Origin of the sequence: Citricoccus sp., from assembly GCF_035445025.1 — a bacterium.
In the GTDB taxonomy this organism is placed as follows: Bacteria; Actinomycetota; Actinomycetes; order Actinomycetales; family Micrococcaceae; genus Citricoccus.
In genome coordinates this window covers 1-56,236 of sequence record NZ_DAOMPX010000010.1, presented here as the reverse complement: position 1 = coordinate 56,236, position 56,236 = coordinate 1, and the positions used below count along the sequence as shown (strand labels likewise).

General features: G+C 72.1%; 49 protein-coding genes and 2 riboswitches (1 of these 51 cut by a window edge). Of the genes, 18 read left to right on the top strand and 31 right to left on the bottom strand.

From position 1 onward, the window contains the following. Together PLJ28_RS05480 and PLJ28_RS05475 are read left to right on the top strand one after the other, a co-directional pair. Positions 1–220 carry the 3' portion of an NUDIX hydrolase family protein gene (locus tag PLJ28_RS05480; RefSeq protein WP_010143666.1) on the top strand. Its footprint begins 320 nt before the window's first position, so the window shows 220 of its 540 coding nt (coding positions 321–540); its start codon lies off the left edge, out of view; its stop codon occupies positions 218–220. Positions 221–223: 3 nt separating this feature from the next. Further along, complete coding sequence (locus tag PLJ28_RS05475; protein ID WP_183530149.1) at positions 224–1,216, top strand: DUF6707 family protein; 993 nt, start codon at positions 224–226, stop codon at positions 1,214–1,216. A gap of 1 nt (position 1,217) precedes the next feature. Here the strand turns inward: PLJ28_RS05475 and PLJ28_RS05470 are convergent, their stop codons facing one another. Then, entirely contained in the window at positions 1,218–2,318 is a 1,101-nt protein-coding gene (locus tag PLJ28_RS05470) for an FUSC family protein (RefSeq protein ID WP_183530151.1), read from the bottom strand. A 128-nt stretch (positions 2,319–2,446) separates the two neighbouring features. Here PLJ28_RS05470 and tgt point away from each other — a divergent pair, with 128 nt between their 5' ends. Further along, on the top strand, positions 2,447–3,760 hold the full coding sequence (gene tgt, locus PLJ28_RS05465; RefSeq protein ID WP_183530196.1) for a tRNA guanosine(34) transglycosylase Tgt: 1,314 nt from the start codon (positions 2,447–2,449) through the stop codon (positions 3,758–3,760). A gap of 66 nt (positions 3,761–3,826) precedes the next feature. Here the strand turns inward: tgt and PLJ28_RS05460 are convergent, their stop codons facing one another. The 9 genes from PLJ28_RS05460 to PLJ28_RS05420 all read right to left on the bottom strand — a co-directional run bounded on the left by PLJ28_RS05460 (position 3,827) and on the right by PLJ28_RS05420 (position 17,458). Then, positions 3,827–5,665, bottom strand: coding sequence for a dipeptide ABC transporter ATP-binding protein (locus PLJ28_RS05460; RefSeq protein ID WP_324589955.1), 1,839 nt, complete (start codon positions 5,663–5,665; stop codon positions 3,827–3,829). Then, positions 5,662–6,588, bottom strand: coding sequence for an ABC transporter permease (locus PLJ28_RS05455; protein WP_183530155.1), 927 nt, complete (start codon positions 6,586–6,588; stop codon positions 5,662–5,664). The genes PLJ28_RS05460 and PLJ28_RS05455 overlap by 4 nt, the downstream gene beginning before the upstream one ends. Continuing rightward, complete coding sequence (locus PLJ28_RS05450) at positions 6,585–7,574, bottom strand: ABC transporter permease (RefSeq protein ID WP_298042743.1); 990 nt, start codon at positions 7,572–7,574, stop codon at positions 6,585–6,587. The genes PLJ28_RS05455 and PLJ28_RS05450 overlap by 4 nt, the downstream gene beginning before the upstream one ends. A gap of 123 nt (positions 7,575–7,697) precedes the next feature. Continuing rightward, positions 7,698–9,536: an ABC transporter substrate-binding protein gene (locus PLJ28_RS05445; protein ID WP_324589954.1), complete on the bottom strand. Its 1,839-nt coding sequence runs from the start codon at positions 9,534–9,536 to the stop codon at positions 7,698–7,700. A gap of 49 nt (positions 9,537–9,585) precedes the next feature. Further along, complete coding sequence (locus PLJ28_RS05440) at positions 9,586–10,968, bottom strand: LLM class flavin-dependent oxidoreductase (protein WP_183530159.1); 1,383 nt, start codon at positions 10,966–10,968, stop codon at positions 9,586–9,588. An 84-nt stretch (positions 10,969–11,052) separates the two neighbouring features. After that, positions 11,053–11,167, bottom strand: a riboswitch (SAM riboswitch). A gap of 209 nt (positions 11,168–11,376) precedes the next feature. Continuing rightward, complete coding sequence (locus PLJ28_RS05435; RefSeq protein WP_324589953.1) at positions 11,377–12,672, bottom strand: acyl-CoA dehydrogenase family protein; 1,296 nt, start codon at positions 12,670–12,672, stop codon at positions 11,377–11,379. Next, the gene (locus PLJ28_RS05430; protein ID WP_183530161.1) at positions 12,669–14,081 is read right to left on the bottom strand and encodes an acyl-CoA dehydrogenase family protein; all 1,413 of its coding nucleotides are present in this window, start codon (positions 14,079–14,081) and stop codon (positions 12,669–12,671) included. Before PLJ28_RS05430 ends, PLJ28_RS05435 begins: the two co-directional genes overlap by 4 nt. Before the next feature lie 94 nt (positions 14,082–14,175). Further along, positions 14,176–14,291, bottom strand: a riboswitch (SAM riboswitch). A 220-nt stretch (positions 14,292–14,511) separates the two neighbouring features. Then, complete coding sequence (locus PLJ28_RS05425) at positions 14,512–16,200, bottom strand: AMP-binding protein (RefSeq protein WP_255459796.1); 1,689 nt, start codon at positions 16,198–16,200, stop codon at positions 14,512–14,514. A 13-nt stretch (positions 16,201–16,213) separates the two neighbouring features. After that, complete coding sequence (locus PLJ28_RS05420; RefSeq protein ID WP_183530163.1) at positions 16,214–17,458, bottom strand: acyl-CoA dehydrogenase family protein; 1,245 nt, start codon at positions 17,456–17,458, stop codon at positions 16,214–16,216. 86 nt (positions 17,459–17,544) lie between these two features. Here PLJ28_RS05420 and PLJ28_RS05415 point away from each other — a divergent pair, with 86 nt between their 5' ends. Further along, entirely contained in the window at positions 17,545–18,243 is a 699-nt protein-coding gene (locus tag PLJ28_RS05415; RefSeq protein ID WP_183530164.1) for a TetR/AcrR family transcriptional regulator, read from the top strand. Positions 18,244–18,273: 30 nt separating this feature from the next. Here PLJ28_RS05415 and PLJ28_RS05410 read toward each other — a convergent pair whose 3' ends face one another. Next, positions 18,274–19,068 carry a queuosine precursor transporter gene (locus tag PLJ28_RS05410; protein ID WP_183530166.1) on the bottom strand — a complete coding sequence of 265 codons (795 nt, stop codon included), beginning with the start codon at positions 19,066–19,068 and terminating at the stop codon, positions 18,274–18,276. 245 nt (positions 19,069–19,313) lie between these two features. On the opposite strand from PLJ28_RS05410, the gene PLJ28_RS05405 reads away from it, so the two are divergent. Then, positions 19,314–20,207 (top strand): hypothetical protein, encoded by an 894-nt coding sequence (locus PLJ28_RS05405; protein ID WP_183530168.1) that lies wholly within the window; start codon positions 19,314–19,316, stop codon positions 20,205–20,207. A gap of 38 nt (positions 20,208–20,245) precedes the next feature. On the opposite strand, the gene PLJ28_RS05400 is transcribed toward PLJ28_RS05405, so the two are convergent. After that, positions 20,246–21,196: a DUF6282 family protein gene (locus PLJ28_RS05400; RefSeq protein ID WP_183530170.1), complete on the bottom strand. Its 951-nt coding sequence runs from the start codon at positions 21,194–21,196 to the stop codon at positions 20,246–20,248. 118 nt (positions 21,197–21,314) lie between these two features. Here PLJ28_RS05400 and PLJ28_RS05395 point away from each other — a divergent pair, with 118 nt between their 5' ends. Together PLJ28_RS05395 and PLJ28_RS05390 are read left to right on the top strand one after the other, a co-directional pair. Beyond that, positions 21,315–22,649: an MFS transporter gene (locus PLJ28_RS05395; RefSeq protein WP_183530172.1), complete on the top strand. Its 1,335-nt coding sequence runs from the start codon at positions 21,315–21,317 to the stop codon at positions 22,647–22,649. 249 nt (positions 22,650–22,898) lie between these two features. After that, entirely contained in the window at positions 22,899–23,153 is a 255-nt protein-coding gene (locus PLJ28_RS05390; RefSeq protein WP_183530174.1) for a hypothetical protein, read from the top strand. A 173-nt stretch (positions 23,154–23,326) separates the two neighbouring features. Here PLJ28_RS05390 and PLJ28_RS05385 read toward each other — a convergent pair whose 3' ends face one another. The 13 genes from PLJ28_RS05385 to PLJ28_RS05325 all read right to left on the bottom strand — a co-directional run bounded on the left by PLJ28_RS05385 (position 23,327) and on the right by PLJ28_RS05325 (position 38,012). Further along, positions 23,327–24,418 (bottom strand): ABC transporter ATP-binding protein, encoded by a 1,092-nt coding sequence (locus tag PLJ28_RS05385; RefSeq protein WP_183530176.1) that lies wholly within the window; start codon positions 24,416–24,418, stop codon positions 23,327–23,329. Beyond that, positions 24,415–25,401, bottom strand: coding sequence for an ABC transporter ATP-binding protein (locus tag PLJ28_RS05380; protein ID WP_221243877.1), 987 nt, complete (start codon positions 25,399–25,401; stop codon positions 24,415–24,417). Before PLJ28_RS05380 ends, PLJ28_RS05385 begins: the two co-directional genes overlap by 4 nt. An 83-nt stretch (positions 25,402–25,484) precedes the next feature. After that, on the bottom strand, positions 25,485–26,384 hold the full coding sequence (locus PLJ28_RS05375; RefSeq protein ID WP_183530180.1) for an ABC transporter permease: 900 nt from the start codon (positions 26,382–26,384) through the stop codon (positions 25,485–25,487). Further along, on the bottom strand, positions 26,371–27,405 hold the full coding sequence (locus PLJ28_RS05370; RefSeq protein WP_324589952.1) for an ABC transporter permease: 1,035 nt from the start codon (positions 27,403–27,405) through the stop codon (positions 26,371–26,373). Before PLJ28_RS05370 ends, PLJ28_RS05375 begins: the two co-directional genes overlap by 14 nt. After that, positions 27,402–29,183, bottom strand: a complete 1,782-nt coding sequence (locus PLJ28_RS05365; RefSeq protein ID WP_183530184.1) for an ABC transporter substrate-binding protein — start codon at positions 29,181–29,183, stop codon at positions 27,402–27,404. Before PLJ28_RS05365 ends, PLJ28_RS05370 begins: the two co-directional genes overlap by 4 nt. Positions 29,184–29,327: 144 nt before the next feature. After that, a complete protein-coding gene (locus tag PLJ28_RS05360; protein WP_183530186.1) occupies positions 29,328–30,377 on the bottom strand; it encodes an amidohydrolase family protein in 1,050 nt (349 codons plus the stop codon). An 84-nt stretch (positions 30,378–30,461) separates the two neighbouring features. Continuing rightward, a complete protein-coding gene (locus PLJ28_RS05355) occupies positions 30,462–31,565 on the bottom strand; it encodes a zinc-dependent alcohol dehydrogenase (RefSeq protein WP_183530188.1) in 1,104 nt (367 codons plus the stop codon). Between the two features lie 96 nt (positions 31,566–31,661). After that, on the bottom strand, positions 31,662–32,534 hold the full coding sequence (locus tag PLJ28_RS05350; RefSeq protein WP_221243878.1) for an SDR family NAD(P)-dependent oxidoreductase: 873 nt from the start codon (positions 32,532–32,534) through the stop codon (positions 31,662–31,664). After that, entirely contained in the window at positions 32,527–33,633 is a 1,107-nt protein-coding gene (locus PLJ28_RS05345; RefSeq protein WP_221243879.1) for a hypothetical protein, read from the bottom strand. The genes PLJ28_RS05350 and PLJ28_RS05345 overlap by 8 nt, the downstream gene beginning before the upstream one ends. Continuing rightward, positions 33,633–34,196 carry a UGSC family (seleno)protein gene (locus PLJ28_RS05340; RefSeq protein WP_183530190.1) on the bottom strand — a complete coding sequence of 188 codons (564 nt, stop codon included), beginning with the start codon at positions 34,194–34,196 and terminating at the stop codon, positions 33,633–33,635. The genes PLJ28_RS05345 and PLJ28_RS05340 overlap by 1 nt, the downstream gene beginning before the upstream one ends. 10 nt (positions 34,197–34,206) lie before the next feature. Next, a complete protein-coding gene (locus PLJ28_RS05335) occupies positions 34,207–35,373 on the bottom strand; it encodes an NDMA-dependent alcohol dehydrogenase (protein WP_298042704.1) in 1,167 nt (388 codons plus the stop codon). 14 nt (positions 35,374–35,387) lie between these two features. Then, complete coding sequence (locus tag PLJ28_RS05330; RefSeq protein ID WP_324589951.1) at positions 35,388–36,878, bottom strand: aldehyde dehydrogenase family protein; 1,491 nt, start codon at positions 36,876–36,878, stop codon at positions 35,388–35,390. 24 nt (positions 36,879–36,902) lie between these two features. Continuing rightward, entirely contained in the window at positions 36,903–38,012 is a 1,110-nt protein-coding gene (locus tag PLJ28_RS05325; protein ID WP_324589950.1) for an NDMA-dependent alcohol dehydrogenase, read from the bottom strand. A gap of 340 nt (positions 38,013–38,352) precedes the next feature. On the opposite strand from PLJ28_RS05325, the gene PLJ28_RS05320 reads away from it, so the two are divergent. Genes PLJ28_RS05320 through PLJ28_RS05310 form a run of 3 tightly spaced genes read left to right on the top strand, consistent with a single transcriptional unit; the run spans position 38,353 to position 40,798 of the window. Beyond that, positions 38,353–39,144 (top strand): 3-oxoacid CoA-transferase subunit A, encoded by a 792-nt coding sequence (locus PLJ28_RS05320; RefSeq protein ID WP_298042700.1) that lies wholly within the window; start codon positions 38,353–38,355, stop codon positions 39,142–39,144. Beyond that, positions 39,141–39,818, top strand: a complete 678-nt coding sequence (locus PLJ28_RS05315) for a 3-oxoacid CoA-transferase subunit B (protein ID WP_183530426.1) — start codon at positions 39,141–39,143, stop codon at positions 39,816–39,818. The genes PLJ28_RS05320 and PLJ28_RS05315 overlap by 4 nt, the downstream gene beginning before the upstream one ends. Positions 39,819–39,862: 44 nt before the next feature. Then, complete coding sequence (locus PLJ28_RS05310; protein ID WP_183530424.1) at positions 39,863–40,798, top strand: SDR family oxidoreductase; 936 nt, start codon at positions 39,863–39,865, stop codon at positions 40,796–40,798. A 156-nt stretch (positions 40,799–40,954) separates the two neighbouring features. Here PLJ28_RS05310 and PLJ28_RS05305 read toward each other — a convergent pair whose 3' ends face one another. Further along, positions 40,955–41,869 (bottom strand): SDR family NAD(P)-dependent oxidoreductase, encoded by a 915-nt coding sequence (locus PLJ28_RS05305; protein WP_183530422.1) that lies wholly within the window; start codon positions 41,867–41,869, stop codon positions 40,955–40,957. A gap of 30 nt (positions 41,870–41,899) precedes the next feature. Then, on the bottom strand, positions 41,900–42,892 hold the full coding sequence (locus tag PLJ28_RS05300; protein WP_183530420.1) for an SDR family NAD(P)-dependent oxidoreductase: 993 nt from the start codon (positions 42,890–42,892) through the stop codon (positions 41,900–41,902). A 247-nt stretch (positions 42,893–43,139) separates the two neighbouring features. Here PLJ28_RS05300 and mftG point away from each other — a divergent pair, with 247 nt between their 5' ends. The 8 genes from mftG (at position 43,140) to PLJ28_RS05260 (ending at position 50,874) form a co-directional block, all read left to right on the top strand. Beyond that, complete coding sequence (gene mftG / locus PLJ28_RS05295; protein WP_183530418.1) at positions 43,140–44,786, top strand: mycofactocin dehydrogenase MftG; 1,647 nt, start codon at positions 43,140–43,142, stop codon at positions 44,784–44,786. 135 nt (positions 44,787–44,921) lie between these two features. After that, positions 44,922–45,044, top strand: a complete 123-nt coding sequence (gene mftA, locus PLJ28_RS05290; protein WP_221243873.1) for a mycofactocin precursor MftA — start codon at positions 44,922–44,924, stop codon at positions 45,042–45,044. Continuing rightward, complete coding sequence (mftB, locus tag PLJ28_RS05285) at positions 45,044–45,373, top strand: mycofactocin biosynthesis chaperone MftB (RefSeq protein ID WP_298042690.1); 330 nt, start codon at positions 45,044–45,046, stop codon at positions 45,371–45,373. Before mftA ends, mftB begins: the two co-directional genes overlap by 1 nt. Then, positions 45,370–46,602, top strand: coding sequence for a mycofactocin radical SAM maturase (gene mftC, locus PLJ28_RS05280; RefSeq protein WP_183530131.1), 1,233 nt, complete (start codon positions 45,370–45,372; stop codon positions 46,600–46,602). The genes mftB and mftC overlap by 4 nt, the downstream gene beginning before the upstream one ends. Positions 46,603–46,632: 30 nt before the next feature. After that, positions 46,633–47,826, top strand: a complete 1,194-nt coding sequence (mftD, locus tag PLJ28_RS05275) for a pre-mycofactocin synthase MftD (protein ID WP_183530129.1) — start codon at positions 46,633–46,635, stop codon at positions 47,824–47,826. A gap of 20 nt (positions 47,827–47,846) precedes the next feature. Further along, positions 47,847–48,572 (top strand): mycofactocin biosynthesis peptidyl-dipeptidase MftE, encoded by a 726-nt coding sequence (mftE, locus tag PLJ28_RS05270; protein WP_183530145.1) that lies wholly within the window; start codon positions 47,847–47,849, stop codon positions 48,570–48,572. Between the two features lie 44 nt (positions 48,573–48,616). Next, positions 48,617–50,053, top strand: coding sequence for a glycosyltransferase (locus PLJ28_RS05265; protein ID WP_324589949.1), 1,437 nt, complete (start codon positions 48,617–48,619; stop codon positions 50,051–50,053). A gap of 44 nt (positions 50,054–50,097) precedes the next feature. Further along, positions 50,098–50,874 (top strand): IclR family transcriptional regulator, encoded by a 777-nt coding sequence (locus tag PLJ28_RS05260; protein WP_221243871.1) that lies wholly within the window; start codon positions 50,098–50,100, stop codon positions 50,872–50,874. 118 nt (positions 50,875–50,992) lie between these two features. On the opposite strand, the gene ligM is transcribed toward PLJ28_RS05260, so the two are convergent. The 4 genes from ligM to PLJ28_RS05240 form a co-directional block, all read right to left on the bottom strand. After that, positions 50,993–52,405, bottom strand: a complete 1,413-nt coding sequence (ligM, locus tag PLJ28_RS05255; protein WP_183530126.1) for a vanillate/3-O-methylgallate O-demethylase — start codon at positions 52,403–52,405, stop codon at positions 50,993–50,995. Between the two features lie 246 nt (positions 52,406–52,651). Continuing rightward, positions 52,652–54,046 (bottom strand): L-serine ammonia-lyase, encoded by a 1,395-nt coding sequence (locus PLJ28_RS05250; protein WP_183530123.1) that lies wholly within the window; start codon positions 54,044–54,046, stop codon positions 52,652–52,654. Continuing rightward, on the bottom strand, positions 54,043–54,696 hold the full coding sequence (locus PLJ28_RS05245; protein ID WP_183530121.1) for a sarcosine oxidase subunit gamma: 654 nt from the start codon (positions 54,694–54,696) through the stop codon (positions 54,043–54,045). Before PLJ28_RS05245 ends, PLJ28_RS05250 begins: the two co-directional genes overlap by 4 nt. After that, a partial coding sequence (locus tag PLJ28_RS05240) for a glycine cleavage T C-terminal barrel domain-containing protein (RefSeq protein WP_324589948.1) occupies positions 54,689–56,236 on the bottom strand: 1,548 nt, incomplete at its 5' end. The genes PLJ28_RS05245 and PLJ28_RS05240, both read right to left, overlap by 8 nt.

The following is a 56,236-nucleotide window of genomic DNA, read 5'->3' as shown; positions in this document are numbered from 1 at the left end:
CTCCCCGTCCGAGACGGGCCTGACGGACGACCGCCAGCACGTGGTGTCCCTGGCCTACCTCGTCCCGGTCACCGGTGAGTGCCAGCCCCGCGGCGACGCCCTCGAGCTGACCTGGCTGACCCCCGAGGAGGCGCTGAGCGACGCGATCCAGGCCGAGTTCATCGGCGGCCGTGGCAACCTGGTGCGCCAGGCGCTGGCCCACGTGGGCTGGGGGCGCTGACCCATGTCCGCACCGAACACGGCCGGCCCGGGCGCCGGCTCCGCCGCCTCGCCCGCCTCCGCCGCGTCCTCCCCCGCGCGCCCCGTCTCCTCCCCGCGGTCCCGGCACGACATCGGCGGGGACTACCTGCGCTCCGTCAAGGCCCAGCAGGTCCAGCCCGGTGACCGGTTCCTGACCCGCAGGGGTGAGCCCTCCGCCCCCGTGACGCAGACCCGCATCACCCGGGACGACTTCGGCACCCCCGCCCTCGTCATCGCCACCCTGGCGGACGAGCGGCAGGTCCGGATCGCCTTCGGCTCCACCATCAGGGTGCGCACCCACCGGCCCGCCCCGGCACTGGACACCGCGGCGGACCTGGCCCCCGTCCAGGCGGGGTCCCCGGAGTCCGTCGTGGTGGAGATCGCCCAGCGCCACCCCGACGACCAGCGCCTGCTGGCCCTGGCCGCCAAGCTCTCGCGCGGGATCAACATGCGCTCGGGTGCCCAGCTCGAGGACATCGACACCATGGCCCGGTACCTCTTCGTGGACCTGGACGACTCCGACGGCGCGCTGCAGGCGACCACGCTGCTGACCTCGCTGCCCTTCGACGGGGCGATGGGCCGGTGGAAGTCGATCGAGTCGGCCCTGGCGCTGGCCGCGAACATCCACCACCACCGCGGCGAGCGGGCCGAGGCCGAGGCGACCGGGGCGCGGTTGCGCGAGCCCGACGAGGCCGAGCCGGACCCCATCCGCGCCCAGCGGCAGGCGGAGTTCCGCCAGCGCCAGCTCAACGAGCCGAACCTCTACGACCGGGAGATCCTGCGCGCCGAGAGCGCCGGGGACCTCGCGGCAGAGCGCGGGTGGCGCGAGTCCCGCCTCTCCACGCTGTTCTACCTGCGGGCCCGCGGGGGCTCCGAGACCTACACCGGCGAGGAGCTGGACCGCCTGGTCCGGCTCGAGGTCCAGGCCCTCCGCGAGCTCGCGGACCGGCAGGCGGCGGCCGGCCCCGAGGCCTGACTCAGTCGCGGGCCTCGGTGGCCGGGTCGGCGTCGTGCCGGACCCACTTGCGCCAGGCCCAGGGGTAGAGCACGCAGGCCACGCCGACGGCCGCGCCGATGACGGTCTCGATGAACCGGTCCCTCAGCAGCGCGGGGCCGTCGACCGGTGAACCGGTGCCCACCGTGACCAGGACGGTGGACAGCAGCGCCAGCGGGGTGACCACCACCTGGGCCAGCACGTACTGCCGGGCGATGTAGAGCTCGGCCAGGGTCTGGAAGAGGGCGATGATGAGGATCATCAGCCAGGGCTCCGGCCGGAGCCAGAGGATCCCGGCCATCAGGATCAGCCCGAGGAAGGTGCCGATGACCCGCTGCAGGCCGCGGTTGACGCGGTACCGGGTGGAGTGCCCGGCCAGCGGGACGACGGCGGCGACCATGGCCCAGTAGTTGTGCTCGATGCCCAGCGCGGGCCCCAGCGCCGTGGCCAGGGAACCCGCGGTCCCGGCGGCGATCGCGTACCACAGGGCCTCGAGCCAGATGATCCGGTGCTCGTCCGAGGTGGACCGGTCCCGGGGGGTCCAGGTGATCGGCTGCCGGCGGGACGGCAGGACGCGCGAGCCCAGGCCCACCACCACGGCCCACGCCACCACGGCCACCGCGGTCAGCATCGCCTCGCCGAGCGGGGGCTGGTAGGGCACCGAGGCCACGGCGGCGAAGGCGAAGATGTGGAACAGCGAGCCCGCCGGGCGCAGCCTCCAGTACCCGGCGACCACCGTGCAGAGGCCGGCCACCACGGTGGTCAGGCCGACCAGCGCCCAGGGGCTCTCGGACTCGGAGACGCCGCTGCGTCCGGCCAGGGTGGCCGCCAGGATGACCGCGATCATCAACAGTCCGGCCCGCAACTGCATGTGCAACCGGACCCCGTGCGTGGTGTTGCGGCCGTAGATGCCGGTGAACGCCCCGAAGGAGGCGAAGATCGCCAGGTCGATCCGGTCCATCAGCAGCAGCACCAGCAGCGGGACCAGCACCGTGATGCCGCAGCGGATCCCGACCTCGTGGTCCTTGTTCGCCGGCGCGATGGTGAACAGCGACGGGACCGGGTTGAGGTCCGACATCCGCATGCACGCCTCCCCTCTCCCGTGGTGGTCCTGATGGCTCCTGACTGATACATACCATGGAGGACGTGCCTGAAACCGTTGACTCCCGCCCTGAAGTGACCCACCAGACCCGTGACCGTGAGGCCGGTGACATGCCGGCCCCGGCCTCGCCGCGGGACGCCGGCTTCGTCGTCGGGAGCCGGCTGACCGGTCCGGACGGGACCGCGATGGCCGGGCGCACCGGGACCATCACCACCCCGCACGGGCTGATCCAGACCCCCGCGTTCATCCCCGTGGCCACGCAGGCCACCGTCAAGGCCGTCCTGCCGGAGGCGATGGGCGAGATCGGCGCCCAGGCGCTGCTGGCCAACGCCTACCACCTGTACCTGCAGCCCGGCCCGGACATCCTCGACGAGGCCGGCGGCCTGGGGGCGTTCATGAACTGGTCCGGGCCCACCTTCACGGACTCCGGCGGCTTCCAGGTGATGAGCCTGGGCTCGGGGTTCAAGAAGGTGATCGACATGAAGGGACCGGCCGCACCGTCCGGGCAGGGGGCGGACGACGCGGTGGCCCCCGGCAAGGAGCGGCTGGCCAACGTGGACGAGGACGGGGTCTGGTTCAAGTCCCACCTGAACGGGGACCGGCACCGGTTCACCCCCGAGGTCTCGGTGGGCATCCAGCACCAGCTGGGCGCGGACATCATGTTCGCCTTCGACGAGCTGACCACGCTGCACAACTCGCGCGGTTACCAGGAGGAGGCGCTGGAGCGCACCCGCCGCTGGGCCCAGCGCTGCCTGGACGAGCACGCCCGCCTGACCGGCGAGCGCGCGGCGAAGCCCTACCAGGCCCTGTTCGGGGTCATCCAGGGCGCCCAGTACGAGGACCTGCGGCGCAAGGCCTGCCGGGACCTGGCCGCCATGACCACGGAGTTCCCCGACGACGGCGGGGTCACCTCACACGGCTTCGACGGCTACGGGATCGGCGGGGCGCTGGAGAAGGAGAACCTCGGCACGATCGTGGGCTGGTGCGTGGAGGAACTGCCCGAGGACAAGCCGCGGCACCTGCTGGGGATCTCCGAGCCGGACGACCTGTTCACGGCGGTGGAGAACGGGGCGGACACCTTCGACTGCGTCTCCCCCACCCGCGTGGCCCGCACCGGCGCGTTCTACACCGCCGAGGGCCGCTTCAACCTGCCCGGTGCGCGCTACAAGCGGGACTTCTCCCCCCTGGAGGAGGGCTGCGACTGCTACACCTGCGCGCACTACACCCGGGCCTACATCCACCACCTGATCAAGGCCAAGGAGATGGTGTCCCACACGCTGATCTCCCTCCACAACGAGCGGTTCACCGTCCGCCTGGTGGACCGGATGCGCGCCGCCATCCAGGACGGGACGTTCTGGGACCTGAAGGACGAGGTGCTCGGACGGTACTACGCCTCGTCCCGGCGGGCCCCCTCATCGCTGTGACACGTTCCCGCGCCCACCGGGTCCGGGAGCGCGGGAACGTGTCACCGGGGTGGCCGCGGTGCCGCCCTAGCGGGACGCCACGTGCGTGGACAGCTGCTCGAGGGACTCCAGCAGCTCCCGGGTGTACGGGTGGCGCGGGGCACCGAAGACCTCGTCGGCCGGTCCGTGTTCCACCGCCTCGCCGTCCTTCATCACCAGGATCTCGTCGCTCATGTGGTGGATGACGCCCAGGTCGTGGGAGATGAACAGGTAGGTGGTGCCGAGGGTCTCCTGCAGTTCGGTGAGCAGGTCCAGCACCTGGGCCTGGACGGAGACGTCCAGGGCGGAGACGGCCTCGTCCAGCACCACGACCCGCGGTTCCGGTGCCAGCGCCCGGGCGATGGCCAACCGCTGCCGCTGGCCCCCGGACAGCCGCAGCGGGTGCTTGGCGAGGTGCTCGGGGGCCAGGCCCACCAGTCGCGCCCAGTGGTCGGCCCGCTCGGCCAGCTCCGCCCGGTGGGCCCGCCGTGCCCGGCCCGAGGCGAACGGCCCGGGGGCCGAGCCGGCGTCGAGGGCGTCGGTGAGGATCCGCCGGCCGGTCCAGCGCGGGTCGAAGGAGCTCAACGGGTCCTGGTAGACCACGGTGACCTCCCGGCGCCGCGGCCGGCGCCCCGCGACGGACAGCTCGCTCCACGGCGCCCCCTCCAGCAGCACGGTGCCGGCGTCCGGGGCCACGAAGCCCAGGGCCATGGAGGCCGTGGTGGACTTGCCGGACCCGGACTCCCCCACGATGCCCAGGGTCTGCCCGGCCCGCACGTCGAAGGAGACGTCCCGGACCACGGCCCGGTCCCTCCCGTCCGGCCCCCGGTAGGACTTGGTCAGCCCGCGCGCGGTGAGCACGGCGGGAGGCCCCGCCTCGGCCCTCCGCGTGCCGGCCGGCACCGTCCCCCCGGGCCGATCGCCGGTCCGCTCGACGGCCCGGCCCCGGCCGGCCTCGGTGAGGTACTCGCCCTTGGTGTGGCCGGAGGGCACGGCGTCCAGCAGCTGGCGGGTGTAGGGGTGCTGCGGGTCCGCCAGCACCTCCGCCGCCGTGCCCGACTCGACGATCCGGCCGCCCTGCATGACGAGCACCCGGTCGGCCAGCCGGCCGACCACGGAGAAGTCGTGGCTGATCAGCAGGATCGCGGTGCCCTGGTCCTTGCGCTGGGCCAGGACGTCGAGCACCTGGGCCTGGACGGTGACGTCGAGGGCGGTGGTCGGCTCGTCGGCCACCACGAGCGCGGGATGGTTGGCGATGGCCGAGGCGATCAGCGCCCGCTGGCGCAGGCCCCCGGAGAGCTGGTCGGGACGCTGACCGGCCCGCAGCCGCGGCTCCGGAACGCCGACCTCGGCCAGCAGCTGCTCCACCCGGGCGGAACGCTCGGCACGGCCCCGGACCCCGTGCAGGCGCAGGGACTCCCCGATCTCGGCGCCCACCGTGCGCAGCGGGTCCAGGGAGACCAGCGCATCCTGGAGGATGAAGCCCACGTCCCGGCCGCGGATGGACTTCCAGTCCCCGTCCTGCAGCGTGAGCACGTCCCGGCCGAAGAGGGTGGCGGTGGTGGCCTCCACGTGGGCGTTCGGGCCGGTCAGGCCGATCAGCGTGCGGGCGGTCACCGACTTGCCGGACCCGGACTCACCGATGACCGCCACGCACTCGCCGGGACGGATGTCCACGGAGAGGTCGTGGACCACGTGGCGGCGACGGCCGAGGGCGTCGGTGAACCAGACGTTGAGGTCCTCCAGGACGGCCAGGGCGCCGGTGCCGGCGGGTGCGACCGCGGTGGCGGGAGGTCCTGAGGTGGCGGGGGCGCCCGGGCCGGTGGTGGACCGGACGGATCCTGCGGGGGCCAGGGCGGGGATGACGGTGTCGATCAGGGCGTTCATGAGCGGTCTCCTTCGAGGGTGGACTCCACGTGGCGGCCCAGGACGGTGGCGGTCAGGGCGGCGGCCAGGACGGCAAGTCCCGGGATGATCTCCAGCCACCAGGCGGCGGTGATGTAGGGGCGCCCGGCTTCCAGCAGGGCACCCCACTCCGGCGACGGCGGGGCCACGCCGAAGCCGAGGAACGCCAGGCCGGAGGCCCAGACGATGGACTGGCCGATGCCCAGCGTCAGCACCGCCAGCAGCGGGCGCAGCGCGTTGGGCAGCACGTGCCGGGTGAGGATCCTCGCCGGGTGGTGGCCCAGCGCGCGGGCGGCCTGGACGTAACCGGAGCGGCGCACCGACATCACCTGGGCGCGGACCATCCGGGCGTAACCGGGGGCGATGCCCAGGCCGACGGCCAGGATGAGGGTCTGCACCGACGGCCCGTAGACGGCGATGAACACCATGGCCAGCAGCAGGATCGGGAAGGCGAACAGCACCTCGATGCCGCGGCCGATGATCGCGTCCGCCCAGCGGCCACCGAGCGCGGCCCAGGACCCGAGGACCACGGCCAGCCCCACCCCCACGCCGGTGGCGCCCAGGCCGATCAGCAGGGAGGACCCGGTGCCGTGGACGATCCGCGAGTAGAGGTCCCGGCCGGACTGGTCCGTGCCGAACCAGTGGTCCGGCCCCGGCGGGGCCAGCGGGGCGTCCAGGTCGATGGCCCGGGGGTCCGCGGTCGCCAGCAGCCCGGGGGCGAACGAGGCGATCACCAGCAGCATCGCGAACGCGCCGGCGATCCAGACGGTGGCCGGCACGCGGCGCCAGGACGCGGAGGCGCGGGCGGTGCGGTCCGCGGTGCCGGGACCCGGGGTGGGCGATGCCGGGCCACCGGGGACGGACACCCGGCCGGCAGGTGCGGGGGTCAGGGGCGTGGTGCTCATGCTGCCTCCTTCAGGCGGGGGTCGACGAGGATGTAGGCGGTGTCCACCACGAGGTTGGTGATCACGTAGATCACGGCCACGAGCATCACCACGCCGCACACCACCGGGAGGTCGCGGCCGTTGACCGCGGTGACGAGGACCCGGCCGAGGCCGGGGCGGGCGAAGACGTTCTCGGCGATCACGGCCGCGGAGAACTGGGCCCCGACCGCCCACCCGGTCAGGCTCAGGCCCGGCAGCAGGGAGTGGCGCAGCACGTGGCGCAGTCTCACGCCCCCGTCGGACATGCCCCGGGCGCGGGCGGTGAGGACGAAGGGGGCGTCCAGGGTGCGTTCGAACTCGGTGCGCATCACCTGGGCGAGGAAGCCGGCCAGCGGGATGCCGAGCGTCAGGGCCGGAAGCACCAGGCCGGCCGCGCCGCTGCCCGAGACCACGGGGAAGATCCCGAGCCACAGGGCGAAGACCACCAGCAGGATGATGCCGAGCCAGTACTGCGGCAGCGCCGCCGCCGCGGACTCCAGGCCGGAGAAGATCCTCGAGACCCAGGGGGTGCGCCGGGCGGTGAGCACCAGGAGCACCACGGCGATCACCCAGGCGATGGCCAGGGCCGTGAAGGTCAGCACCACGGTGGGCGCGATCTGGTCGCCGATCACGGTGGTGACGGGCTGGTAGAGGGTGTAGGAGATCCCCAGGTCGCCGCGCAGCAGGCCGCCCAGGAAGTCCAGGTACTGCACGATCAGCGGATCGTCGAACCCGAACGCCTCGTTGATCGGCGCGAGCTCCTCCGGGGTGCGCTCCTGGACCTGGCCGGTCTGCTGGTTCAGCAACAGGGTGGCGCGGTCACCGGGCAGCAGGACCTGGATGAGGAACGTGATGGTGGCCGCCGCCCACACGACGAACACGGCCCCGAGGGCCTTGCGGCCGACGGCGAGGGCCACCGCGGCCGGTGACGGCCGGTTGCCGCGGGGCGGGCGGTCCCGTGCTGCCACCGGGTCCGCAGCGGGGGACGAGGCGGGGGGTGAGGCGGGGTGCGATACGGGGGCTGATGCCGGGTGCACCGGCGGTGGGACGGTGGGTGACGGGCTGGGGTGTCGGGTGCTCAGGGACATGGGTCAGTCCTCGTTCTCGACCGGGGCGTCCGCACTGTCTGCGGTGTCCGGGATGTCTGCGGTGTCCGGGGTGAGGGTGCCGGAGGCGTCCCGGGCGTCCTGGGAGGTGAAATGGGCGTCGTGGAACACCGGGCCGCCCTGGGCGGGGTCGAGCCAGAGACCCGTGACGTCCCCGCCCACGGCCAGCGTGTTGGTCTGGGTGTACAGGCCGATCGCCGGGGCCAGTTCGCTGAGTTCGTGCTGGGCCTGGGAGAACCGCTCCGTGACCTCCTCGGGCGTGGGGGCCTGCAGCGCGGACTGGATGGTCGCGAACACCCGGGACTCGTCCAGGAACGTGGTGTTGGCCCCGTTCGGCGCCTCCTCGGTGGAGGGGCGGTAGTTGATGTTCAGGATCCCGGCGTGCGGGCTCGTCCAGTACCCCACCTGGGCGTCATAGCTCTCCGGGGTGGAGAACGCACCCCCGAAGAACTCGGACGGCGTGCCCGGGCGCAGCACCAGGTCGAAGCCTGCGGCCCGTGCCTGCTCCTGGAAGTTCTGGATCACGGTGTTGCCGTCCGGGGTGATGATGCTGTTCAGGCCGTAGACCACGAGCGCCTGCAGGCGTCGGCCGTCCTTCGTCCGGGTCCCGTCGGGGTCCCGGCCGGTCCAGCCGGCCTGGTCCAGCAGCTCGTTGGCCCGGTGCAGGTCGAACGGGTACTCGGCGGCGGCGTCCTCGTCGTAGTCCGGGGTGGTCTGGGAGAGGTAGCCGCTGGGCTCGAAGGGGACGGTGCCGAGGAAGGCCGAGGCCACGTTGGCCTCCCGGTCCGTGGCGAAGCTCAGGGCCTGGCGGACCTGCTGGTCCGTGAAGATGCCCCGCTGCGTGTTCAGGCTCATCACCACGGGCCGGCCCGGGGTGATGTACTGCGTGAAGTCGTAGTCCTCGCGGGCCTGGGCGATGTTCACGGCCGGCACCTCGCCGATCGCATCCATCTCCCCGGACAGCAGCGAACCGTACCGGGAGGTGTTGTCCGGAACGATGTTCCACCGGATGCCCGCCACGTGGGCCGGGCCCTGGTGCCGGGCGTTCTGCGGCGCCCAGTCGTAGTCGTCATTGCGCTCGAACTCGATGTACTCCCCGCGCTTCCAGTCCTTGACGGTGAACGGCCCGGAGCCGATGGGCTCGGTGCAGTTCTCCTCATCGGTGCGGGACTGCAGGGCCGTGGGTGACTGCAGGCCGAAGTAGGACTGGGAGATGGTGGACAGGAACGGGGAGAACGGGGCGGACAGGTGGATCCGGACGGTGTGCTCGTCCAGCACCTCCGAGTGGTCGTAGAACCCGCCGAGGTGGGCGGCGGCGGTGCCGTTGCCGCCGTCCAGCCAGTAATCGAAGTTGTAGGCCACGGCCTCGGCGTCCAGGGCGGTGCCGTCCGTGAAGGTCACGTCCTCGCGCAGCCGCAGCGTCCAGGCCCGGCCGTCCTCCGACACCTCCCAGCCGGTGGCGATCCAGGGGACCACCGAGCCGTCCTCGGTGTGGGACACCAGGTTGTCCAGGACCTGGCGGGCGGTGAAGTTCTCCTGGATCCAGCCGCCGAAGATGCAGTTGGGCTCCTGGAGGTGGCCGTACTCGATCACGCCGCCATGGACAGGCCCGGCCCCGGCGGCGCCGGTCAGCGCCGCCTGGTCCGGGCCGGCGTCGGGATCCGTTCCGGCGCCGCGACCGGTGCCGGGACCTGCGGCGCAGGCGCTCAGGACCAGCGTGGCCGCGGTCAGGACGGCGAGCCCGGTGGTCCGGGGCCCGGGGAGTCGAGGGGTGCGGGGCGTCGTCCGGAGTCCGGGCGCGCTCGGGGAAGGTGGGGTGCTCATGGGGTTCCTTTCGCCGTGATCCAGCGCAGGCAGAAGTGGGTGGTGGGGCTCAGGCCCCGGTCGGCACGGTGGCGAAGGCGCCCCGGTACCGGGCGGCCGGGTGCGTCTGGGGCAGGCGGTCCCGGCCGAAGAGCTTCTGGCGCAGGGTGCCCGGCGCGTACTCGGACTGCGCCAGGCCGCGCTCGCGCAGCACGGGCAGGACCTGGTCCGCGAACTCCTCGAAGGAACCGGGGATCACCCAGTTGATGACATTGATGCCGTCCACGCCGGCGTCCTGCCAGTCCTGGAGCCGGTCCGCGATCTGCTCGGGGGTGCCCACCAGGCGGTTGTTGCGGTGGCTGCGCCAGGCGACGTCGGCGACCACGGGCTCGCGGTCCGTGATGGCCTTGGAGGTCCACTCGGAGAAGCCCTTCTGGGTGTTGGTCTCCAGGTCTTTCAACGGGGTCTCGGGAGGGTAGACACGGCCGTCCGGGTCGACCAGGGCGGCGTGGGCCAGGTAGCCCTCCACGGAGGCGTACTCCTCGTACTCGGCCAGCGTGCGCCGGGCCTGCTGCTCCGTCTCGCCGATGACGAAGCTCAGGCCCTGGAAGAACTTGATGTCCTCCGGTGCCCGGCCGGCCTCGACGGCGCGGCGGCGGGTGTCCTCGATCTGCTGGCGGGCGATGTCCGGGGTCGCCGCGATGAGGAACACGGCCTCGGCGTTGCGGGCGGCGAAGTCCCGGCCGGAGGCGGAGGATCCCGCCTGGTACAGCAGCGGTGTCCGCTGCGGGGACGGTGAGGGCAGGTGCGGGCCCTCCACCGAGTAGCGCCGGCCCTCGTGGTGGATCTTGTGGACCTTCGCCGGGTCCGAGTACCGGGAGCCCTGCCGATCCTTGACGACCGCTCCCTCGTCCCACGAGCCCTCCCAGAGCTTGTAGGCGACGTCCACGTACTCCTCGGCCCAGGCGTAGCGCTCGGCGTGGTCGGTCAGCCGTGGCAGGCCGAAGTTGCGTGAACCGTTGTCCTGGGTCCCGGTGACGATGTTCCAGGCGATCCGGCCGTTCGAGATGTGGTCGAGCGTGGAGAGCTGGCGGGCGAACTGGAACGGGTGGGACTGGAAGACGTTGGAGGTGGTGGCCAGGCCCAGGTGCTCGGTCACCACGGCCAGCGCGCCGAGCAGCACGGTCGGGTCGTTGGAGGGGATCTGCAGGCCCTCGTTGACGTACACGGAGTAGTCGGCGTCGGCGTCGCCGTAGTGGCCGACGACGTCCGCGAAGAACATGGCGTCGAACCTCGCGGCCTCGAGGGTGCGGGCCAGGTCGATCCAGGTGCGGACGTCGGTGAACTCGGCCTGCCCGGCGTCGGGGCGACGCCACTGGCCGTGGTGGATGTGACTGGTGGTGTTCATGACGAAAGCGTTGAAGTGCAGGGGCGTGCGGGCGATGGGGGCCATGGTGTCTCTTCCCGGTCGGTGGCACTCCGGGGATGCCCGGAACGCACCGGGGCGCGCGCAGGCGGCCTCGATGCACCGGGCGGGGTGCCGTACTTGCCGGTCACGGGTGCGTGCCGGCCGAATCATCACCTGGAGCACCCCACTACAGCGAGAGGGTTGCTGTCCGGTCAGCCAGGGCTTATGGCCGGATCTCGTGATTCCGTTACCGAGCGTAGACCCCGGCGCCGGTCCCGCCAAGGGATCCGCCGGCACCGGTTAACGTCCCGTCATCCCCGGCCGGGGCGAGGGCCACCGGGTCCTTCCATGACGCCGGGGGGACATACGGCGACATCTGCGCGGGCCGGGCACGCGAAGGCCCCCGCCGTGCGGTGCACGACGGGGGCCGGTGGCGCAGGCCAGGACCGTGGGTCAGGCGGAACCGATGCGGTAGGACCGCGACGGCGGGGTGGCGTTGACCTCCCACTCGCCGATGATCCGCGCGCGGTAGATGAGCGGATTGTGGCTGGCCAGCACGCGCGCGTTGCGCCAGTGCCGGTCCAGGCGCCTCGACTGGCTCGTGGCCGAGGCCCCGCCCACCTCGAACAGCTGGGTCGCGGCGGCCAGCACGTTCTTCGCGATCACCTGCTGGGCCTGGTAGACGCGGACGTACAGGGCGTTGACGTCCTCCTCCGGCAGCACCTCGCCCCCGGCCTCGCGTTCGAGGATTCCTCCCAGGGCGGTGACCACCGCGTCGAGCGCCACGCGGGAGGCGAAGGCCGCCGAGGAGAGCTCACCGACCACCTGCAGCACCTGGGCGTCGTCACGGGGCAGTTCGGTCACCCCGTGACTGAAGGACCGGCGCCGGCCGCGTACGTAGTCCCCGGCGTCACGCACGATCGCCTCGGCGATGCCCGTCAGGGTCGCCAGGTGCAGGAACTGCCAGGACGCCTGGCCGGTGGCCACGCGGGTGCCGTCGTCCAGGCCGGAGGTGTAGACCTCCTCCGGGTCGACCGGGGTGTTGTCGAACACCGTGGTCCCCGAGGCCGTGAGCTGCTGGCCGAACCCGTCCCAGTCGTCCAGGAGCCGGACACCGGGGGCGTCCGCGGGCACGGTCGCGGCGATCTCCTCACCGCGGGCGTCGACCGCCGCCACGATGATCCAGTCCGCGTACAGGGACCCGGTCGAGTAGTACTTGGTGCCGTTGAGCCGCCAGGTGCCCTCGGCGTCCTGCACCAGCCGGGTGGTCCCCTCCCCCACCGCGTTGTTGACCTCGGTGATGGCGTTCCCGACGACGGCCCCCGCGCCCAGACGGCGCAGCCAGCGGTCCCGGAAGGCCGCGTCCGGGTGGCCCAGCACGTTCTCCTGGTTGATCAGGTGGGCACGCAGCGCCTGGGTCAGGTTGGAGTCCGCGGCGGCGAGCTCGACGATCAGCTCCGCGGACTGGGCGAAGCTCAGGCCGGCGCCGCCGTACTCCACCGGCACGCGCAACGAGGTGAAGCCGGCCTCGGCGAGGCGGCGCACGGCGTCGCGGTCGATGATCCGGTCCGCCTCCCGCGCGGCCGCGCTCGATGCGATGGACCGGAAGACCGGGTCCAGGCGCTCGCGGACCTGCACGAACCGCGCTGCGGACCGGTCGGCGGGGTGGTCCGCGGGCCGGCCGGGTGTCCCTGCCGTGGCCGGGGAACCGGCGAGCGGGGCGCGTCGTTCGGATGTCGTGGTCATCATGCTCCTTCGGTGGTGGATGCGGTGGGCGCTCCCGCGCCGGCGGCCGTGGCGCCGGCCCGCGGGTCGGAGTTGCGGGCGGTGGAGTGGAACGGCGGGACGGTGCCGTTGATCCGGTGGTCCCCGACCGCCTGGGTGCGGTAGATCAGCGGGGTGTGGCTGGCGACGGTGCGGGCGTTCAGCCAGTGCCGGTGCAGGTGCCGCGAGGCGTCCGTGGCGGAGGCGCCACCGGACTCGAAGATCTGGTTCGTGGCCTCGAGGATCAGCTCCGAGACCACGACGGTGGCCTCGGACAGGGCGACGTTGGCGCGGGTGTGGGCGTCCAGCACCACCGGGTCCTCGAGGTCCAGGTGGCCGCGCACGCTCCGGTAGGAGTCCTCGACGACGGCGGCGGCACCGGTCACGATGTGCCGGGCGGCGGAGACCTTGGCGGAGACGGAGCCGATGACCTGGTGGACCAGCGGGTCCTCGGCAGGGGTCTCGGCGGTGGCGTGGTCGTAGGTGCGCCGGCGAGCGCGCACGAAGTCCGTGATCGAGGACAGCGCGGCCACGCCGATGCCGGCCTGCGTGGCGGCCAGCACGACCCACAGCACCGCATAGGCCAGCACACCGGTGGGGACGTTGAACTCCTGGGTCCGGTGCGCACGCACGGGGACGTCGTCGAAGGTGGTGGTGCCGGAGGCGGTGAGTCGCTGTCCGAAGCCGTTCCAGTCATCGGTGCGCGTCACGCCCCGGTCCCTCGCGTCCACGATGGCGAAGATCGGTCCCTCGTCCTCGCGGCCGGGCCGGGTGGCCGTCACCAGCAGGTAGTCGGCGAAGACGGCCCCGGTGGAGTAGAACTTGTCCCCCGTGATCTCCGCGATCTCGGTGTCCCCGACCGCCGCGGCCGCCTGGGCGGTGTCCGGGTCCACGTCGACCCAGCGCACGGGACGCCTGCCCGCGGAGGGCGGCAACTCGACGAGGGCGTTGCCGAAGATCCTCCCCGCGGCCACCTCGGCGAGCCACCACTCCGACACTGCTCCCTGGGACTCGTTCTGGTGCTGCTCGGTGAACATGAAGTGCCCGTGCAGGGCCTGCGGCAGGTTCGAGTCCGCGGCGGCCAGGTCCACCAGCAGGCCGGTGAGCTGGGGAAGGCTGGCCCCGATCCCGCCGCGGTCGCGGGCGAGGCGGACCCGGGTGAATCCCGAGCCGCGCAGGTGCTCGATCGCGGCGAAGGCCAGTTCGTGGTCCTGCTCGCGCTGGTGGGCCCCTTCGGCGATGAGCCGGAAGACGGGGGCGAAGTGCTCGCTGAGCTGCGCGTCCGTGGGCGGTGTCCCGGCGGTGGCGGCCCTGAGCTCCTCGAAGCGGGGCAGTCCGGCCCGGGGGGCGTCACCGGGGACTGGGGTGTCCTGCGGGGTGGCGGTGTGGGTCACGAGGGAGCCTTTCGGTCATCCGTGGCACCCGGGGCCCGTGCGGGCCGCGCGGGGGATGCCCGGCCCGCGGCCGCGCGTGGTGTCCCCCGAGGTGGTGCCGTACTTGCCCGCAGCGGTCGCGTACGGGCCGAATCATCACCTGGAGCACCCCACTACGGAAGAGAGGGTTGCCGTCCGGCCAGCCAGGGCTTGACACCGGATCTCGTGATTCTGCAGCCACCGTAGGCGGCGGCCTGCGCCGGGCCAACCGTCGGGGTCATGTTTCGCCACCGCGGGTCACATAGCCCGCCCGTCCCGCTCGCGCACCCCGCGGATGACGCCCGATGACGCCATCAGGACATCGGCACCGGGTGACGTCGCCGGCACGGCATCCTCGTCACGGGGTGGGGCACGCCCCCCGGTGCGGGCGGTCCACCGCCCCTCGGTGGGCTCAGCCCGCCGCCGGGGCGCCGTCCCCGTCCTGCAGCGCCCGCAGGGTGTTCTTGCGGATCTTGCCGGTGGCGGTGCGCGGCAGCTCCTGCACGAACTCGACCCGGTCCGGGACCTTGAACCCGGCCAGGCCCTGCCGGCAGTGGGCCCGCAACTCGTCGGCGGTGACCTGCGCACCGGCCTCGGTCACCACGAACGCCACCGGGCGCTCACCCCACCGGTCGTCCTGGACACCCACCACGGCCACGTCGGAGACCTTCGGGTGGGCGTGCAGCACGCCCTCCACCTCGATGGAGGAGATGTTCTCCCCGCCGGAGATGATGATGTCCTTGGCCCGGTCCATCAGCTGGATGTAGCCGTCCGGGTACATCACCCCCAGGTCACCGGTGTGGTACCAGCCGCCCCGGAAGGCCTCCGCGGTGGCCTCGGGATTCTTGAAGTACTCCTTCATCACGCCGTTGCCGCGCAGCACCACCTCGCCGAGGGTCTCGCCGTCGGCGGGCACCCGGTTCAGGTCCGCGTCCATGACGGCCACCTCCCCGGCGTGCACCATGGGCACGCCCTGCCGGGCCATCAGCCGTGCCCGCTCGGCGGCGGGCAACCGCGCCCACGCCGGCTGCGGCTCGCAGATGGTGAACGGACCGTAGACCTCGGTCAGCCCGTAGACGTGCACGGGGGTGATGTTCAGCGACTCCAGCGCCTCGATGACCGACGGCGGCGGTGCGGCCCCCGCGGTGGTCATCCGCAGTTCCCGGTCCAGGGGGCGGGCGCGCTCGGACTCGTGGATCATGGCGCACACGATCGGCGCCCCGCACAGGTGGGTGATGCCCTCGTGGTCGAACGCGTCCCAGATGGCGTCCTGCCGCACGGCCCGCAGACAGACGTGGGTGCCCGCCGCGGACGTCACGGCCCACGGGGTGCACCAGCCGTTGCAGTGGAACATCGGCAGGGTCCACAGGTAGCGCGTGGCCCCGGTGTAGCCGTTGTGGAACACCGCGCCCTCGGCCGCCAGGTACGCGCCGCGGTGGGTGTAGAGCGCGCCCTTGGGCGGTCCGGTGGTGCCGGAGGTGTAGTTCAGGGTGATCGGTGCCTGCTCGTCCGCCACCCGCCAGGGCAGTTCGGGGCCGGCCGACCCCTGGGCGAGGAAGTCCTCGTAGGTGAGCGAGCCGGCGTCGGGGTCCACCGGGCCGGCGTGCCCGGCGTCGGTGTCCACGATCTCGACCACCAGGGGGGCCTGCGGGAGGTTCCCGACGACGTCGCGCACCGTGGCCACGACGTCACCGTCCGCGAACACGACCCGGGCCTCGGAGTGCTCCAGGATGTAGGCCAGCTCCCGGGCGGTCAGCCGCGGGTTGAGCGGGCTGAGCACGCCCCCGGCCAGGGGCACGGCGAAGTGCGCCATGAGCATGGCCGGGATGTTCGGGGCGATCACCGTGACCGTCTCACCCGGCTGGATCCGTGCCCGCACGGCCCGGGCCAGCTGCTGGACCTCCGCGGCGAACTCGCGGTACGTGGAGCGGCGGGCCCCGTAGACCACGGCCTCGCGGTCCGGGAACACGGCGGCGGCCCGGCCCAGGAATCCCAGGGGCGTGAGGGGTTCGGTGGAGGCGGCGTGGACGTCTGCCGGGGCGGCCGGTGCGGGCCCGGGCTGGGCCTGGGGCGGATGCTGCGTCATGGCGGGCTGTGTCATGGAGGTGATCCTCTCAGGCGAAGGCGGAGACGCCGGTCAGGTCGCGGCCGATGATCAGGGCCTGGACGGTCTCGGTGCCCTCGTAGGTGTGCAGGGCCTCGATGTCGGCGAAGTGCCGGCCGACCTCGTGGCGGATGAGGATGCCGTTGCCCCCCAGCAGGTCCCGGGCGTCCTGGGCGATGGACCGTGCGGCCCGGGTGGCGGAGTACTTGGCCAGGGACGCCTGGGGCCCGGTGAGGGTGCCGCGGTCCTCCAGCTGCGCGGCCCGCAGCACGAGCAGCTGGACCTGGGTGAGCTGGGAGAGCATCCGGGCCAGGCGCTCCTGGACGATCTGGGAGGCGGCGAGCGGGCGGCCGAACTGCCGGCGCTGCTGCACGTACTGCAGGGCGCCCTCGAAGCAGCCCAGGGCCTGGCCGACGGCGGACCAGGCCACGCCCACGCGGGTGGAGAACAGCACGCGGGAGGTGTCGCGGAAGGAGGTCGCGTCCGGCATCACGTGGTCCTCGGGGACGAACACCCCGTCGAGGGTGATGTCCGCCTGGTGGATGGCGCGCAGGGCGATCTTGCCCTCGATGACACCGGCCCGGTACCCCTCGGACTCCTGCGGGACGATGAAGCCGCGGACCTTCTCGTCCTCGGTGGAGCGGGCCCACACCACGGTGATGCCTCCGCTGGCACCGTTGCCGATCCACTTCTTGTGGCCGTTGAGCAGCCAGCCGCCGGCGGTGGGCGTGGCCGTGGTCTCCAGGCCGACGGCGTCGGAGCCGTGCGTGGGCTCGGTCAGCGCGAAGGAGCCGAGCAGCTCGCCACGGGCCAGGGGCGTCAGGTACCGCTGCTTCTGCTCCTCGGAGCCGCACAGTTCGATGGAACGCATGGCCAGCCCGCCCTGCACGGCCACGACCGTGGCCAGGGAGCCGTCCCCGCGCGAGAGCTCCATGGTGGCCAGGCCCGCGGCCACCCGGGAGACCTCCGGCAGCCCCTCCACCGCCACGCCGTCGCGCAGCAGGTCCATCCGGCCCATCTGCCCGACCAGGTCCAGCGGGTACTGCGCCAGGTCCCACGCCCGGTGCATCTGCTGCAGCACCTGGGGGGTGACGAACTGGCGGGCCCGGCGCCAGAGCGCCAGTTCCTCGTCCGGCAGGTCGGCGAAGACCGCGTAGGCGTCGGTGTCCAGCGCCGCGCTGACGTCGTAGTCGGGCTCCGCGGTGGGAAGCTGCGGGCGATCGGTGGGTGCCGACACGTCGGACTGGGTGGTCATGGGGGCCTCCGGAGACGTTCAGGGTGACGCCCACCACTATCCGATGACACCCAGTCTCATGTCAAGAGACGCGGTATCATGAGCGCATGGACCAGCGCACCGCCCCGCAGACCCTGACCGCCCTGCTGCGCCTGCTGGACGCCCAGGGCTGGGACGGCACCACCGTGGACGAACTGGCCCGCGAGGCCGGGATGAGCCGGGCCACCTTCTTCCGGACGTTCGGCGGCAAGGAGGACGTGGTGTTCGCCGACCACACGGACATGCTCACCCGGCTCGAGGACTTCCTGGCCGGCACCGACCATGACACCGCCTCGGCCCTGCGCGAGGGGTTGCTGCTCGTCTTCCGCCATCACCTGGAGGATGCCGACCGCACCATGGCCCGCCACCGGCTGCTGCGCCAGTCACAGGCCCTGCGCAACCGGGAGCTGCTGACCTCGCACCGCTACGAGGCGGTGTTCCGCCACTGGCTGGCCGACCGCCTGGCGGCCACGGGCGCCCTCGCTGACGAAGCCGACGTCGGGCCCCTCTCGGCGGCACTGGCCGGAGCCTGCGTGGCCCTGCACAACTCCTACCTGCGCCGGTGGCTGCGCGAACGGGACGACACCCTGCGGGAGGAGTTCTCCGCGCAGGCCGGGCAGCTCATCCGCGTGATGCTGCAGGGCTACCGGGAGCCGGCGGCCGCCGCCGAGGCGCCGGCGCAGCGGCCCGTCGCCGTCGTGACGGTGGTCGGGCAGCACGCGGACACCGAGGAGATCGTGGACGCGGTGCGCCGGGCGCTGGGCTGAGGCCGGAGGGCACCCCGGCCCGGGCCGGGGTCAGGCATAGGCCGGCTCGGCCCGCTTGACCCGGCCGATCACCCACATGGTCACCGGGGACAGCACGATCTCGACGACCGACTTGAACACGAAGCCGACCACCACGTAATTGAGGAACGTCGGCACGTCCGTGATGCCGATGACCCCCGCGGCGATCGAGCAGAACACGAGGGTGTCCAGGAACTCGCCGACGAGCGTGGAGGCGGCGATGCGCCCGAACAGCTGCCGCTCCCCCGCCCGGCGCTTCAACCGGACCATGAGCCAGGAGTTCGCCAGCTGGCCGACGAGGAAGCCGAGCAGGGAGGCCAGCACGATCAGGGGCACGGGGGCCAGGGTGCGCACGAGGGCGTCCTGGCCGTCGTACCACTCGGCGCCGGGCAGGGCGATGATCACCCAGTAGCAGCCGGCGGCGAAGACCGAGAGGGCGAAGGTCGTGATGATGGCCCGCCGCGAGGCCCGGAAGCCGTACACCTCGGAGACGACGTCACCGATGATGTAGGCCAGCGGGAACAGGAAGAAGCCGCCGTCCGTGACGATCGGCCCGAAGGTCACGCCCTTGGAGGCCCCGATGTTGGACAGGATCAGCACGGTGGCCATCACGGCGGTGAACACGGCGTACAGGCCGGTGCCGGTGGGGGCGAAGCGGGCCGCGGTTCCCGACGGCGGCGCGTCCCGAGGCCGGTCGGGCGCCGGTGCGCCGCCGGACTGGCCGTCGGACTGGCCGTCGGACTGGCCGTCGGGCCGATCCTCCGGCCAGGCGGCAGGGTGGACAGGATGGTGGTCTGCGGGGGTCATCGATTCCTCTGAGGTGGTGGTTCGCCTGGCGGACGGCCGGCTGTATTAGCACTCACGGTCCTCCGGACACGGCGGTCGGCGGTCTCCACGACCCCGCACTCACCCGCTGCCCCGGGTGGCGTCGGAAGGACGGTCCATTGTTTCACAGCGGCCGGCGCCGACCCCGCGCGGGGGCCAGCCGGAGGCCGCCCCGGCCCCGGGGCGTCGCGGCCGGGACTCGCCTGAGCAACGTCTACGCTCGGATCATGACGACCCCCCGATGGACCGCCCTCACCCCCCTGGTCCGCGAGCGCCGCTTCGGTGTCATCGACCGGCCACGGCTGGCCGAGCACCCGGCCTTCGCGGCCGCCTCGACGGCTGCGGTGGTGGGGTTGAGCCTCATCGACCCGCGCCGCCTGGACGGTGCCGCCCGGGCCGCGTACCGCCTGGCGACCGCCGCCTTCACCGGTGGCTACGTGGCCGCCACCGTGCCGGCGGACCTGCCGGTGGCCACCGAGACGCGCGCCGCCGTCGGGACGGCCGCGGGCGGCCTCGCCCTGGGACTGGCGGACCAGTTCGAGCGGCTCGACGGGCGGATCTCCGACTGGCTGACCCAGCGCGGGGTGAACCGCCCGCGCTGGGTGATGGCCGGGCTGGGTGCGGTGGGCGCACTGGCCGGATACGCCTGGGACCGCGCAGAGGGGAGGCGGTGGCTGTCCGTCCTCGAGGCGGCCGGGGACGCCGAGACCGGGATGGACCTGCGGCCCGTGGCCCCCGAGGTGCGCGCGGTCCTCGAGGCACTGCTGGTCGACGGCGTGCCGGGCGTCGAGGCCCTGCGGCGGCAGCTGGACTCCGTCCGGGAGCAGTGGCAGGGCGAGGGGTTCTCCCCGGACGCCTGGTTCGAGGTGCACGAGGACGCCCCGCGCATCGCCCCGCGGACCCAGGTGTGGCCCGTGGCCGGGCTCGTCCAGTGGGGCGGGGCCTGGTTCGAGGCCCGGCTGCAGGTCCACCAGGGCCGGCTCGAGTCGCTGTCCCTCACCGTCGCCGACGACCAGCGCGGCGGCGAACCCGGCGAGGCGGCCGCCTCCGGACTGCTGGACCGGTGGCCCCGGGTGGAGGAACTGGAGATCGCGGTGGAGACCCCCGACCCGGTCCGCTGAGCCCGCGACGGCCGGCCCCGCAGGATCCGGGGGCGGGATCAGCGCAGGTGGGCGGGCGCGTCGTCCAGCGGCCCGGCGCCGGCCAGGTGCCGGGAGTTGTGGACGGTCATCAGGCGGATCTCCGCCTCGGAGTAGCCGTGCTCCAGCATCAGGTCCGCCACGATGGCCAGGCCGTCCTCGACCGGCGGGTTGAAGGGCTGGCCGAGGTCGGTGGAGATGACGGAATTCTCGATGCCGGCCCCGCGGATGTTGGCGTGCCAGGTGTCCCAGGAGACCTTCCCGGTCAGCGGGGTGGTGAGGCAGCGCTCGAGGAACACGCCCTGGGCGGCCAGCGACTGCTGCGCCTGTAACCCCATCCGCTGGGAGGTGAACTCGGGGTGGGTGATGATGATCCGCTCGACCCCTGCCGCCCGCGCCGCCGGGACGAGGGCGGCCGACTCGTCCTGGTGGAGGTGGCCGGTGGCCAGGACCATGGAGTGCTTGGCCATGACCTGGAGGACCTGGGCGGTCCGGGAGGTCGGCGTGCCGTCGCGGTCGAGGACCTGGACGGCCTCCGCCTTCATCCCGGCGTCCTCGAGGTCCTGCTGGAGCTGCGCCCACATGGGCGGGGTGGCCCCCTCGGGCTCCTCCGCCAGGCAGGAACGCTGGTTGTCCGAGTCCACGGTGGGGAACCAGACGACCCTCGCCCCGCCACGGCCGGCGATCTCGACCGCCACCGGGTTCATGCCACCCACCGAGGCGTTCAGCGTGATCGCGCCCAGGGCCTCCACTTCGGGGACGAGACGGCGCACGTGCTCGGCGCGCTCCGCCGTCGGGACGTAGTGGGACTTGATGACGAACCCCGCCAGGCCCAGGTCCCGGAAGCGCCCGGCCAGGGCGATGTCGTCGATGCGGCGCGTCATGACGTCGGGCGCCACGTGGACGTGGAGGTCGTAGGCGCCCCGGACCAGTTCCCGGGCCCGGGCCGAGGGGACGGGATGCGGGCTCATGGCACCAGCATAGGCAGCGGCCGACTGGATTGCCAGCAAAGTTGTTGACAATAAGAACCCCTATCGGGAGAGTTAATGTGATCCAGTTCATAGCCGACCATTCGGGAGAACGGCACTCATGACCTCCTCACCAGCCACCGCCTCGGGCCCGTCGGCCTCGACCCGCCGGACCCCGACCCCGCACGAACGACGCAAGGTCCTGGGCGCCAGCTTCATCGGCACCGCGATCGAGTGGTACGACTTCTTCATCTACGGCTCCGCCGCCGCCCTGATCTTCGGGCCGCAGTTCTTCCCCTCCGAGGAACCCATCACCGGGACGCTGGCGGCGTTCGCGACCTTCGCCGTGGGTTTCATCGCCCGCCCGATCGGCGGACTGCTGGCCGGCCACTTCGGGGACCGGATCGGTCGGAAGAAGATGCTGCTGATCACCATGCTCGTGATGGGCGGGGCCACCGTGGGGATCGGCCTGCTGCCCAACTACGCCAGCATCGGCGTGTGGGCACCGATCCTGCTGGTCCTGCTGCGCTTCACCCAGGGCCTCGGCGTCGGGGGCGAGTGGGGCGGGGCGGTGCTCATGGCCGTGGAGTACGCACCGCGCAAGCGCCGGGCCCTGTACGGCGCCTTCCCCCAGATGGGCCTGCCGGTGGGCATCATCGTGTCCAACCTGGTCTTCATCGTGGTGACGGCCTCGCTCGCCCCGGAGGCCTTCGCGGCCTGGGGCTGGCGAGTGCCGTTCCTGCTCTCGGCGGTGCTCATCCTCGTGGCGCTGTACCTGCGCTTCAGGGTGGAGGACTCCCCCGTCTTCCAGCAGACCCAGGAGCGCCAGGAGGTCGACCGCTTCCCCCTGGGGCGCCTGTTCCGCGACCACGGTGGCACCACGGTGCTGGCCGGGCTGGCCTCTGCCGCGCCCCCGGCCATCGGCTACATCTACTCCGTGTACATGCTGGCCTACGGGACGAAGGCCCTGGGACTGCCCCAGCCCGCCATGCTGTGGCTGATCGTCGGCGGCGCCGTCATCCACCTCGCCACGGTCCTGCTCGGCGCGGTGCTGGCGGACCGGTTCGCCCAGAAGCCGGTGTTCGTCGCCGGTGCCGTCCTGGTCGTCGTGGGGGCCTTCCCCTTCTTCTGGCTCGTCGACACCGCCCAGCCAGTGCTCATCCTGCTCGGCTTCGCACTGGTGCTGCTGGCCCAGTCCCTGATGGCCGGCCCGCAGGCCGCCCTGATCGCCGAGCTGTTCCCCGCGAACGTGCGGTACTCGGGGGCCTCCACGGCCTACCAGATCGGCTCCATCGTCGGTGGCGGCTTCGCCCCGCTCATCGCCACCAGCCTGTACGCCGCCTTCGGGGCCTCCTGGCCGATCTCGCTGTACATCCTCGTCCTGGGCGTCATCGCCCTGGCGTGCATCCTGCCGCTGAGGACCGGACGGTACGACGCCTCGGCGGAGGCCGCCTGACCGGCGCCCGTACCTCACCCACCAGGGCCCGTCCTCCAGCCGGAGGGCGGGCCCTGTGCCTGCGCCGCCCTTCCGCCGCCCTTCCGCCACCTTCCGCCAGGCGACAGCCGGCGCGGGCCCGGCACGCCGGGCCCGCGGTATCGACGGGACTGCTTCCGGGGAACGGAAAACCCGTGGAGCGGCCCCCGGGCTCCACGGGACAGTAGTGGTCAACCCCGCACACGAACGACCCACCACCCGGAGGAACCGATGACCCACCACCTGGACAACCTGCGCAGGACCCTGGATGCCGATGGCTACGTCCTGACCGTGGACGACAGCAGGGACGACCTGCTGGACGTCCGGATCAGCGCCCGGGACGGCATCTGCAGCGACTGCCTGGTGCCCAAGCACCTCATGGCCACCATGATCGCCGCCGCCACCGGCCGCGCCAGTGAGACGATCCGCATCGCCTACCCGGCGGAGGTGCGCGACGACGGCACGCTCGTGGGCGCGGACGGCTGAGTCCCCGCGCAACACACAGGGCGGCGGTGCGTTGATCGCACCGCCGCCCTGTGGTGTCCGGCCCGCCGGTCGCGGGGGTACGGGTCCGGTCGGCATCCGCGCCCTCGCCCCACGGGGACAAGCACGCGCCCAGGCCCGGAGGAGGGGCCCGGCCGCGCGCCGCTCGCCGTGGTTCAGCCCGTGGCGACGTCGAGGGCCTGCCGGGACAGGGGATGCCCCCGGGTGGGCAGGCCCTGGTCGTCCAGCGGGAAGTGGCAGGACACCTGGTGGCCCGGGCCCATGTCCTCCAGGACCGGCGCGCGCTCCGCACAGACGTCCTGGGCGAACGGGCAGCGGGTCCGGAAACGGCACCCGGAGGGCGGATCCAGCGGGCTGGGCACGTCTCCCTTCAGGGTGACGGGTCTCCTGGCCACCCCGGTGTCCGGGTCCAGGCCGGGGACGGAGTCGAGCAGGGCCTTCGTGTACGGATGCCGAGGGGCCCGGTAGATCTCCTCGGAGGGGCCGATCTCCGCCAACTGCCCCAGGTAGAGCACGCCGACCCGGTCGCTGACCTGCTTGACCGTGGCCAGGTCATGGGCGATGAACAGGTAGGACAGGCCCAGTTCACGGCGGAGGGTCTCGAACAGGTTGATCACCTGCGCCTGGATCAGCACGTCGAGCGAGGAGATCGCCTCGTCACAGATGATGACCGCGGGGTCCAGGGCGATCGCCCGGGCGATCGCCACCCGTTGCGCCTGGCCGCCCGAGAGCTCCATGGGGCGCCGGCGCAGGTAGGTCTCCGGCCGCAGGCCGACGAGCTCCAGCAGCTCCCTGACCCGCTCGCGGCGCTGGCCCGCCGTCAGCCGGGTATGGCTCACCAGCGGCTCGGCGATGACGTCCTCGATGCGCCACCGTGGGTTCAGCGAGCCGAAGGGGTCCTGGTACACCATCTGGAAGTTGGCCCAGACCTTCTTCAGGTCGCGGTGCCTGACGGTGGTCAGGTCCCGTCCCTGGAACATCACCGTGCCGGACTTGGGCCGTTCCACCTGGATGACGGCGCGGGCCAGCGTGCTCTTGCCGGAACCGGTCTCCCCCACGATGCCCAGCGTCTCCCCCGGCATCAGGTCGAAGGACACGTCCGAGACCGCGTGGATCACACCCTCCTTCACGCCGCCCGGGCCCCGGCTCTCGAATTCCTGGACGATGTTGCGGACGGCCAACAGCGGTTCGGCGGAAGAGCCCGCCCGCTCCTCGGCCCGCTCGGTCGTCACCGTGGTGTCGGTCATCGCGTTCCTCCTGGGATCTCGGCCGCCGGGGCGGCGGCCACGGGCACCTCGTGCCCGGTGACGGGATGCCAGCAGGCGTAGGAGTGCTCGGGTTCGTGCATGTCCAGGGGTGGAGCGGTCAGGCAGGTGTCGTCGGCCTTGGCGCACCGCGGCCGGAACGGGCACCCCTGGACCGGGCGGCCGGGGTCCGGCGGGTGACCGCCCACCACCGAGAGCAGCGTGTGGGACGGGTGCGAGATCTGCGGGATCGCCTCGACCAGCGCCCGCGTGTAGGGCATGCGCACGTTCGAGAACAGGGTCTGGGTGGGGGCGCGTTCCACCACCTGACCGGCGTACATCACCATGACCTCGTCCGCATAGCTCGCCGCCAGCCCCAGGTCGTGGCTGATCATGACGACCGCCGTGCCCAGCCGCTCGCGCAGGTCCACCAGCAGGTCCATGATCTGTGCCTGCGTGGTGACGTCCAGGGCCGTGGTCGCCTCGTCGGCGACCAGGACGTCCGGCTCGGAGGCCAGGGCGATGGCGATCACCACCCGCTGGCGCATGCCGCCGGAGAGCTGGTGGGGGAATTGGTGGACGCGCTTCTCCGGAGCGGGCATGCGCACGAGGCGCAGCAGCTCCAGGACCCGCTCCGCGGCCTGCGGGCGGGACACCTGCTGGTGGGTCCGCACGGCCTCGGCGATCTGTGCGCCCACCGACATGGTGGGGTTCAACGACCGGGCCGGGTCCTGGAAGATCATGGAGATGTTCATCCCCCGGACCCGTCGCATCTGCTTGTCGCTCATGCCCACCAGCTGGCGCCCGTCCAGCACCGCCGACCCGCTGACCGCCGCGCTGGGCGGCAGCAGGCCCATCAGGGCCCGGACGGTCACGGACTTCCCGGACCCGGACTCCCCGATGATGGCCAGCATCCGGCCGCGCTGGACGTCGAAGGAGACGCCCTTGACGGCCCGGATGCGCCGGCCGTGGCGGGTGAAGGTCACCCGGAGGTCCTCGACCGACAGGACCGGGCGATCACCCACCCCGCCCCTCGGCGCCGACTGTTCCACTGAGGTTCCCACCACGCTCATCGTCCACTCATCTCATCTCGGATGTTCTCGCCCAGCAGGTTGAAGGACAGCACCGTGGCCAACAGGGCCAGGCTGGGCCACAGGACCAGCAACGGGGTCGCCGACATCGACTGCTGGCCCTCGTAGATCATGTTTCCCCAGCTCGGGTTGGGAGCCGGGATACCCAGCCCCAGGAAGCTCAGCGCACCCTCCGTGACGATGACGATTCCCATCCCGAGCATCGCGAAGTTGAGCATCTGGGGCGTGATGTTCGGGGCGATGTGCCGCAGCAGGATCCGCCAGGCCGGACTGCCGCTGAGCTCCGCGGCCTGGACGAACGGCATGGTCTTGATCCGCAGCGTCGCCGAGCGGGCGACGCGGGCGACGGCCGGGATGCTGAAGGCCGTCAGCGCCAGGATCGTGTTCGGCAGGCTGGGCCCGAGCGCCTGGGCGATCGCGATGGTCAGCACCAGCGAGGGGAAGGCGATGAAGACGTCCAGGACGCGCATGATGACGTTGTCCACCCAGCCACCGGCGTAACCGGACAGTGCTCCGATGCCACCGCCGACCACGAGCCCGATCAGGTTGACGGAGATCGCCACGAGCAGCGAGGACTGCCCGCCGTGCAGCAGGCGTGAGAGCACGTCATTGCCGTTGATGTCCGTGCCGAGCGGGTGGGACGGCGAACCGGGCGGCAGGGCGCTGTTGAGGATGTCTCCGCCCACCGGTGGATGCAGGGGCAGGACCAGGGGGCCGACGAAGCACGCCAGGATCAGCAGTGCGACGAAGCCGAGCGGGATGCCCAGCACCAGCCGTCGGCGGATACCGGCCCAGCGCAGGGACCCGCGTTCGGGGTCCAGGACGTCCGGCGCCGGCACCGCGACGACGGCGGCAGCGGGGGCTTCAGTGACTGCCATAGCGGATCCTCGGGTCGAGTACGGCGTACATCAGGTCAACGAAGAGATTGGCCAGGATGGCCACGGCGGCGAACACGAACACGCACATCTGCACCACGGCGACATCCCGGGACATGGCACCCTCGAGCATCATCATTCCCATGCCGGGCATGGCGAAGATCTGCTCGATGATCACGGTGCCGCCCACCAACGTGCCGATGTTCAGCCCGACGATGGTGAGCAGGCCGAAGGAGGAGTTCCGGAAGGCGTGCAACCACAGCACCAGCCACGGGCCCACGCCCTTCGCGCGGGCCGTGTCGATGTAGTCGGCCGCGTTAATCTGCTCCACGAGGTCCCCGCGCAGGAACCGGGTGTAGAACGCCGCCAGGGGTACCGCCAGGGCCAGGACCGGGAGCAGGACGGAGCGCAGGTTGGGCAGCAGCCCCTCCTCCAGCGGGACGAAGCCGATGGCCGGCAGCATGCGCAGCATGATGGCGAACACGAGGACCAGGAGCATCGCCAGGACGTAGTTCGGCACGGCCAGCATGGTCATCGACACGACCATCACGGTACGGTCGAAGATGCCGCCGGGACGGCGGGCGGCCATCAGGGCCACGGGGATGGCGATGAGCAGGGACACGGCGAACGCCAGGGTCACCAGTTCCAGGGTCACGGGGGCACGGTCGCCGAGCATGTCCACGACCGACTGCCCACTGACGGACGACCGGCCGAGGTCTCCCCGGAAGATGCCGAAGAGCCACCCGAAGTAGCGTTCGACGGGGGACTTGTCGAGTCCCATCCGGCGCCGCACGGCCTCGACCTGTTCCTCCGAGGCGTCCATGCCCGCCTGATTGCGGGCGGGGTCTCCCGGCATCAGTTCCAGGAGCAGGAACACCAGGACGCTGACCGCCAGCAGGAGGGGTATGGCCATGAGCAGCCGCCTGGCCAGCAGGCGGACGAAGGGCGACCCCGCCCCGCTCCGCCCGAACCCGCGATCGGCGTCCGGGCGGCGCGGGGCGTCCAGGACGGAGGCACCGGTCATTGCTCGACCCAGACCCGGTCGTACAGGACCGTGGAGTTGACCGTGAGCGCCGGGATCGGGGTGGTCAGGCCCGGCCCGTGGACTCCCTCACGGACCACCTGGGCCGGGGAGAAGGCGAAACCGAACGGGCCGTACGCCTCATCGGAGATCAGCTTGGCCGCCTCCTGGTAGTACTGGCCACGCTCCTGCTCGTCGACCGTGCCGACGGCCTCGGCGAGCACGTCGTCGAGTTCGGTGGTCAGCCCCTGGTTGAAGGCCTCCGTGGCGTTGGCCGCACCGTCCGGCAGCGGAGTGCCGCTGAACGGTGAGCTGGAGCCGAACCGCACGGAGACGCCGATGCCGGCGGCCGGCTCCCAGGCGCCGGCGGTCTGCAACATGGACTCCCACTCACCACTGGTGAACTTGGTGATCACGTCGCCGAGGGGCTGGGCCTCGATCTCGACGTCGATGCCGGCCTCCGCCCACTGCGTCTGCAGTGCCGTGGTCACCGACCGGGCGGTCACGATGTCCGTGGTCCCCAGGTTGACGGTCAGCCCGCCCAGTTCCTCGACGATCTGCCGTGCCTTCTCCGGGTCATGGGTGCGGTACCCCTCGACCTCGGGCTGGTGGAACAACCCGCCGGAGGCGGTGAAGCTCTGGCTCATGTCACCCTGCCCCTGGAAGAGGCCCTCATTGATGGCCTCGAAGTCGGTGGCGTAGTAGATGGCCTCACGGGCGCGCTTGTCGTCGAAGGGTTCCTGACGGGTGTTCAACTGGATGACGTAGGGGGAGGTCGGTGCGCCCAGGGTGGTCGTCAGGTCCGGGTTGTTCTGGGCCTGGGTGATCAGGGTGACGGCCGAGAGGCCCTCGATCGCATCCCCCTGGCCGGCCTGCAGGGTCTGGTAGGCCACCTGGTCACCGGCCACGGACTGGAAGGTGAGATCGTCCAGGTAGGGCAGCCCCTCCTTGAAGTAGTCCTCGTTCTTCTCCAGCGTCAGCTTCTCGCTCAGGCTGTTCTGGACCACCTTGAACGGCCCGGCCGCGACCGGAGTGCGGCTGAATTCCTCCGCGCCCAACTCCTTGTAGGCCGTGGGCGAGCCGATGAGGTTCATGTTCGTGGACGGCATCGTGTTGACGAACGCACCGTTGGGGTCGGCGAAGTGGATGGTCAGGGTCTGGTCGTCCACGACCTCCAGGGCGCCGAGGCGCTGCTCCACCAGCTTCTTGTCCACGTCGTCCGGCAGGGAGGCGTAGAGGTCGTCCAGGAACTGCTGGTCGAGCTCGGGCGCCTCCCGGGTCATGTCCAGGGCGATGCGTGGGGCGCCCGTGCTGCCGGCGCTGAGGTGCCGGATCCAGTTCCAGAGCACCGCCTGGGCGTCCATCGGGGTGCCGTCCGTGAAGGTGATGCCCTCACGGATCTTGATGGTGACGCTCTTGCCGTCCTCGGCGTACTCGAAGCTCTCGGCCTGGTTCGGCACGATCTGCGCGTCCTTGCCCTCCTCATCCGCCTCGAGGGTGAACAGGCCACCGAAGATCGCGGCGTTCTGCCCCAGGTTCGCACCGACGGTGTTGCTGGTCGCGGGATCCAGCCCGGTGGACCAGCCCCCGCCGAACCCGGCGTCCATGAGGACCGTCAGGTCGCCGCCGGCCTGCGGCTCGGCCTGGGCCGCGTCCGCGGCGTTCTCCGCGGGCTCTCCGGCTGATCCGCACCCGGAGAGGACCAGGCCTGCGGTGAGGGTGATGGCCGCGGCCCCGTAGAGCCGACGACGGGTGCCAGGGCGGCGGGGGTTGCTGTTCATGAGGACTCCCAGGGGAAGACGGTAGGGGTACGAGCGGGTCGTGCACGGGACCGGTCACTTGTGATCCAGGTCACGTCTGGTTGTTCTGTGAGTGTGGCCGAGCGGTTGAGTGGGTCACCACGCGCTTTCCGTCCGGCGAAAGGGCTAGGGAAGGGTGGCCGGTGACGCCGCCACGGCGCCTGCCCGCAGGTCGGGGTCTCCGTCCCTCCCCAGCCACCGGAGGGCGTTGCGGGAGGCGATGGCCTCCCAGTCCTCCACCGGCAGGTCCATCTCCCGCAACGTCCGGGCCACCGGCTCCTCGCGCAGCATCGCCGGGAAGTCCGAGCCGACGAGCAGCCGGTCGGCACCGAGCAGGTCGATGAGGTAGCGGATGGCCCGATGGTCGAAGACCATCGAGTCGTAGTAGAACCGCCGGGCGATCTCGAGCGGCGACGGGCCGTCGTCGTGCATCACCGCCCGCTCCGGGTCCACGGGACCCTCGTTCCAGGCGCCACCCCAGAAGTACTGGGCACGGGGCAGCATCATGGCGAAGCCGCCCGCGGCATGGCTGAACGAGATCCGCAGGTCCGGGCAGGCGGCGGCCGTGCCGCCCAGGGCCATCGAGCCGGCCGCGAACATCCCCTCCACGCCCACCACGTACGTGCCCATGGCCGAGGCGGGCAGCCGGGACATGGGCGACGGCATGGCGTGGACGAACACGCTCAGCCCCAGCCGCTCGGCCTCCCGGAAGAAGTCGAGGAACCGCTCATGGCCGATCGACTCACCCAGGACGTTCGAGGCGATCTCCACGCCCGCCAGGCCCAGGTCCCTGATGGCCCGCAGTTCCGCCGTGGCGGCGTCCGGTGACTGCATCGGCACCATGCCGAGCCCGAACAACCGCCCCGGGTCCACCGAGCACATCCCGGCCGTGAACTCGTTCACGTGGCGCGCCAGCGTCAGGCCGTCCTGGTCCGGGAGGTCGTAGCGCAACAGCGGGGGCATGGGACTGATCACCTCCGCGGTGACGTCCGAGGCATCCTGTTCCTCGAGCCGGCGCTCCGCGGCGAAGAAGGCGTCCCGGGCCCGGAACCGCATCGGTCCGAACTCGAGCATCCGGTCCGTGGACCCGTCCACCGCGTGCATGGACGGGAAGCACGAGGGGGCGTCCTGTGGATAGTCGGCCGGCAGGACGTGGGCGTGTGCGTCGATGATCATGGGGTTCTCCGCGCTTTCCTCGAAGGGTGTGGTTGATGGGGCCGGCCGGTGCCGGCGGTGCCGGTGGCCGGCCGCTGCCGGTGTTCAGCGGTGGGGCTCGACGGTGACGTGGAGGGCAGTGCCGTCCCCGCGCTCGCCCGCGAGGGTCTCGATGGCCTCCGCCACCTGGTCGAGCCCGAAGGTGTGAGTGTGCATCCGGGCCAAGTCGAACCGACCGGACTCGAGCAGGGAGATGGCCTTGGCGTTCGCGGCGGCGTCCACGCCGAAGGCGCCCTGGACGCTGAGTGCCCTGTTGATGATCAGGTCGGTGTTGATCGGCAGCTCCCGGCCCCCCTTGAGCCCGGCGAGCACCACGCGCCCACCGTGCCGGACCACGTTGAGGGCGTCCGTCACCGGCCCGGCCGCCATGGGCGTCAGGTCCAGGGCGACGTCGGCCATCCGCCCCGCGGTGAGGCCGGAGACCACCTCGACCACGTCCTGCGCGTCCGGCCCGTCCACCACGACGGTGTGGTCGGCGCCCAGCTGGCGCGCCACCTCGAGCTTGTGCCGGTCCGCCTCCAGGCCGGTGATCACCACCTGCCGGGCGCCGGCGGCCTTGGCCGCGATGACCGCGGCGATGCCCCGCTGGCCGGCGCCGAGCACCACGAGCGTGTCCCCCATTCCGACACCGCCGAGGTCCACGGCCCAGCGGACGCCGGCCCCCAGGGGGTTGTACATGGCGGCGATGTCGATCGGCAGGGAGTTGTCGATGCGGTGCATCACGGCGTTCGGGTCCAGGTACAGGTGCTCGGCGAAGCCCCCGACGACGGCCGGTGCGTCGTCGATCCCGGTCACCCCGTGCGAGTGCCGCCTGCGGCGGCATGATTGGTACCGGCCGACCAGGCAGTCCGCGCAGGACCGGCAGGGCACGATGACCTCCAGGGCGACGCGGTCGCCCACGGACACGCCCCAGCGTTCGGCGGCCCGCTCCCCCAGCTCCTCGATGATGCCCACCGGTTCATGGCCCGGGACGAAGGGCTGGGAGGTCATGCCCATGTGGCCCCGGTAGATCTCGATGTCGCTGCCGCAGATGCCGTTGGCCTCCACGCGCAGCAGGCCGTCGTCCGGCCCGATGGCGGGGCGGGGGAACTCTCGGATCTCGATCTGCCGGGGGCCGGTCTGCACGGCCGCGCGAATGGTCTCGGCCATGATTCGCCTTTCGGTCGGCAACGCAACGTGGCCCTGGCCACGTGGCGCTGCAGGGTGGTGGTGGAGGACGGTGCCGGCGCCGGGCCGGCGGAGGGGTCAGCCGGCCACGGAGGTGACCGGGGGCCCGGGGGGCGCATGGCGTGCCGGGCCGCCGTCGACGGCCAGGATCTGGCCGGTGAGCCAGCGGGACTGCTCGCTGAGGAGGAACAGCGCGGCGTGGGCGATGTCCCACGCGCTGCCCTCCTTCTGGAGGGTGGTGGACTGGCGCCTCGGCTCCCGGAAGCGCTCGTCCATGTTGGCGGCGGCGAACGAGCCCCAGATGGCACCGACCTCCACGCAGTTCACGCGGATCCCCTGGGGACCCAGGGTGGTGGCGGCCCCCTCGGTGAGGTTCTCCAGTCCCGCCTTGGCCACGCAGTACGGCATGCCCGGCCCGCGGGCGCGCACGCCCACCGAGGAGATGTTGACGATGGAACTGCCCGCGGGCAGCAGCGGGACGGCGTGGCGCGTGGCCGACCATGCCGAGACCAGGTTGAGGGAGAGCAGTTCCTGGAAGCGGTCCGGGGTGACGTCGAAGATCCCCGCCCGGTCCCCGCTGGCCACGTTGTTCACCAGCCCGTCGAGACCGCCCAGCAGCTCCGCCGCCCGGGTGACCGCCTGACCGCAGGTCTCGTCGGCGGTGACGTCCGCGACGACGGGGACGGCGGTGCCCCCGGCCGTGACGATGCGGTCCACCGTGCGCTGGGCGGCTCCCGCGTCTCGGTCCAGCACCGCCACGGAGCCGCCGTGGGAGGCCACGAGCCGGGCGATGGCGTAGCCCACGCCCGGCAGCCCGCCGTTCTGGCCGGCTCCCGTGATCAGGATCCGGCGCCCCTCCATCCAGCCGCGCTCACCGGGCAGGATGGGGTCCTCGAGCGGGTCCGCGTCCCGGGCGGTGCCCGTCCGCGCCGCCAGTGTGGTCTCAGCCATGGAGTGCCCCCTCGGGGATCGTGCCGTCATGGGTGGTGGCCGCCGCCTCCGGGCCGATCACGGGCACGGGCGTCCCGGACCAGTCCGCGAAGTACCGGACCACCATGGAGATGCCCGCGTTGCGCGAACCGGCCACGGCCACGATCACCCTGTCCGGATCGGCCAGGGTGGGCTGGAACCGCTCCGGGTCCCCGCCCTGCCCCGGGAAGCGCACGCCGTTCTGCCCGGCGTCGTCCTTGCCGACGGCCTGCAGCTGCGCGGTGGTCCGTCCGGAGTGCTCCACGAGCCACCGCGCCACGTCCCGCCGCGAGTACCCCGCCCGGGCCAGCAGCTGGGCGTGCTCGGGGCACAGCACCACACCGGCTCCGGCGTGCTGGAAGATCCAGGCCCCGGACCGCCCGATGGTGTCCGCGAAGTCCGCCAGCAGCTGCTCGGGGTCGGAGGTGTGCCGGTTGTCCACGAACTCGCAGGTCCGCAACAGCGTGGTGGTCACGGCGTCACCGGGCACGCCGAGGTCCTCGGCCAGGGGTGGCCAGGGGCTCTCCTCCTCGTTCTCCGCCACCACGATCGACCACCGGCCCGGCAGGCCCTGCGTCGCCTGCTCGAGCTCATGGGGCCGGATGCCGTAGGCATTGCGGACCGTCAGCCCGATCGCCCGGCCGATCGTCGCGTTCGGGCGGAAGCCCGGGCCGAAGACGCCCCCGGAGTGGTTGATGCCGAGCTCCGTGCGGATCGCTCCGTTGACGATCACCAGCGGTGCCGGTCCGCTGGTGGACTGCCAGCCGCCGCCGCTCGTGGCCCGTTCCTTGGTCAGCGCCCGCCAGGCCGCCAGCACCACCGGGAAGTACTCCGGGCGGCATCCCGCCATCGCGGCGTTGATGGCCAGCAGTTCGACCGTGACGGTGCGGTCCACCTGTTGCAGGTGGCCGATGACCTCGTCGGCGGGCCGGCCGCCGGCGGCCAGGAACCGGTCGACCAGGTCCCTCGTGGCCGGGACCAGCGGCAGCCCGTCCGACCATCCCTGGTCGTAGGCGTACTCGATGGCCGCCTGGGCCATCGTCGCGTCCACGCGCTGGTGGCCGTTCTGTCCGGCGTCCATCACGCCGCCTCCGCCATCGTCAGGCGGCCGACGATCTCGGACACGAGGGTCCGGGCGCGGGCCCGGACCTCGTCCTCGGTGAGCACGGCCATCGGATGCTCGGTCTCCACCCACTCGTAGTCGGCGTCGCCCTGCACCTGGGCCATGGCCCGGCCGGTGATGTCGAAGGCGTCCGTGAGCACGACGGCGGCCGGCAGTCCGGCGCGCTCGAAGGCGATGCCGTCGGCCACGGCGGCGGCGCTGCACGACCCGCAGTCTCCGACCCCGGTGATGACCACGTCGCAGTGCTCCCGGTACCGGTCGACGATGCTGCGGTCGACGGGCACCGAGAAGTTCTGCTTGGTCTCCACGATGCTCACCTCCCGCGCGCCGTGTTCCGTGGTCAGCAGGTCACCGACCGCACGCAGGAACAACAGGGCGTTGTGCTTGGTGTTGTCCAGCAGGCCGACCCGCAGGCCGGCCAGGGACGGGGGCCGTCGCGCCCGGTCGGCCACCGGCGGGGCCTGCACCTGGGCAGGGCCCGCCCCGGTGGGATCGAGGATCCCGTGAAGAGTGTGACTCATGGTGTCTCCCCTAGTCGTGGACGATGATGCCGCGGATGTTCCGGCCCGCGAGCAGGTCCTCGTATGCCGTGTTGACCTCGTCGAGGGCGTACCGGCGCGTGATGAGCTCCTCGAGCTTGAGGTCCCCGGACCGGTACAGGCCCAGCAGCTTCGGGATGTCGTGGAGCGGATTGCAGTCCCCGAACAGGGCACCGCGGATCTGGCGCTGATAACTGATGAGCATGCCGGCGTGGATGGTGACGGCCTGCTCGTTGAGGTGCCCCACCGAGGTGATGGTCAGCTTGCCGCCCTTGCCGGTCATCGCGATCCCGGCGTTGGCCATCTCCTGGGTGACGACGTCCGCGGTGATGATCACCTTGTCCGCCAGCTGGCCCCAGGTGGTCTCCACGACGAAGTCGTGGGCCTCCTGCGCCGTGGCGAAGGCATGGGTGGCCCCGAACAGTTCCAGTGCCGAATCCCGCTTGAACGCCACGGGGTCGACGACCACGACGTTCTTGGCCCCGGCGTAGCGGGCCCCCTGGACGGCGTTGGACCCGACGCCACCGGCTCCGAAGATCACGACGGTCTCCCCCGCGCGGACCTCGGCGGCGTAGACGGCGGACCCCCAGCCCGTGGGGACGCCGCAGCCGACGAGGGACCCGAGCTCGAAGGGGATGTCGTCCGGCAGCGGGACCACGGCGTACTCGGAGACGACCGTGTACTGGGAGAACGTCCCCAGGGTGCAGAAGCCGCCGACGTCCTCGCCGGCCTCGTCGTGGAAGCGGAACGTGTCGTCCAGGAACATGCCCGTCCCGGCGTTGAGCCCCTTGACGCACATGTTCTGGTGTCCGGTCGAACAGGGACGGCAGTAGCCGCACGCCGGGATGTAGGCGCACACCACGCGGTCCCCCGGCCTGACCCGGGTGACGCTGGGACCCACCGACTCCACCACGCCGGCGCCCTCGTGGCCGCCCACGATCGGGAAACGGACCGGGGCGTCCCCGGCCGTGATGTGGTGGTCCGAATGGCACAGCCCCGCGGCGTGCAGGCGGACGCGGACCTCGTGCTCCTTCGGGGGGTCCAGCTGCAGTTCGGTGATCTGCCAGCCCTCGTGGGGACCGCGGGCGACGGCGGCCCGCGTGGTGAGGGTCGTCGACCCGGCCTCGTCGGTGGCGACGGAAGACGTCGTCATGGCCATGGTGGTGGCTCCTTTCAGTTCCCGGGGCGCACGGCGCCACGCATCGAGACGGTCTTGACCTGCGTCCAGTTCAGGACGGCGTCAGCGCCCATGGTCCGGCCGAAGCCACTGTTCTTGTATCCGCCGAAGGGCCCGCCGATGACGCCGGCGCCCAGGGCGTTGTTGACGCCGACCTGGCCGGCCTGCAGGGCCCGGGACATCCGCACCGCGGTGCCCACGTCCTCGGTCCAGACCGAGGCGACCAGACCGTACTCGACGCCGTTGGCCACCTCGACGGCCTCGTGCTCGTCGTCCACCGGGATGACCGAGAGCACCGGGCCGAAGATCTCCTCCTGGGCGATGGCCATGTCCGGGCTGACGTTGTCGAAGAGGGTCGGGGTGACGAAGAACCCGTCCCCGAAGTCGCCACCGGAGGGTGCGTCCCCGCCCAGCACCAGGTCGGCACCGCCGGCCCGGCCGGCCTCGATGTAGCCCATGACGCGCTCGTGCTGGCGGCCGTTGATCAGGGGCCCCATGTTCACCTTCTGGTGCCAGGGGCCCACCGTGACCTCCTGCATCGCGGCGGCGAGGCGCTCCACCACCTCCTGGTGGACGCTGCGGTGCACCACCACCCGGGAGCCCGCGGCACAGATCTGGCCGGTGTTCAGGGTGATGCCGGTGGCGATCGCCGGTGCCGCGACGGAGAGGTCCGCGTCCGGGAAGATCACCTGCGGTGACTTCCCGCCGAGTTCCAGGTGGAGGGGGATGAGGTTCCGGGCGCAGGCCTCCATCACCGTCGACCCGGTGGCCGGGGAGCCCGTGAACCCCACCCGCCGGATCCCGGGATGGTTCGGGATGGCGGCCCCGGCCTCGGAGCCGAAGCCGGTGACCACGTTGATCACGCCCCCGGGGATGCCGGCCTCCTGGGCGAGCCGGGCCAGGGCCAGTGGGGCCAGGGGGGCGTCCTCGGCCGGCTTGATGACGATCGTGTTCCCCGCGGCGATGGCGGCGGCCACCTCGTTCGTGAACATCGGCCCGGGGGCGTTCCACGGGATGATGGCCCCCACCACGCCGTAGGGCTCGCGGAGGGTGAAGCCGAGGACGTCCGGGGAGTAGGTCGGCAGGGAGACACCCTGGACCTTGTCCGCCTGGCCGGCGATGAAGCGGATCATCCCGGCCAGCGGCGAGGGGCCCCAGTGGGGACGGCCGACGTCGCGGGACTCGAGCTGGTCGAGCACCTGGGCGTTCTGCTCCACGAGTTCGGCCCAGCGGTAAAGCAGGCCCGCCCGGGCCGTGGCGTTGAGGTCCCGCCAGGCCGGCAGTGCCCGCTCGGCCGCACGGACGGCGGCGTCCACGTCCTCGGCGGTCCCCCGCGGCACCCGCCCGAGGACCTCGCGGTTGGCGGGATTGATGACCTCGATGGACTCACCGCCGGCGGCGGGGACCCACTCGCCGCCGATCAGCTGGACATTGTCCTGGAGCAACGGGGTGTCGAGTGCTTCCTGGGGGTCGATGACTGCAGTCATGGTGTTCTCTCTCTCGCGCTTCGATCAGTGCTCGATGGTGATGATGCCGCGGATGTTCTTGCCGTCGAGCATGTCCTGGTATCCCTCGTTGACCTGGTCCATGCTGTAGCGGTTCGTGATGAGCTCGTCGAGCTTGAGCTTGCCGTTCTGGTACATGCTCACCAGGCGGGGGACGTCGTGCAGCGGGTTGCAGGCGCCGAAGATGGCGCCCTGGATCCGCCGCTGGAAGCCGATCAGCATGCCCGGGTGTTCCCTGATGGACCCGTTGCCGACGGCGGTGATGGTGACCTGCCCGGACTTGCCCACGATGTTGATGGCGTCGTGGATGACCTCGTCGTGCAGGCTGCCGACGGTGATGATGGCGTGGTCCGCCAGTTCCCCCCAGGTCGACTCGACGACGAAGTCGGTGGCCTCCTGGGCGGTGGGGAACACGTGGGTCGCCCCGAACTCGAGGGCCTTGTCCCGCTTGAACTCCACGGGGTCCACCACCACGACGCGCTGGGCACCGGCCATGGCCGCCCCCTGGACCGCGTTCATGCCGACGCCGCCCGCACCGAACACCACCGCGGTCTGGCCGGCCTCGACACCGGCGGCGTGGACGGCGGAACCCCAGCCGGTGGGCACGCCGCAGCCGACCAGGCAGGCCACGTCGAAGGGCAGGTCCTGCGGCACCGGGATCACGGAGTACTCGGAGACCACGGTGTACTGGGAGAAGGTTCCCAGCACGCAGAGCCCGCCGAAGTCCACGCCGTCCTGGTGGAACCGGAACGTCCCGTCCGGGAATTCACCGGTGGCCGCGTTCTTGCCGGAGTCGCAGAGATTCTGGCGCCCGGTGGAACAGTAGCGGCAGGACCCGCAGGCGGGAATGAAGGAACACACCACGTGGTCGCCGACGCTGACACGGGTGACCCCCTCGCCCACGGCGTCGATGATGCCGGCGCCCTCGTGTCCGCCGACCACGGGCATCCGCATGGGGGCGTCACCCTTCTGGATGTGGTCGTCGGAGTGGCACATCCCGGCGGCCATCATCTTGATGCGGACCTCATTGGCCTTGGGCTCATCGAGGTCGAGTTCGGTGACTTCCCAGGGCTGTCCGGGCTCACGGCACACGACCGCCCGAGTCTTCATGCTCATGGGACCCCTTTCTGACTGAAGCTGGCGTGGTCCGGACGCTGACGGCCTCGGCCGCCTCCGCACCACCGGAGGATGGACCTACCGTCGCCCAGGTGTGACGCCCATCACCAGCGCCCTTCCGTGGCGCGGAAGCAGGCCGGCGTTCCGGACCACGGTGGTGGGTGGCGGTCCGAGCGGTCGTCCTGGGGCCCCCGGGCCCCGACCCGCTCCCGGGGTTCTGTCCGGTGGAAAGGGTGCTGTGCGCGCACCGGTGCGCGGGTTCACTGTCGGAGACGGGCCGTGGCCTGGACCACCTCGGACGTCCCCTCCCGAGGCCATGCACGATGAACGGAGAGCCGAAGTGATCGACAAGTTCCGCCAGGACCTGCACGGGCACCTGGACGCGGTGCCCGACGGCGCCACCGTCGCGGTCGGGGGCTTCGGCGCCTCCGGCCGTCCCGATGCCCTGCTGAACGCGCTGTGCGACCTCGGCAAGACCGAGCTGCACCTGTACGTCAACAACGTCGGCGAGGACTTCAAGGGCGTGGGCCGGTTGCTCCGGGAGGGCCGGTTGCGCCGGCTGACCGCGTCCTTCCCGATCCTGCCGGAGTTCTACGCGGAGTACTTCGCCGGTCGCGTCGAGTTCGAGCTGGTCCCCCAGGGCACCCTGGCCGAGCGCATGCGCGCCGGCGGGGCCGGCATCGCAGCCTTCTACACCCCTTCCGGGGCCCGGACCATGCTCTCGGACGGGGAGTTCGCCCTGTCCTACCGGGACGGACACCCCCACGCTCGGGTCGAGCCGAAGGAGACCCGTGACTTCGACGGCCGTCCCCACGTGCTGGAACGGGGCATCCGCGCCGACGTCGCCCTGGTGAAGGGACACCGCGGGGACCGCAAGGGCAACATCCGGTTCCGCCGCTCGGCGCGCAACTTCAATCCGCTGGCCGGGATGTGCGGCCGGCTCACGTTCGTCGAGGTCGAGGAGCTCGTGGACGTCGACGTCCTCGACCCGGACGACATCCACCTGCCGGGCGTCTTCGTGGACCACGTGGTGATGACGGCCGCAGCAGTGCCCGCCACGGCGCACATCGTGCGCACGGTGCCCGGTGACCACCACGACACCACCATCCCGACCGCCGAGGAGACGCGATGAGTCCGACCCCGACCGAGACCGCCCCGGCCCCGCCTCGCGGGTTGACCCGTGACCAGGTGGCCGCCCGGGTGGCCCGGGACCTGATCGACGGCTACACCGTCAACCTGGGCGTGGGCATCCCCCTGGCCGTGCCCCACTTCATCCCGGAGGACGTCGAGGTCGTCCTGCACGCCGAGAACGGCGTGCTCGGCCTCGGACCCCACCCGGGTGAGGGTCATGAGGACCCGGACCTGACCGACGCGGGGAAGAAACCGGTCTCCCTGCGGCCGGGGGCGGCGATCGTGGACTCGGCGATGTCCTTCGCCGTGATCCGGGGAGGCCACCTGGACGTCACGATCCTGGGTGCCCTCCAGGTCTCCGAGACCGGGGACCTGGCCAACTGGTACGTTCCCGGACGCAATCCCGCCGTGGGCGGGGCGATGGACCTCGTGGCCGGGACGCCGCAGGTGTGGATCTGCATGGAGCACGTCGACCGGCAGGGGCTGCCGAAGCTGGTGAGGCAGTGCACGTTCCCGCTCACGGGTGCGCGCGTCGTCACCCGCGTCTACACCGACCTCGCCGTGTTCCACGTGGAGGACGGTGGGCTGGTCCTCGTGGAGTGCGCCCCCGGCGTCAGTCCCGAGACGGTCCGCCGGCACACGGCCGCCGAGTACACCGAGCGGCTGGCCGGCTGAGACCGCCACGACCGGATCATCGCGAGCGCAAGGAGAGACCACCCATGGACCAGCTCGAGGGAAGGGTCGCCGTCATCACCGGCGGCAGCAGCGGCATCGGCCGCGGCATCGCGTCGGCCTGCCTGGAGGCCGGGATGCGCGTCTACGTCACGGGGAGGACACCCGGGCACCTCCGGGAGACGGTGCAGGACTTCACCGCCCGCGGTCTCGACGCCCGCCCCCTCCAGGTGGACGTCACCGACCTGCCCGCCATGCTGGAGGCGGCCGCACGGGTGGAGGAGGAGACCGGCGGCATCGACCTGCTGGTCAACAACGCGGGGATCGGCCTGACGGGTCCCGTCAGCGCCGCGACCGCCGCGGACTGGGACTGGCTCATCGACGTCAACATCAAGGGCGTTGGCCACGGGCTGCAGGCCTTCCTGCCCCTCCTGCGGCGGGAGAGCCCGGGGCGGACCGGGGCGCACATCGTCAACACCTCGTCCATGGCCGGGCTGATGCCGATCGTCGCCGGTCTCTACTCGATGACCAAGGCGGCGGTGATCGCCCTGTCCGAGGCCCTCCACATCGAGCTGGCACCGGAGGGCATCGGGGTCAGCGCCTACTGTCCCGGTCCGACGCACTCGAACATCGCCGCGGCCGTCGCCAATCGCCCCGCCGGCTACGGCCCCTCGGGGTACGAGCGGCCGGACCCCGGTCACCTGGAGGCCGCTGCCGGGCAGCCGTACATGAGCGCCGAGGAGGCCGGGCGGCGGGTCCTGGCCGGAGTGCGCCGCGGGGACCTGTTCATCCTGACCCACCCCGAGTTCCGGGACGGCGTGGTCGACCGGCACCGGACCATCGAGGACGCGTTCCCGGACGAGCCCCTCGACGCCGAACGGGCGGCGGCCATCCCGTTCCTGACCTCGTCCCCCGTCTACGGACAGGACCACCGGCTGCCGCCCCCGGTCCACCCGGGACAGGCCGTGGACCTCACCCCCTGAGTGCCCATGCGGCCCCGCGAGTGCCCGCCCGCGGGGCCGCATCACCGGCCACCGGTGCACGGACGCACCGCGGACGCCGGCGTGCGCCGGGCGGCCGGGATGCCCGGCCGCCCGTCGCGGTCGGTTGCGGGCCCCTCCCCAGCCGGACCGCGGCGCTCAACCGCGCAGGTCGAGGGGAACCACGGGGACCGGCCCGGCGAGCTCCGCCGGCCCTGCCGGGTGGTAGGCGAAGTTCTTGGCCCGGGCTCCGCCGTCGACGACCAGGTCCGTGCCCGTCACGAGCCGCGCGTAGTCCGAGGACAGCCAGGCCACGGCGTGGCCGATGTCCGTGGGCGTGCCGGTGGTGCCCATCGGGACCAGCGCGGGACGGTCACCGCCCCACCGGCTCGGGCGCCGCCACGGTTCCCCGCCCTCGGCACCGCCCAGTCCCGTCCCCCGGGGTGGCGGGCCGTCCAGCACGCCGCGCGCCCCGGCCGCCAGCAGGTCCGGATTGTCCGGGGTCGGCGCGGTGGGCGTGAAGCCGTTGACCCGGATGCCGTAGGGGGCCAGGTCCATGGCCGCGGCGCGGACGAAGTTGTTCACCCCGCCCTTGCAGAAGGCATAGGCGATCACCCCCGCCGTCCCGCTCCATCCGTTCGACGAGGAGACGCAGACGATCGACCCCCGGATCCCGCGCTCGGCCATCGCCCGGCCCACGTGCTTGGTGTTGAGGAAGTACCCCAGCGAGGAGACCCGCACCGCACGCTCGTAGGACTCCGCGTCCTCGTCGAGCACGCCGCGCCCGCCCAGCAGGGCGGCATTGTTGACGAGGATGTCGATCCTCCCCCACCGCCGGAGCACGGCGCCGACGTACTCGCCCACCTGCGCCTCGTCGGTCACGTCACCGGGTGCCGCCATGGCCTCGCCGCCATGGGCCTCGATACGGGAGATGCAGGCGTCCATCGACTCCGCGGAGACGTCGTTGCACGCCACCTTCGCACCGTAGCGGGCCAGGGCGAGCGCGATGCCACTGCCGATGTTGGGACCACAGCCGGTCACCAGGGCCACCTTGCCGTCGAGGTTCAGGTCCATCAGGACTCCTTCTGTCAGGGACGTGCGTGTTCAGACGGCGCTGCCGAGCACCGGCTCGGGCCGTCGCAGGGGGAATGGGCTCAGCCCGCCCCCGTCCACCGGAATGGCCTGGCCGGTGACGTACCCGGCATCGGGAGAGGCGAGGAAGGCCACGAGGGCACCGATGTCCGCCGGCATCCCCACCCGTCCCACCGGGATGGCCCGGCCGCGGGCCGCCATGGCCTGCGCCAGGTCGAGGTCGGCCACCGGGTCCAGGACGGCCCGGCTCGTGGCCACCAGCCCGGGGCAGACGGCATTGACGGTGATCCCCCAGGGCCCCAGGTCCATCGACAGGGCCCGCGTCATCCCGATCACGGCGGCCTTGGAGGCCGAGTACGCCACGGAACCCGGTGCCGCGGTGAGCCCGGCCATCGAGGAGACGTTGACGATCCGCCCGTATCCCTGGGCGCGCATCAGGGGTACGGCGGACCGGCACATCCAGTAGGTGCCGCGGACGTTCACGTCGATCTGGAGGTCGAAGGCCTCGTCGGGCACGTCCTCCACGTCCTGGCGGTCCACACCCTGCGGCGCGGCGGCGTTGTTCACCAGGATGTCGAGCCGGCCGTGGACCTCCCGGACGGTGTCGAACAGCCGATCGACGTCGTCACGGACGGAGATGTCGGCCAGCACGGTCTCGACTCGGGCCCCGGCCCGGCCCAGGTCCCCGGCGAACTCCACCAGGCCCGACGGCGGCGCCTCCCCCCGCCGTCGCTGGCGTTCGTTGGCCACGCCGCGCGGTTCGCGGTCCGTCAGGACGAGGGCCGCGCCCCGCGCGGCCAGCTCCCGGGCGATACCCTGACCCATCCCGTCGGGCTTGCCGCATCCCGTGACCAGCGCGACCTGACCGGCCAGGCTCCCGTGAGCACCCGCACCGGCCGGGCCGCCACCGGAGGGCGGCGTGCCCTCACCAGGGTGTCCTGCACGGCCCTCGGTTGCACCCTCGGTGGTGTTCTTGTCCACGTTCTCGTCCACGTTCTCATCCACGTCCGCCACGGTAGGCCCGGCCCCGCGCGCCCGGTGCCCGCCTTCCCCCCGGTGGAAGGCACCGCGCACCACCGGCGTCCATCCGCGAGGATCGGTCACGGGCCGCCGGCCTCCCCCTGGCCGCCCGGGGACCGCGGACCGGGCCGGTCCCGCCTCGGGGTGCGGAAGGGGTGGCGACGGCAGGCAGTGACTGCAGGCGCGGACCGCGGGCGGTGACGGTGAGACGGTGACGGCGGGCGGAGGACCGATGACGGCGACAGAGCGGCACGAGTACGACATCGTGGTGGTCGGAGCGGGTGGGGCCGGCGCGCCCTTCGCCGCCCGCGCGGCCGCCCTGACCGGGGCACGGGTGCTGGTGCTGGAGGCGGGCCCGGTCCCGCGGGACGCGTCCGGTTTCCCGCCGGAGGTTCTCGACGCGGCGGCCCTGCCGACCGTGGCCGGACGCGGCGCGCACACCAGCTGGTTCCCGGCGGAACTGGCACCCGGCACCCCGGCGGACATCGGCCGGGGCGCCGGTGCCGGCGGATGCACCGCCGTGAACGGCGCCTACTTCGTCTGGCCCCGCCTCACGGACCTGGACCGCTGGTCCGCCGCCGGCAACCCCGATTGGGCCCCGGAACGGGTGGTGCCGGTGCTGCGCACCCTGGAGGACGACACGGACTTCGGAGACACCGGGCGGGGCGGTGCCCGCCCGGGAACGGTGGTCCACGGATCGGCCGGTCCCGTGCCGGTCAGCCGGGCCCGCCTCGACCGTTCCCCGGTGGCGCAGGCTTTCTCCGAGGCTGCGGACGACCTGGGATTCGCACCGGTGACCGACCTGAACGACCCCGCCGTGGCCGAGGGGCATGGACCGCTGCCGCTCAACGTCCGCGACGGCGTGCGCATGAACACGGGACTGACCCACCTGTTGCCGGCCCTGCGGGAGGGACACATCACCGCCTGGGGTGACACCACCGTGCGGACGATCCTCCTGGACGGGAACCGGGCCGTGGGGGTCGAGGCCGAACGCGACGGACAGCCGGTCCGCGTCCACTGTGACGAGGTGGTCCTGGCTGCCGGTCCGCTCGCCACCCCCCATCTGCTCATGCTCTCCGGGATCGGCCCGGCGACCGCGCTGCGCCGGGCCGGGGTGCCCGTGGCCGTGGACTCCCCCGGGGTCGGCGCCTCCTTCAGCGACCATCCGGACCTGATGGTGACCGTCCCGCTGCGCCGTCCGGTGCCGAATCCCGACCGCCTGCTCTTCGGGTGGGCACTGCACCTGTCCGGTGAGTCCACGGCCACGCCCGGAGACGTCGAGGTCCTGCCCATGCTGCGCTCCTTCGGCGCGCTGGCCGGGGCCCCCGATGAGTCGGGTGACCTGGCCGTGATCGTCGCATTGCAGCGACCGGAGAGCCGGGGGGACCTCACCCTGGAGTCCGCGGACCCACGCCGACCGCTGCGGATCCGGCACCGCCACCTCTCCACCGAGCATGACCGCGCCCGCCTGCGCACCGGACTCAGGACGACCCATGCGCTCCTGAGGTCCGGTCCGCTGGGAGACCTCCTGGACGCCGGCCGCCTGGAGGATCTGCTGCCTGCGAATGATGCCGCCCTGGACTCCTGGATGGCCCGGAACCTGGGCACGGCCGTGCACACCGCGGGGACGGCACCCATGGGGCCGCCCGAGAGCCCCGGCAGCGTCACCGACCAGCAGGGCCGCGTCCACGGGGTGGAGGGGCTGCGCATCGTGGACACCTCCGTGCTCCCGGACGTGCCCAGCCGCGGGCCGGCCTCCACGGCGGCGCTGGTGGGCACGCACATGGCGACCCTGAGGGGTACGGACACCCGGTCTCGGAGCACCACGCCACCGGGAGGCTTCCATCACGCGGAAGCCACCCTTGGGCTCCGGATGTGATCTCCCTAACATCGAGGTCAGGGCGATCAGCCCCTATGGCGATAGGCACCAGGGCGGAGAGGGCGCACAGCCCCCCACCGGCGTCCTTCCGGTCCCGTCGCCGCCCGGCGAACGATCCCAGAGAGGTCACATCCCATGGCATCCCCGATGGCACCCCAGCACCAGGACGACGTCCAGCCCGCCGACGAGACCCCGGCCGACACCCTCGGCGAGCTGATCGAGGAGGTCTCGATCGACGGCATGTGCGGGGTGTACTGATGTCCACCCCGGTCCAGGCCGCTCCCGCCCTGGACGTGACCGCCAGCCCGTGCCTGGCACGCAGCGTGTCCGTCCGCCCCGAGCGCTTCGGGGCCCTGCTGTACGACTTCCGCACGCGCACGCTGATGTTCCTGAAGTCCCCCCGGCTGGCCCACGTGGTCCGCCTGATGGACGGCACGACGACGGTCGGGGACTGCATGGACCGGGCCGGGGTTCCCGCCGAGGAGCGCGGACCGTTGTTGCAGGTGCTGCACCACCTGCAGCGCATCCGGATGCTGACCGACCACGCCCTGCCCGAGGGCGGGCCCGAGGAAAGAGACACCCCATGACCGCACCGGCCCTGGACCGCCGGCCTCAGAACCGGCTGGTCGACCACTTCGAGCAGGGACTGGACGCCCCGATCTGCCTGACCTGGGAGCTGACCTACGCCTGCAACCTGTCCTGCGCCCACTGCCTGTCCTCCTCCGGACGCCGCGACCCCCGGGAGCTGACCACCGAGCAGTGCGAGGCCGTCATCGACGAACTGCAGCGGATGGGGGTGTTCTACGTCAACATCGGTGGAGGCGAACCCACCGTGAGACCGGACTTCTGGCACCTGGTGGACTACGCCGTCGCCCACCAGGTCGGCGTCAAGTTCTCCACCAACGGCGTGCGGATCACCCCGGAGAACGCCCGCCGCCTGGCCGCCACGGACTACGTGGACGTCCAGGTGTCCCTGGACGGCGCCACCGCGGAGGTCAACGACTACATCCGTGGCCCGGGCTCCTACGACACGGCGCTGCGCGCGCTGGCCAACCTGCACGAGGCAGGGTTCCGGGACGCCAAGGTCTCGGTGGTGGTCACCCGCCAGAACGTGGGCCAGCTGGACGAGTTCAAGGCGATCGCGGACCGCTACGGTGCCACCCTGAGGCTCACCCGGCTGCGCCCCTCCGGACGCGGGGCGGACGTCTGGGACGAGCTGCACGTGCTGCCCGAGCAGCAGCAGGAGCTCTACCGGTGGCTGGTGGCCCACGGTGAGGACGTGCTCACCGGGGACTCCTTCTTCCACCTGGCCCCACTCGGTGGCCCGCTGCCCGGGCTGAACCTCTGCGGCGCCGGCCGGGTGGTGTGCCTCATCGACCCCATCGGTGACGTCTACGCCTGCCCCTTCGCCATCCACGACGAGTTCCTTGCCGGCAACGTGCTCGGTGAGGGCGGGTTCGCCGGTGTCTGGCGCGACTCCGGACTGTTCCGGGAGTTGCGGAACCCCCAGTCCGCCGGGGCCTGTTCGTCGTGCCCCTTCTTCGACTCGTGCCGCGGCGGGTGCATGGCGGCCAAGTTCTTCACCGGCCTGCCCATGGACGGCCCCGATCCGGAGTGCGTCCTGGGCCACAGCGAGACCGCCCTGCTGGGACAGCGATCCGTCCCCCCGGCGAGCCAGGACCACTCCCGGCCGTTCGCCACGCGCAACGAACCGGTCCTGGTACAGCTGCAGCGCCGACGGCCCGATGCCCCGCCGGTCTCGGCCTGTGCCGAGAGCCCCCTCGCCGGGTTCCAGCCGGCCCCCACCCTGCGCTGAACGCGCACCAGACCCGCAAGCAGGAGAACCATGGCAACACGGCTTTCGACCCCCTGGACCAAGAACCCCTGGTTCGAGACGGTGAGCGAGGCGCAGCGGCGGGCACGCAAGCAGCTGCCCTCGCCGGTCTACTCGGCGCTGCTCGCGGGGTCCGAGGCCGGTGTGACGGTCACGGAGAACGTCGCCGCCTTCTCCCGCCTCGGCCTGCGACCGGTGACGGTCGGCCAGACGAGGGGGCATGACCTGGCCACCTCCGTCATGGGCGTCGACCTCTCGATGCCGGTGATGATCTCCCCCACCGGGGTGCAGGCCGTGCACCCCGACGGTGAGGTCGCGGTGGCGCAGGCCGCCCGGAACCGCGGCACGGCGATGGGGTTGAGCTCGTTCGCGAGCAAGCCGATCGAGCAGGTGATCGCCACCAATCCGGACCTGTTCTTCCAGGTGTACTGGACCGGTTCGCGCGAGGACATGGTCCGGCGCATCGAGCGGGCCCGGCAGGCCGGGGCCAAGGGCCTGATCCTCACCACGGACTGGTCCTTCTCCGTGGGGCGCGACTGGGGCAGCCCGGAGATCCCCGAGCGGATCGACCTGCGCTCCGCCCTGCGGCTGGCGCCCTCGGTGGTGACCAGGCCCCGGTGGCTGGCGTCCTTCCTCGCCAACGGCGGGATCCCGGACCTCACCGTGCCCAACCTGGTCGATCCGGGCCAGCTCGGCCCGACGTTCTTCGGCGCCTACGGTGAATGGCTGCAGACGCAGCCTCCCACGTGGCAGGACATCGAGTGGATCATCCGCGAGTGGGGTGGTCCGACCATGGTCAAGGGCGTCATGCAGGTCGAGGAGGCCCGGCGGGCGGTCGACGCCGGCGCCACCGCGATCTCCGTGTCCAACCACGGCGGCAACAACCTGGACAGCACGCCGGCCGCCATCCGCATGCTGCCGGCCATCGCCGAGGCCGTCGGCGACGAGGTGGAGGTCCTGCTCGACGGTGGGGTGCGCCGCGGTTCCGACGTGGTGAAGGCCGTGGCCCTCGGTGCCCGCGCCGTCATGATCGGCCGCGCCTACCTCTGGGGCCTGGCCGCCAACGGCTCCTCCGGCGTGGAGAACGTCCTGGACCTGATGCGCTCGGGCATCGAGGCCTCCCTGACCGGCATGGGCGTCGGGTCCATCCACGACCTGGGCCCGGAGCACCTCGTGGTGCCGGACGACTTCGCCCTCTCGCTGTGACCACCCCCTCCGCACGGGCGATGCCGTCGACCGCGACGCCCACCGGGGCCGTCGGCCTCGAGGCGCGCACGTCCGCGGAGTCGGGAGGGTCGCCGATGCTGCTGGTGCCGCTGGGATCGGTGGAGCAGCACGGCCCGCACCTGCCCCTCGGCACGGACAACGTGATCGCGGGGGAGGTCTGCCGGCGCGTCGCCCCGCGGCTCGGACCGGACTGGGTCCTGGGGCCGCTCATCCCGTTCGGATGCAGCGGCGAGCATGAGGGCTTCGCCGGCACCGTGTCCATCGGGCGGGCCCAGCTCGTCGGGTACCTCGTGGAACTGGTGCGGTCCGCCACCCGCTGGACGCGGGGCGTCCGGTTCGTCACGGGACACGGCGGCAACGTCCCCTCCCTCATCGAGGCGTGCGGACTGTTGGCGTCAGAGGGCCGGGACGCGGCGTGGACCGGCATGGAGCTGGCCGGAGCGGACGCCCATGCTGGGCACACCGAGACCTCGCTGATGCTGCGGTTGCGCCCGGGCCAGGTGCACCACCGGGCGCGTGAACGCGGCCGGACCGATCCGGTCGGGGACCTCATGCCCCGGCTGCGGGAGCATGGTGTCGCCGCCGTCTCCCCCAACGGGGTGCTCGGGGACCCGACCACGGCGACGGCGGCGGCCGGTGACGATCTGTTCGACCGGTTGTGCTCGACGGTGCAGGAGCGGCTGGTGCAGGGCCGGGTGGGCCAGGGCGGGCGTCTCGTGCGATGACCGTGTCCGCGCCCCCCGAGACCCCCCTGCCGGAGGGGTTCCGCGTGCGCCTGACCGCGCGGCACCATCGTCACGGCGTCCTGGAATCGTCCCTCCGGCCCGCCGTGGCCAGGATGAGCTCGTCGGTGCGTGCGCTGCTGGAGGGTGACTCGGTGCGCGTGGGCGGGGACGTCGGCACCGGGGTCGTGCGCCGGCTGATGGAACTGGACATGGCCGTGCCCTGGCCGGATCGGCTCCCCGCGGCACCGGCCCTGGAGGACCTCACGGTCGTGGTCCCCGTGAGGGACCGCCCGGCCGGACTGGACCGCCTGCTCCGCGCCTTGGCCCCCCGCGCCCGTGACGACCGGGCCGCCCCGGGTCCCCCCGTGCTGGTGGTCGACGACGCCTCCGCGGACCCGCGGTCGATCGACCGGGTCGTCCGGGCCCACGGGGCCCGCCTGCTGAGGCTGCCGGCCAACCGGGGGCCGGCCGGCGCCCGCACGGCCGGGATCGCGACGGTGTCCACCCCCTACGTGGCGTTGGTGGACTCCGACGTGACCCTCGGGCCGGCGGATCTGCGCCGGTTGCTCGCCGAGCTGGCGGACCCGCTGGTGGCCGCCGTCGCACCCCGGGTCCGCGCGCACTCCACGCCGGCAGCCCATCCCGTGGTGCGCTACGACCAGAGGTGGGGTGCCCTGGACCTCGGGACGGTGCCCGGCCTCGTCGGACCGGGCCGCCGGGTCTCCTACGTCCCCACCGCCTGCTGGGTGGCCCGGACGGAGGTCCTCCGGGGCGGATTCGACGAGACCCTGCGCGTCGGCGAGGACGTCGACCTGGCCTGGCGGCTGGTGGACCGGGGCTGGTGGGTCCGCTACGTCCCGGAGGTCGTGGTGCGGCACGCGAGCCGGCCCGGCCTGCGCGCCTGGTGCCGCCAGCATGCGGGCTACGGCGAGAGCTCCGGTCCCCTCGCCCGGCGGCACGGCCCCCTCCTGGCCCCGGCCCGGTACACGGTGGGCGGACTGGTGGTCGCCGCCTGCCTCGTCGCCCCCGCGGGATGGTCCACCGCCATCCCCCCGGGCGTGTTCGCCGTGACCGCGCTCCGGTTGCGCGGCCGCCTGGCCCCATTGGGCCTGCCGCCGCGGTCCGTGCTGCGCCTGGCCGCCGCCGGGCTCCGGGCCAACCTGGAGCAGAGCTCGGCCCTGGTGGCCCGCTACTGGTTCTGGCCCCTGGTCCTGGCAGCACCGTCCTCGCGACGGGCGCGGCGCCTCCTGGTGCGTGGCGTCGCCGTGGACCTGGCCCTGCGCCTGCGCCATCCGGCCGACCTTCCCCTGCTGGCCCTGCGGGTGGTCGAGAACGCCGCCTTCGCCTGGGGGACGGTGCGCGGCCTGGCCCGCGGAGGATCGATGAGGGCCCTGCTGCCGGTCCTCATCGGCAGCCGCGCGGGCCCACGGGGGTCCTCGGGACGACGACGGCCCGCGCGACAGAAATACCTATCAAGATAGTTATTCGTTGAATACGATGATGCGATGGTGGACACGGTGAGATCATGACCTCTGCGGTATCCGAAAAGATGACAGCGGCCGGCCGCGTCCTGGCGATCCTGGACGCCTTCTCCGACCGCAACGACAGCCTCACCCTCAGCGAGATCGCCCGGCTGGCGGGACTCACGCTGCCGACGGCCCACCGGCTGGTCGGGGAACTCACCGACTGGGGTGCGCTGGAACGGCAGGCCAGCGGGCAGTACACGGTGGGCCTGAAGATCCTGGAGCTCGGCTCCCTCGCGCAGCACCGCCTGGCGCTCAAGTCGGCCGCGTATCCCTACCTCCATGGCCTGCACCACGCGACCCGTGCCAACGTCCACCTGTCCGTGTCCGTCGGGCACGACGTCCTCTACCTCGAGTCGCTCAAGGCACCCGGCGGGGCGGACGTGGACAGCCGCTTTGGGGGCCGGTGGCCGCGCCACGCCACCGCGACCGGGCGGGTCCTGATGGCGGCCGCCGACCCCTACGAGCAGGACCTCGCCCTCGACCGGCCCCTGGAGTCGTACTCACCCTTCACGGTCACGGACCAGCACGAATTGCGCCAGCTGCTGGCCGAGATCCGGCAGCGCGGCGTCGCCGTCGCCTACGACCAGATCGCCACCGGCGTCATGGCCGTCGCGGCACCGATCGTCGACTCCCACGGCAAGGTCGTCGCGGCCGTCGGCATCACCGTGCAGAAGGACCGCTTCACCTCCCACCAGCTGATCCCCCCGGTCACCACGACGGCCCGCAACATCTCCCGCGAGCTCGCGCGCCTGGCGTACTGCGCCGCCTGCGGGTGAGGCGGGCCCGGGGCGCGGCTCCGGGACCCTCGCGTGCGGGGCGCGGCAGGCGCACGGCGGCCCCGTGACCGGAGGGCTCGCGGGGCCGCCGTGGCGCTGCCTCAGGGACGGGCGCCGGTCAGACGGCCCCCACCTTGCGCCAGGACCCCTCGTAGTTCTCGCGGACCTCGGAGGAGTAGGGCACCGGGGAGACGGTCACGTTGACCTCGATCTGCCGGTGGCGTTCCACGGTGGTCTTGCCGGAACCGCCGTCGGGCTCACCCCACACGACCTTCAGCCGGTCCCCGACCTGCACGTCCGGGTCCACCACCGCGAGGGAGAGCGCGGTGCGCTCGTTGAACGAGTACCCGGTGAACATGGACAGCCCCACCACCCTGCCGGACTCGTCCACCACGGCGTCGAAGTTGGACGAGCCGTAGTTGGCGTTGGGCAGGTCGAAGAACTTGTAGGGCAGCTCGCCCTTGCCGTACATCGAGGCGTGGATGCGCGCCATGTCCTCGTCGTCCCAGGCCAGGGTGACCTTGTGGCGCTGGGCGGACTGGTCCATCTGCTCCAGGGCCTCGCGGCCGATGAAGTCGTGGTCGTACTTGATGAAGTTGCCGTAGCCCAGCTCGAACGGGGTGGTGTAGTAGTCCTCGATGTCCTCGGAGACGAAGGAGCCGGCGATCGTGTTCATCGCCTCGTAGGAGTCCGCACCGAGCCACCGCCGGTACTCGGCGAGCATGCCGTCCCCGGAGTAGATGGCCGGCAGCGGGGACGGGATCCAGCCGGACTCCAGGGTGTTGGAGGAGTACGCCCGGGCGCCCACGGCGGTGAGGCCGAACTCCTCACCGGCCTCCATGAACACCTCGCGGACACGGTCGTAGTCCTCGTACGGGCCCCACAGCTCCAGCCCCGGGGCGCCGGCCATGCCGTGACGCAGCGTGCGCACCTGCGTGCCACCCACGTTCATGGAGCTCATGTGGAAGAACTTCAGCTGCTCGACGGGTCCGCCGTTGACCTTCTCGATCACGTCCCACGCGCGGGGGCCCTGGATCTGCAGGCGCCAGAACTCGCGGGTGACGGCCTTGCCCATCGGTCGGGACGGCGAGCGCCGGTCCACGGTGAGCTCGACGTCGTAGCCACCGGTCTCGGCGTGGAAGGTGATCCAGTCCGTGACCGGGGCGCGGCCCACGTAGGTGTACTGGTCCTGCTCGTCATGGAACAGGATGCCGTCGCCGATGACGTGGCCGGCCGGGGTGACCGGGACGATCTGCTTGGCCCGGTCGACCGGGAAGTTCTCCAGCGAGTTGATGGCCACTGTGGACAGCAGCCGGTGGGCGTCCCTGCCCCGGATGATCAGGTTGTCCATGTGGTGGGTCTGGTCGAACATGACGGCGGAGTCGCGCCAGGCGCCCACCTCGTCGCGCCAGTTGGTGAACTCCGGGGCCACCACCGGGTATATGTACGCGCCGGTCTTCACGTTGCGCATGTGGTCCACGGGGTTCCCGGCCGCGTCCAGCACGTCCTGCAGGGTCTTCTTCTCGGTCATGACTGTCTCCTCGCGTCGTCCGGCCGTCGGCAACGATCACCCGGCCGCCAATACCTCTCAGCATAGGTATTGAGGTGTGATCTGGGCAACACTTTTGTCAACGATCCGCGAGACCCGTTCAACGCCGGGCGCCCCCGGTGGTCCCGGGGCCGCCCCTGGTGCAGGGATCCCGCAGGGATCCACCGGGGGCGACGCCGGGACGCCGGGGGCGCGGGACGCCGGGAGCGGGAGGACGGTCAGCCCACCTCAGCACTCCGGGATGTTGACGGCCACGTTCACGGCCAGGCCGCCGCGGGAGGTCTCCTTGTACTTGGACATCATGTCCCGTCCGGTCTCCCGCATGGTGTTGATCGCCTCGTCCAGGGTGACCCGGTGCGAACCGTCCCCCACCAGGGCCAGCCGGGCCGCGTTGATGGCCTTGACCGAGGCGATCGCGTTGCGCTCGATGCAGGGGATCTGGACCAGTCCGGCGATCGGGTCGCAGGTCAGGCCCAGGTTGTGCTCCAGGCCGATCTCCGCCGCGTTCTCGACCTGCTCGGGCGTGCCGCCGAGCACCGCGCACAGGCCGGCCGCCGCCATCGAGCAGGCCGAGCCGACCTCGCCCTGGCAGCCGACCTCCGCGCCGGAGATCGAGGCGTTGCGCTTGAACAGCGTCCCGATCGCCCCGGCGGTGAGCAGGAAGTCCACGACGGCGTCGTCGTCGCACTCCCGGAACCGGTCGAAGTAGTGCAGCACGGCGGGGATGATGCCCGCCGCCCCGTTGGTCGGGGCGGTGACCACCCGGCCGCCCGAGGCGTTCTCCTCGTTGACGGCCAGTGCGAACAGGTTGACCCACTCCATGGCCCAGAGGGTGTCCTTGTCATCCCCCGCCGCCTCCTGCTCCTGGAGCCGGCGGAGCAACCCGGGCGCCCGGCGCCGGGCCTGCAGCCCACCGGGCAGGGTCTCCTCGGTGCGGCCGCACCCGTTCTCCACGCACTCCCTCATGACCGCCCACACGTGGAGCAGGGACGAACGGACCTCGTCCTCACTGTGCCGGGTCAGTTCGTTCGCGAGCATCACCTCGGCGATGGACTTGCCGGACTCCCGGCATCGCTGCAGCAGCTCGGCCGCGTCGGCGAACGGGTACGGCTCCGGGTTGTCCTGGTCCTCCGGTTCCGGCGTGCCCAGGTCCTCGGCCGTCACCACGAAGCCGCCGCCCACGGAGTAGTACTCCTGCGAGGCGACCAGGCCGCCGGCGGCGTCATACGCGGAGACGCGCATGCCGTTGGGGTGGCCGGGCAGGGACTGGCCGCGGTGCAGCACCACGTCCCGGTCCTTGTCGAAGTCGACCTCGTGGGTGCCGTTGAGGGCCAGCCGGCCGGTCTCGATGGCCTCGAGGACGACGCGCGGAGCCTCGTCCGCCTCGATCGTCTCGGGGTCCCGGCCGGCCAGCCCCAGCACGACTGCGGCATCCGAACCGTGCCCGATGCCCGTGGCCGCCAGGGAGCCGAACAGCTCTCCCTGGACACGGGCCACGGACTCCAGCGTCCCGCTCTCCGCCAGGCCGCCCACGAAGATGCGGGCGGCACGCATGGGTCCCACGGTGTGGGACGACGACGGCCCCAGCCCGATGGAGAACAGGTCAAGCACGCTCAGGGTCACAGAACCTCCTCATGGCAGAACTCCTCGGCGGCATCCAGCACCCAGCGTACGAGGTAGTCGGCGAAGGAGGCACGGGGGTAGACCCGGTATCCACTGTCCGCGTAGCGGTGCAGGACCACCGGCACCGGCCCGAGCTGGGTGGCGATGGCGGTGCCCACCCCGAACGACCGGGGGTGCAGGTCGGCGTGGCACCCCTTCTCCAGGACCTCGCGCACCCTCGGACCACGCAGGTCCAGGACGCTGCGGTTGGCCGAGATGTCCACCGCCTGACCGGGCAGGCCCTCCAGCGCGTCCTCCAGCTCGCGCCCCTCGCCGGGCACCTGCTCCCGGGAGACGTCCACGGCGAGGAACTCGTCCGGGGACAGCCACACCACGTGCAGGCCGTCCGGGTCTCCGGTGACCTGTCCGTGTCCGGTGGGCAGGGACACCCCGAGCACGCCCTCCAACGCGGTGGCCGAGGCGGAGTTCGGCCGGGCGCGCAGCCCCAGCTGCACCGGGAAGGCCAGCTCGCGCACGGACACTGCGCCCTGGGAGCGTTCACCCACCTGGGCCATCTCGGCGGCCAGGTGTGCGGCCGGGGTCCGGCGGAGGCCTGCGGCCACCTGGCCGGATGCCTGGGACTGGTCGATCGTCATGGTGTTCTCAGCCATCGCGACGGCTCCCTTCAGGGTCAAACAGGACGGGTGAGGTGATCTCGACATCCACGGATCCGTCCCCGAGCGGGGACTTCACGATCTCGCCGAACCGGTTGCGGCCGTTGTCCACGAGGGCCAGGCCGAACGGCCGGCCCAGGGCCGCCGAGTTGTAGGAGGAGGTGACGTGCCCGATCATCGGGACCGGGCCGGCGTCGGGGGTGATGGGGGTGTCCGCGGCCACCAGCTGGGCGCCTTCCGCGAGCCGCGTGGTGCGGTCCACGGGCAGCACGCCCACCAGGTGCCGGCGGTCCTCCCGGGCCGCGTAGGGCCGGGAGTAGGAGCGCTTGCCCACGAAGTCCTTGAGCTTCGAGACGGCCCACTCCATGCCGGCGTCCTGCGGGGTCACCGTGCCGTCGGTGTCCTGGCCGATGATGATGAGTCCCTTCTCGGCGCGCAGGACGTGCATGGTCTCGGTGCCGTACGGGGTGATGTCGAACTCCGCACCGGCCTCCGCCACGGCCTCCCACGTGGACAACCCGTAGAACGCCTCGACGTTGATCTCGAAGGCGAGCTCACCGGAGAACGAGATCCGGCAGATCCGCGCCGGGGTCCCGTTGGCCAGGGTGGTCTCGCGGAACGCCATGAACGGGAACGCCTCGTTGGAGACGTCCAGCTCCGGGGCCAGCTTCGCGACCACGGCGCGGGACTTCGGCCCCACGACGGCGATCGTGCTCCACTGCTCGGTCACCGAGGTGAACACCACGTCCAGTTCCGGCCACTCGGTCTGGTGCCATTCCTCGAGCCAGTCCAGCACCTTGGCGGCGCCACCGGTCGTGGTGGTCATGAAGAACCGGTCCTCGGCCAGGCGCATGGTCACGCCGTCGTCGAAGAGCATGCCGTCCGCGGTGCACATCAGCCCGTAGCGGCCCATGCCGACCTTCAGCTTCTTGAAGCCGTTGGTGTAGATGCGGTTGAGGAATTCACCGGCGTCCTCGCCACGGATCTCGATCTTGCCCAGCGTGGTCCCGTCCATGAAGCCGACGGACTCGCGCACGGCGGCGCACTCGCGCAGCACGGCCGCGTCCATGTCCTCCCCGTCCTTCGGGAAGTACCAGGGCCGCTTCCACTGGCCCACGTCCTCGAACAGGGCCCCGTTCGCCACGTGCCACGGGTGGATCGAGGTCAGGCGGGCGGGATCGAACAGCTCACCGCGGCGGCGTCCGGCGACGGCGGCGAAGGCCACCGGTGTGAACGGCGCCCGGAAGGTGGTGTTGCCGACCTCGCCCAGGTCCGACTCGTTCAGGGCGGCGGCGATCACGCCGATCGCGTTGACCCCGGAGGTCTTGCCCTGGTCGTTCGCCGTGGAGATGGAGGTGTAGCGCTTGACGTGCTCCACCGAGCGCATCCCGGCCCCGGTGGCGCGCAGCACGTCGGCCACGGTCTGGTCACGCTGCAGGTCCACGAAGTGCGTACGCCACTCCCGCGGCTCGCCCTCCAGGGCCGGCACCAGCCACAGCGAGCGCACCGATCCGTACTCCGACGACGGCGCCTCGGG

What these genes read in the sequence shown, in the direction of transcription:
- PLJ28_RS05310 (WP_183530424.1), top strand. Translation starts at nt 39,863, where the DNA reads ATGGACCAGCTCGAGGGAAGGGTCGCCGTCATCACCGGCGGCAGCAGC.
- PLJ28_RS05340 (WP_183530190.1), bottom strand. Translation starts at nt 34,196, where the DNA reads ATGAGTCACACTCTTCACGGGATCCTCGATCCCACCGGGGCGGGCCCT.
- PLJ28_RS05325 (WP_324589950.1), bottom strand. Translation starts at nt 38,012, where the DNA reads ATGAGCATGAAGACTCGGGCGGTCGTGTGCCGTGAGCCCGGACAGCCC.
- PLJ28_RS05410 (WP_183530166.1), bottom strand. Translation starts at nt 19,068, where the DNA reads ATGACCCCCGCAGACCACCATCCTGTCCACCCTGCCGCCTGGCCGGAG.
- PLJ28_RS05260 (WP_221243871.1), top strand. Translation starts at nt 50,098, where the DNA reads ATGACCTCTGCGGTATCCGAAAAGATGACAGCGGCCGGCCGCGTCCTG.
- PLJ28_RS05415 (WP_183530164.1), top strand. Translation starts at nt 17,545, where the DNA reads ATGGACCAGCGCACCGCCCCGCAGACCCTGACCGCCCTGCTGCGCCTG.
- tgt (WP_183530196.1), top strand. Translation starts at nt 2,447, where the DNA reads ATGCCGGCCCCGGCCTCGCCGCGGGACGCCGGCTTCGTCGTCGGGAGC.
- PLJ28_RS05420 (WP_183530163.1), bottom strand. Translation starts at nt 17,458, where the DNA reads ATGACCACCCAGTCCGACGTGTCGGCACCCACCGATCGCCCGCAGCTT.
- PLJ28_RS05365 (WP_183530184.1), bottom strand. Translation starts at nt 29,183, where the DNA reads ATGAACAGCAACCCCCGCCGCCCTGGCACCCGTCGTCGGCTCTACGGG.
- mftB (WP_298042690.1), top strand. Translation starts at nt 45,044, where the DNA reads ATGTCCACCCCGGTCCAGGCCGCTCCCGCCCTGGACGTGACCGCCAGC.
- PLJ28_RS05315 (WP_183530426.1), top strand. Translation starts at nt 39,141, where the DNA reads ATGAGTCCGACCCCGACCGAGACCGCCCCGGCCCCGCCTCGCGGGTTG.
- ligM (WP_183530126.1), bottom strand. Translation starts at nt 52,405, where the DNA reads ATGACCGAGAAGAAGACCCTGCAGGACGTGCTGGACGCGGCCGGGAAC.
- mftD (WP_183530129.1), top strand. Translation starts at nt 46,633, where the DNA reads ATGGCAACACGGCTTTCGACCCCCTGGACCAAGAACCCCTGGTTCGAG.
- PLJ28_RS05470 (WP_183530151.1), bottom strand. Translation starts at nt 2,318, where the DNA reads ATGCGGATGTCGGACCTCAACCCGGTCCCGTCGCTGTTCACCATCGCG.
- PLJ28_RS05360 (WP_183530186.1), bottom strand. Translation starts at nt 30,377, where the DNA reads ATGATCATCGACGCACACGCCCACGTCCTGCCGGCCGACTATCCACAG.
- PLJ28_RS05455 (WP_183530155.1), bottom strand. Translation starts at nt 6,588, where the DNA reads ATGAGCACCACGCCCCTGACCCCCGCACCTGCCGGCCGGGTGTCCGTC.
- PLJ28_RS05335 (WP_298042704.1), bottom strand. Translation starts at nt 35,373, where the DNA reads ATGGCCATGACGACGTCTTCCGTCGCCACCGACGAGGCCGGGTCGACG.
- PLJ28_RS05460 (WP_324589955.1), bottom strand. Translation starts at nt 5,665, where the DNA reads ATGAACGCCCTGATCGACACCGTCATCCCCGCCCTGGCCCCCGCAGGA.
- mftG (WP_183530418.1), top strand. Translation starts at nt 43,140, where the DNA reads ATGACGGCGACAGAGCGGCACGAGTACGACATCGTGGTGGTCGGAGCG.
- PLJ28_RS05390 (WP_183530174.1), top strand. Translation starts at nt 22,899, where the DNA reads ATGACCCACCACCTGGACAACCTGCGCAGGACCCTGGATGCCGATGGC.
- mftE (WP_183530145.1), top strand. Translation starts at nt 47,847, where the DNA reads ATGCCGTCGACCGCGACGCCCACCGGGGCCGTCGGCCTCGAGGCGCGC.
- PLJ28_RS05425 (WP_255459796.1), bottom strand. Translation starts at nt 16,200, where the DNA reads ATGACACAGCCCGCCATGACGCAGCATCCGCCCCAGGCCCAGCCCGGG.
- PLJ28_RS05445 (WP_324589954.1), bottom strand. Translation starts at nt 9,536, where the DNA reads ATGAGCACCCCACCTTCCCCGAGCGCGCCCGGACTCCGGACGACGCCC.
- PLJ28_RS05440 (WP_183530159.1), bottom strand. Translation starts at nt 10,968, where the DNA reads ATGGCCCCCATCGCCCGCACGCCCCTGCACTTCAACGCTTTCGTCATG.
- PLJ28_RS05355 (WP_183530188.1), bottom strand. Translation starts at nt 31,565, where the DNA reads ATGGCCGAGACCATTCGCGCGGCCGTGCAGACCGGCCCCCGGCAGATC.
- mftC (WP_183530131.1), top strand. Translation starts at nt 45,370, where the DNA reads ATGACCGCACCGGCCCTGGACCGCCGGCCTCAGAACCGGCTGGTCGAC.
- PLJ28_RS05385 (WP_183530176.1), bottom strand. Translation starts at nt 24,418, where the DNA reads ATGACCGACACCACGGTGACGACCGAGCGGGCCGAGGAGCGGGCGGGC.
- PLJ28_RS05405 (WP_183530168.1), top strand. Translation starts at nt 19,314, where the DNA reads ATGACGACCCCCCGATGGACCGCCCTCACCCCCCTGGTCCGCGAGCGC.
- PLJ28_RS05375 (WP_183530180.1), bottom strand. Translation starts at nt 26,384, where the DNA reads ATGGCAGTCACTGAAGCCCCCGCTGCCGCCGTCGTCGCGGTGCCGGCG.
- PLJ28_RS05435 (WP_324589953.1), bottom strand. Translation starts at nt 12,672, where the DNA reads ATGATGACCACGACATCCGAACGACGCGCCCCGCTCGCCGGTTCCCCG.
- PLJ28_RS05330 (WP_324589951.1), bottom strand. Translation starts at nt 36,878, where the DNA reads ATGACTGCAGTCATCGACCCCCAGGAAGCACTCGACACCCCGTTGCTC.
- PLJ28_RS05350 (WP_221243878.1), bottom strand. Translation starts at nt 32,534, where the DNA reads ATGGCTGAGACCACACTGGCGGCGCGGACGGGCACCGCCCGGGACGCG.
- PLJ28_RS05370 (WP_324589952.1), bottom strand. Translation starts at nt 27,405, where the DNA reads ATGACCGGTGCCTCCGTCCTGGACGCCCCGCGCCGCCCGGACGCCGAT.
- PLJ28_RS05475 (WP_183530149.1), top strand. Translation starts at nt 224, where the DNA reads ATGTCCGCACCGAACACGGCCGGCCCGGGCGCCGGCTCCGCCGCCTCG.
- mftA (WP_221243873.1), top strand. Translation starts at nt 44,922, where the DNA reads ATGGCATCCCCGATGGCACCCCAGCACCAGGACGACGTCCAGCCCGCC.
- PLJ28_RS05345 (WP_221243879.1), bottom strand. Translation starts at nt 33,633, where the DNA reads ATGGACGCCGGACAGAACGGCCACCAGCGCGTGGACGCGACGATGGCC.
- PLJ28_RS05395 (WP_183530172.1), top strand. Translation starts at nt 21,315, where the DNA reads ATGACCTCCTCACCAGCCACCGCCTCGGGCCCGTCGGCCTCGACCCGC.
- PLJ28_RS05245 (WP_183530121.1), bottom strand. Translation starts at nt 54,696, where the DNA reads ATGGCTGAGAACACCATGACGATCGACCAGTCCCAGGCATCCGGCCAG.
- PLJ28_RS05305 (WP_183530422.1), bottom strand. Translation starts at nt 41,869, where the DNA reads ATGGACCTGAACCTCGACGGCAAGGTGGCCCTGGTGACCGGCTGTGGT.
- PLJ28_RS05400 (WP_183530170.1), bottom strand. Translation starts at nt 21,196, where the DNA reads ATGAGCCCGCATCCCGTCCCCTCGGCCCGGGCCCGGGAACTGGTCCGG.